Consider the following 52,248-nt stretch of genomic DNA (forward strand, 5'->3'; position numbering starts at 1 on the left):
GGCGAAAGCCAAGAACATCGGGAGCCGGATGCGGGGAAACCAGCACGTCCGGATCTAACTGAGAGGGGCGGGGAATAATATCCCCCCTCGACTCAACCATGGGGAATCGCCACGACTCTAAATGTACACAGAGACAGAGTAAGACTATGAAGGTAGCGTCAGTCGATGAAGCGTAAAGAATCCCCGTGCGTTTACGCCGGGGAGTATTTCAACTTCTTACTCCCTCCCCTTAGTAAGGGGAGGGTTGGGGTGGGGTTAAAAATTTGTGACTCCTGCAAGGATTGCTATATAGCATGGCCTTTGGTGCGGGGCGATACCCCGTCATTATCCCGATCCCTGGGCATTCTACGTAAGTCCTGTTACGATTTTGTGATTCAGGTGGAATTCAAGCTTGAACAATCACCACTATTCTCCGTAATCTAACGGAGCAAAAAATTTTTGTGAGCGATCGAACCGATTGTCAATCTGTATCATCCCGGACAGATTAGTATCGTAATTGCATCTCTAGGGCTGATTTTCAAGATTTGTTTCTATTGCCACTTGACTCAAATTAGTTGCTATGATAGTCCCTATAATCAAAAAATAATTCTCATAAATTTCTACAACTACAATGATGCAAAATGTCTTTAAACAGTTGCAACACTTGCAGGGAAAGATCGCGCAACTACCTCTAGAGCAACAACAGGTTTTAGCCAGCAATTTCCAGCAATTATCCGCATCTTTACAAGAATTGGCTGCGGAGTTTGAGTCGCTTGTGTTGTTGAAACAAGCCGAAGCAAAGTTAGAAAGAATTAATAGTAATTTAGAAATAAAAGTTACCCAGCAAGCTGCTAGCATCAGAAATTTAGAGCAGCAGTTAGAAAGAAGCCAAATGCTTTACCAAAGGGTAACTCAGGCACTCACCAAAGGAGAAGCTAGACTACAAACTCTCCTGCGAAATTCTTCCGACTTAATCACAATTATAGAAGCAGACGGACGGATTCGAGAACAAAGTTCCATCGCATTAGAGCGGATTTTAGGCTACAAACCAGAACAAAGAATTGGCGAATCGCCAGAGGATTTGCTTCACCCAGACGATGTACCTATTTGGCAAGCCTATTTTGCCCAATTACTCAAACAGCCAGGGATTGCACCGCCTGTAGAATATCGGAAACGCCACGCTAACGGTTCTTGGGTGTATTTAGAAGTGATTGGTAACAATTTACTTCACGATTCCAGTATCAACGGCATAGTCATCAATTCCCGCGATATCACAGAGCGCAAGCTCTCCGCCACAGCCCTGGAAAAATCGCAAAAGCAAATCGTTAATATCTTAGAAAAGATTACCGATGGTTTTTTCACTCTCAACAGCAATTGGCAGTTTACCTACGTCAACCAAAAAGCAAAGCAGTGCTGGCAAAAAAACCGCGAACAACTTATAGGTAAAAACATTTGGGAGGAGTTGACCGACACAGCAGACAGGAAAATTTTACAGCAGTTGTACATTTCAGTATCTGACCATGTTAATCTTCAATTTGAAACCTATTATCCGCCACTAAATGCTTGGTTTGAAATCGAGAGTTATCCGTCTGACGAAGGTGTATCGGTGTTTTTTCAAGATATAAGCGATCGCAAAAAAGCCGAAGTAGCCCTGCGAGCATCAGAATCCCGCTACCGTATTATATCGCAAATTACCTCCGAGTTTGCCTATGCTTTTAAAGTATTGCCAGATGGTACTTGGATCTGCGAATGGATGACGGAAGCGGTGACTAATATTACGGGTTATACTAAAGAAGAAATCAGAACTTCCGGCGGTTTACAATTCCACTGCATTCATCCCGACGATGTAGAAATGTTATTGGAACAAATGCAGTTTCGTGCATCGAGTGGCAAGGAAGTTAGCGAGTATCGAATTATCACGAAATCTGGTGAAATCCGGTGGATTTGGGATTGTCGGCAAGTGATGTGGGATGAAGTAGAAAAGCGTGTTGTGGGCATTTATGGTGCTTGTCAGGACATCACCAAACATAAGTTAACACAGGCTAAATTGTGCGAAACCAATCAAGTTTTACAAGGTTTAATGAAAGCTTTGCCCCTGCCCGTTGTCGCGATTGATACTAATGCCTTGGTGAAGGTGTGGAATCCGGCAGCGGAGCGAGTTTTCGGCTGGAAAGAGTCTGAGGTTTTGGGGGAGCTGTTGCCCATTGTTGCTAGCGCTCAAAACGTAGATTTTTATGCCATGTTTGACTCGGAATTGGCGGGGGAAACTCAAGTTGCTAGGGAATGTCGGCGACGGCGGAAAGACGGCTCATCCATTGATATGTGTCTGTGGACTGCACCGATGCGAGATGCTCAGGGTTTGATTTCTGGGAGTATCAAGATATTTTCGGAGATTTCCGAAGCAAACGGCAAGGAAGAAAATGTCGGGCGATTGCTATCTCGCAAAGATAAACTAGAGCCATTTTGGGCTCGTTATGTCAACCTGCCTACGGGAATTAAAAACTTACAAACAATTTGAAATTTTTGTGAGGTGGGCTAGAAGCCCTCCCAAAATCTTGTAGGGTTGGCACGGGTGCATCTGTGTTTTGCAAATATATTCGTAGGGGCGAAGCATGACCGCTGTAAATCTCTGGTTATCACTAATAAATTGTCTGCGGTCATGCTAGAGCATCGTACAAAATCGGGATGCTCCCGTTGGCACTCCTAGGGCGTGTTTTCAAACTACTCCTTAAGATTTAGATCCCCCTAAATCCCCCTTAAAAAGGGGGACTTAAAGACTCTTTCCCCCCCTTTTTTAAGGGGGGCTGGGGGGGATCTTTGGGTTTGAAAACACGCCCTAGCCCGCGCCTCGCATCAAATTTGAATATAGATAGTTCACTCTTTGACTTGTCGAACAGCCATTCGTTGTAGCGGCAGACTGAGGATGCTGGAAACAGTCAACAAGTAAGAAAGAACCGTCGTCAGCTTTAGGGTGGCAAGCAACCAGTACAGAAAACTCATCTTCATCAGCATTTCTTCATTTAATGTGCGATCGTCCGTGGGCCCAGAGTGGCGATCGCCCAGCAGGACTAGACCGGCAATAGAAGCGACAAAAGAAACCATGACCAGATAGTCGTGCAGGCTAAGCTCAACCATTTTCCAACTTCCTTGTTATCCTACTTTTTATAATCAAACATCAGTCTAAAGGATCTGTTTTCTGCTACCTAGCAATAGTTACAAATTGACACAGCCGCATTTACAAATCTTTATGAAAACTAATCGCGATCGACAGCCCCACCGTTTAGTCAGCAGAAAAGGACAATTCACCCTGAATGTGGTGAGGCTAGGCTTACCTCGCCTGCATTTTGCCGACCTTTACCACGGGCTGCTAACTCTTTCTTGGCCGAGATTTTTTATTTTAATTAGTCTGCTTTATGTCCTTACAAATTCCTTATTTGCCTTAGCTTATTTAGCAGGAGGAAATTGCATCGCCAATGCTAGACCTGGTTCTTTCCAAGATGCCTTTTATTTCAGCGTGCAAACAATGGCTACCATCGGCTATGGTTCCATGTATCCGCGCAATGATTATGCTAATACCATAGTTGCGATCCAAGCATTTTTTGCTTTGTGGGGAGTGGCGATGGTGACGGGACTTGCTTTTTCGAGATTTTCTAAGCCGACAGCTAGAGTTATATTCAGTCGCATCGCTGTTATTGCTCCTTTCAACGGTGTTCAGACTCTCATGTATCGTACTGCAAATCAGCGCTTCAATCAAATTTTAGAAGCACAGCAACGAGCTACTTTGATTCGCGATGAAGTAACATCGGATGGGGATTATATGCGGCGTTTTTACGATTTGACTTTGGTGCGTAGTCAATCTCCAATTTTTGCATTAACTTGGACGGTGATGCACATAATTGATGAGAATAGTCCTCTTTACAAACTTAGTGCTAAGGACTTGAGCGAGCAGCAAGCTGAAATTGTAATTACGCTAACGGGTATTGATGAAACAGTGTCGCAAACTATTCATACTCGCCATTCTTTTGTAGCTTCGGAAATTCTCTGGAATATGAAGTTTGTAGATATTATCTCCAGGACTCCAGAGGGAAAACGGGTAGTTGATTATACTCGTTTCCATGATGTCAAGTCTATTGAAGATAAGTTGTAGGGGCTCACAGGCCCCGTGGTGGCCCCGCTTATGCTGGGGTAGGCACAGGGGCACTACCATTGGTGTCAACTTAACGTCAAACCGATAGTCCGACAGGGGTTTAAACCCCTGTCTCAAAGAAGACAGTCCTCTAAAAGAGGACTAATGAGTTGAGATTCTTCTCTTCAGTCCTCTTTGAGAGGACTTTCGCTATTAGCCCCGTGGGTTTCAACCCCGCTTAGGACTCGCGGACTCGCAGATGATCTGCTTAAGTTGACACCAATGGGGCACTACCCCTACAAATCCTCATGAATGATTTACGATCGCCCAAAGTATTAAAATAGACAAAATACTCTTGGTACTATGCGCATAATTCATACTGCTGATTGGCACTTAGGACGACGTTTTCGAGGAATTGACCGCACTCCCGAAATTGCGATCGCCCTGGAAGAAATTTTGCAGGCGGCCAAAACCTGGGATGTGGATGCTGTGCTCATCGCCGGGGACATTTTCGATGTACCTAATCCCACTGCTTATGCCGAACGCATTGCTTATCATTTTTTCTGTGAATTGCAAGCGGCGGGAATTCCCGCCATTGCGATCGCCGGGAATCATGACTCGGCATCCCGGATGGACAGCATTGCCCAATTGCTTTCCCTCGCGGGAGTTCGTGCTTTGGGTAAACCCAGGCGATCGGCTGATGGTGGCACAATTCATCTTAACACAAAAAGTGGCAAACTTTGCGTGGGAGCCATGCCTTTTGCTTCGGAACAAAAGCTATTAGATGCTAATGCCTTCTGGGAATCTGACGATGGCGAGTTCCGCAAAAATTACCGAGAAATGGTAGCTGATTTATTACAAAACTTAACTCAGGATTTTCGAGACAATACTGTGAATATGCTGCTGGGACACATGAGTATTGATGGCGCTAGATTAGCTAAATCTGAAGTCGCTTATTACACGCGAGAAAAATACCTGCTTTCACCCCAAACTCTGCCTGTGGAAGCTCAATATATCGCCCTCGGACACATTCACATCCACCAGCGCCTAGCCCAGAATTCTCCTGCTTATTATTCCGGTTCTTTGATTCAGTTAGACTTTGGAGAAGCCGGACAAGAAAAAGGATTTTGTTTGATTGAACTTGAGCCGGGAAGTCAGCCAAAAGTGGAATTTAAACCTGTGACTTGCCATAAGCCCTTAAAAGTGCTTCAATGTCATTATGACAATCTAGATCAAACTCTAGAAGCTCATCGCTATCATCCCGGTTTTTTGAAAGTAATTGTTGAAATAGAAAGTCCACAAATCGGACTTGCCGATCGAGTGCGCCAAATCTGTTCTCAAGCGCTGTTAATTGAACCGCACTACCCAGAATCATCCCTAGAATCGACAGACATCTCTCACATCGATCCCAATAATTTCGATCCCGCAGCCGAATTCTGCAATTACTATCAACATCGATTGGGAACCACACCGCAACCAGTAGTCTTGAAAGAATTTGATAATTTGTACAAAAAATTTAAGGAAAAAGTTAATACTTAAATAATTGTGTAACTGCGTTACCAGGAATAGCCTGATAACAAGTAAACGAGTAAAAGTCCCAAATCCCAAATCTAAAATTAGTATGCGTCCACTTGAACTTTCAATCGAAGGATTTACCAGTTTCCGCAACGAACAGCGCTTGGATTTCTCCGAACTGGATTTATTTGCAATTACTGGTCCTACCGGTGCCGGTAAATCTTCCTTGCTAGATGCGATGACTTACGCTCTTTTTGGTACGACAACTCGTAGCGGAAAACAAGTAAGTGATTTAGTAAGTCAAGGGAGTGAAAATTTAAAAGTTCAGTTGCGTTTTGTCGTGGGTTCCTCCCAGTATCGGGTGACGCGGAAGTGGCGCTACCGTCCTAAATCTCCTGAAACCAAGGTGATTTTGGAAAGTTGGCAACAGGGCGAATGGGAAACTTTAGAAACCAGTATTATTGCTGTTCAAAAAATTATTGAACAGATTTTGGGAATGGATTTTGATACTTTTACACGAGCGATTATCCTACCTCAAGGTAAGTTTGATGAATTTATTAAGGGTGATAAATCCAAACGTCGGGAAATTTTGCGACAGTTAGCGGGATTTGAGATTTTTGAGCAGATGCGGAAGGAAGCAACTGAACTGGCGAAGTTGTTGAAACAAGAGCGGGAAATGGTGGAACGTCAGTTAGTTGAGTTGAGTGCCCCCATCGCCGAGGAATTAGCCCAAAGGCGATCGCAACTGACAAGCTTAGAGCGGCAATTGCCAGAATTGGAACAGGAGTATATTAAATTACAAAAGGCTCTAGAGGAAGAAGAACAACTATTTTTACAAATCAGAAAACTGGAGAGTTTGCAACAGCAATTAACTCAATTAACAGCTAATTCTCAAGGGATAATAGTGCTGACGCAGCGCCTAGAAAGGTCGAAATCTGCCAATAATTTACAGGCAGATTGGGCTTTGGTTCAACAAGCTCGCGGACAATATGTCACCGCGGAAAATAATGCTAAGGTGACGCAAGAACAACTAATCAAATCTCGCTCGCAATTAGCAGCACAGCAGCAGCAACTGGAGGCTGCACAAGCTACGAAAAAGGCTGTGGCAGTTAACATTAAAGCGCGTGAAGATGCTCTGGCTACTGCCAAAGTATATGAAGAACAACGCTGTCAATTAGAAAAAGAAGTGGCGATTGTTCAAAAAAAGGTACAGGAAAAATTGCGGAATTTAAAAGTAACAGAAAAAGAGCTGGAAGCTGCTAATCATAAAATGCAAACTTCTGGCTTCTTGCTTACTCAAACAGTCGCACTGATGCAACAGTTTTCGGCGGGGGGACAATATTTGGAAAAGTTGCAGCAAGCATCACCTTTATTGATCGAATTTCAGTTATTACAAAAACAGGCGAAAAATCAACAGCAACAGTTAAATAAAAATGTCACAGAACGGCAAAATCTCCAAGAGAATTATAGTCTGATTTCTGAGAAATTAGCAGTAGCAGAAGCTAAGCTCAAAAAGTGCGTTGAGGAGTTAGAAGCAGCGGAAGCAGCTAATGCGGAAGCTGCGGGTTTAGAGCGTGTGGCTGCTGTCAGAATGTCCTTGAATGCCGGGGATATGTGTCCGGTATGTGGGGGGTTACATCCTGAGAGCGATCGCCTGCCCTATTTAGCCAAGTCAAAGATTGTCGATCTCGCTCCTTTCCGTGAAAAAATAGCTACAGCCAATCAGGTTGTTAAGGTGATTCAACTAGCGACAAGTGAAGCTAAAAGCTCTCTTTTAGCCAGTGAAAAAAAGGAGGCTGAAATTGCTCAGGCATTAAAAGAAAATCTGAAGATAGTGACAAAAATACAGGAAAAAATTAATGAGATAATGGATGCTTCTGACTGGGAAGCTGCTAAATTACAGCAGGAGTTATTAAGTTTAAAAGAGAGCGATCGCCAATATCGAGAAACTGAACAACAGTTTCAACAAGCATCAATTGAATATGAAAAAAATCAACAATTATTGACTTTTTTAGAATCGACAACAGCAGCGAAACAAGAAGACTATCAAAATGCGATCGCCGAAGCCGACCTCCGACAGCAGCAGTTACGAAATTGCGCCAATGCGCTTTATCTAATTACGGAAGATCGACCTTACTATAATTTAGCAAAATCTCTAGAACAAGACAAACAAAACTTAGAAACCTTGCTCAACTCGGCAGAAAAGGATTATCAAAAAGCCTATGCTAATACAATTCAAGCCATAGAAATACATAAACAAGCCACCACGATGCTGGAAGCAGCTATTACCCAAAAACAGGAAATTAACGGAGATTGGCAAAAAAAATTAACCGAAGCTAATTTTACAGAAGATACTTTTGTAGCAGCAGTTGTCCCACCTAAAAAACAATCTACCTGGGAAAGTGCCATTCGGGACTATCGGGAATCCAAAATCCAGTTAGAGACCAGGGAAAAAGACTTGAACGAGCTGATTGCAGGCAAGACTACTAATGAAAATATCCTAGCACAGATGCGATCGGCAAAATATGTCGCCCAAGAAAACTTAAAACAAGCTAACAACAACCGTGCCGAACTATTAGTTTGGATTAAAGTCGCCGAAAAAAATCTCGAACAAGCCGAAAGACTGTCGCAGCAAATCACCAATTTAACAGAACAAGAGCAAACTTATCATACCTTAGCCCAAAATCTCAAAACCAACGAATTTCAATCCTACATCTTAGAACATTTAGAAGCAGAATTAGTCGGCAGCGCCACCTTAATTTTACAAGAATTAACCGAGAATCGTTACACACTAAAAATCCAAGAGGGCGAATACTGGGTAGCAGATAATTGGAATGGTGGGGAAGCCAGACGAGTGCGAACACTTTCCGGTGGCGAAACCTTTGCTACTTCCTTATCAATGGCCTTAGCTTTGTCGGAAAAGCTGTCTCAAGGTGCTCACTTAGGTAGCTTGTTTCTAGATGAAGGATTTGGCACTTTAGATGCAGAAACTCTCGAAAGTGTCACCCTGATCTTAGAATCTTTGCGGCAACAAGAAAGGCTAATTGGAGTCATTACTCATGTTCGAGGATTGGGAGAAAGATTACCAGCACAGGTGAAAGTTTACAAATCCCCTAAAGGCTCTAGAATTGAAGTAAAAAAACTTTAAAAAGAAGAAAGTTCGGCGACGGATAACACATCAAAAAAACAAATATTATATGAAAAGCACCCCCACTAGAATGGAATCCGTACAGTCGCCAATTATTCCTGTTGTCGGCGAACTAATCCGCCAAAATCCCGGAACCATATCTTTAGGACAAGGCGTAGTTTCTTACAGTCCACCGCCACAATCCTTTGCAAAAATTCCCGAATTTCTCGCAAATCCCGACAATCACAAATACAAAGCTGTGGAAGGAATTCCCGCACTACAGGATGTCATAGCAACCAAACTCAAAGCAGACAATGGCATCGAAATTAATCGAAACAACTCCATTGTCGTGACAGCAGGTAGCAATATGGGATTTATCAATGCTATTCTTGCTATCACGGTGGCGGGAGATGAAGTGATAATTCAATCACCCTATTACTTCAACCATGAAATGGCGATTATCATGGCAAATTGCCGTCCCGTCATCGTAGCCACTGATGAAAATTATCAACTGAATCTGGATGCAATCAAAACAGCGATTAGCGACAAAACGCGAGCCATTGTCACGATTTCACCAAACAACCCAACCGGTGTAGTTTATAGTGTAGAATCACTCCGGGAAGTGAACGAGCTTTGTCGCCAACATAACATTTATCATATCAGTGATGAAGCCTACGAATATTTTACCTATGACGGGGTTAAACACTTTTCACCGGCTGCTTTCCCCCATAGCAGCGAACATACAATTTCCCTATTTACGCTTTCCAAAGCCTACGGTTTTGCTAGTTGGCGAATTGGGTACATGGTAATTCCAGAAAACTTATTAGTTTCTGTTAGGAAGATTCAAGATACAATTCTGATTTGTCCCCCAGTAATTTCCCAGTATGTCGCCTTGGGAGCCTTGCAAGGGGGGCGAGAATACTGCGATAATTATGTCAGGGCGATCGCCTCCGTGCGACAACTCGTATTACAGGAACTAAATCACCTGCAAAACTACTGTACAATTTCGCCGGCTGCGGGAGCTTTCTACTTTTTCTTGAAAATTGATACCCAAATCGATACAATGGAATTAGTGGAACAATTAATTCGCGAATACAAAGTGGCGGTGCTTCCAGGCACAACTTTTGGTATGGAGAATGGTTGCTATTTACGCATCGCCTTCGGTGCCCTGGATTCAGAAACCTGCGTCGCAGGGATTAGCAGATTAGTTACAGGTTTGAAAACAATTTTAGGAGCATAAAAAATGGTAGCAACTAATGTGAATTCCACTACAAATTCTCAGCAATTAACTGCCTCAAAACTGGCTGAATTGCGGGTGTTCATGGCAATACATAACTTGGATTGCTATTTCATTTCAGCGGTGGACGAACACTTGAATTTATCGGTAGCGCCAGCTAAGCAAAGACGAGCTTGGATTAGTGGATTTACTGGTTCCGCCGGCGATTTGTTGGTGGGGAAGAATTCGGCTTGGTTGTTTGTGGATTCCCGCTACTATGAACAAGCAGAATTGCAAATCGCTCCGGGACTAATGGAAATATGTAAACTGGGTTTAGAAGGTCATTTAAATTTAATTGAAACTTTAGAAAAACTTGCAGCAGAATCGACAGCGACTAAACCTAAATTGCGTTTAGGTTTCGATCCATTTACTCTGTCGGCGGAGTCTTATAAAAATTGGCAGAGTAAATTGACGCAGGCGGGAATTGAACTGATAGCAATATCGGATAATTTAGTAGACAAAGTGCGATCGCACAATCTAGCACAAACAGCAGAAACCTTACCCGCCATTGACGAATCTCCCCTATTTAGTTTACCTGTATCCCTGACTGGAGAAAGCACGGAACAAAAATTAACCAGAGTCAGGGAAGCGATGAAGCAAGCAAATATTGATGTGCTACCGATTACCAACCTCAATCAAATAGCATGGCTGTTCAATCTCCGAGGCTCGGATATTCCTAACATTCCGATTTTTATATCCTATGCTATTGTCACTGCCAATATAGCTTTTTTGTTAACTAACCCCCAGCGAGTTGCAGCAGAAGTTAAGCAAGAATTGCCTGGGGATGTAACTTTACTACCCTACGCAGAATACCAGTCTACTTTAGAAAAGTGTGTCAATTCGCCCCAAAAAATTAGGGTGCTTTTAGACCCCAAACATACTACAGCAGGGACCTATCAGTTAATCTTAAACCAGCAAAAAGTACAGAAAGATGCTGTGGAAATAGTTTTTGAGACTAATCCCATCGAAGGGATGAAAGCTCGGAAAAATCCTGTGGAAATCGAACAGATGAAATCTGCGAATTTCAAAGCAAGTCGAGCTAAAACTCTGACTTTTAAGTGGTTGACAGAACAACTAGAAAATGGTAGTATACTGACAGAGTTTGATGTCAAAGAAACCGTCGAAAGATTTTATCAGCAGGAAACAGACTTCCAGACTTTAAGTTTTAGAACGATCGCCGGTGCGGGAGTCAATAGCTCGATCGTGCATTACGGCACTCCCAGTCCAGAAGTGAGGCTGCAACCAGGGGAACTACTGTTGCTGGACTCAGGAGCACAATATTTAGGGGGTACAACGGATGATACCAGAACCGTGGCGATCGGAGAACCAACGGCGCTACAAATAGAACACTACACGACTGTTTTGATGGCACATATTAACTGTGCAATGCAGCAATTTCCCAAGGGGACAACCGGTGCGCAATTAGATGCGATCGCCCGTGGTGTATTATGGCAACAACAACTGGACTACGGACACGGGACTGGGCATGGAGTAGGCGCATTTTTAGCCGTTCACGAAGGGCCAAACGGTATCAGCAAATCGGTACAATACGCCCTCGAACCGGGGATGGTAACTAGCATAGAACCGGGATATTATCAACCGGGATGGGGCGGAATTCGCATCGAAAATCTCTATGTTGTCAGAGAAATGGGGTCAAATAATGATACGGTTTGGTATGGGTTTGAACCGCTGACTTATATTCCCTTTGACCGGAAATTGATTAATGTCGATCGACTCTCACAGACTCAACTGGCATGGTTAAATAACTATCATAGTGCGGTAGTGGAGAAGCTGGCAACGGTGTGCGACACAGCAACTGTGGAGTGGTTAAAAAAAGCCACCGCAATCTAATTTGCAGTTAGTTAATTTGTAGTTAATTTGTAGGGTGCGTCGCTGGGGGACATGGACTCGAATGTGCTGATTGACTGATGGCGACGCACCTTATATTTTTAACTGTTGCATGGTCATGATTTAACCGCAGAGAACACAGAGAACACAGAGGAAGAGAATAGAGAGATGAATAATTCAGATCCTACTGGATTGGATGTAAATCAATCAAAAATAGAGACATAAGATGCTGGCTCCCAAGTCGGAGGTGCTTCGGCTGGATTATGAAAAATCACTGGCAACCAACTTGCACCAGGAGATGTATCTTCTAACCCATGCAATCTTTCTCGTGTTTCTCGTACTGAAGCGTATAAAGATTTACCGCTTGAAAATGCCTCCAGAAAATGTTCCAAGAATGTGTATGCAACTTCATTGGGTATCCTGTAACGCATGACGATAGTTGTGAGACTTCCGAAATTAGCTAATTGATTGGCTATTCCTAACCCATCACAGGAATTGAAAATAGCTAATTTTAAACCGCGTCCCATAGCTTTTTCCAGTGCATTTTTTAATTCATTTGCCATTAAAGTATCTGTTGGATTCAAAGAAATTTGACCATTACTACCATCACTATCACTAGCACTAGAACCTGCAAAATAGAAAATATCCCAACCTTCTGCATTCCAAAGTGTCTCAAAAAGTTGAGCGCGACTTGGATTTACTAAAAATACTGTCTCTGCACTAGGTAATTGTTCGAGTAAGCTTCTATCTACATCCAGATTTATTCCTGTAGATTCACCTAAACAAGCTAAAATTCTGACTTTCTTATTTTTTCTAGACGTTGATTTTTTGATTTTTGTATATCGAGAATATCGAGGCAAACTGAAAGCGATTTCAGCCTTGGGATAATCTTCAAGGAAATCCCAAAGATGCCAAGGTAATCGCCATAATACCTGGTTCTCAGTTTCAATCAACACTCGTACTTCATCAGTTGGTAATAGGTTCCTGCGTAGAGAATCAACAAAATGAAGCAATGATTCAGATTTGAGCCAGTTGTTGATGCTATTTTGTAATTTTTTAATTAGGTCATAAAAAGAGAACTCAGGGGGAATCTTTGATAGTTTTATTAGTGCCATTCTATGGCAACCAAAAGGATAATTTAGGTAATATGAGTCCAAATCACAATAGGATGAGTAAACATCTGGAGCCGGAGGTAAGTTTCCAATTAATTGTTGAACAGGAAACAGATCGTTAGCTTTGAAAATCTTGACGACGACTGGAAAGCCGCTTTCAAAATCTCCCTCTCCTATGGTCAGGATAACAGTTTTTATTCCTACAACATTGTTTTCTGTAGGCTCTGTTTGAGAAGATGGGTTGATGGTTAATACTTCCCGATCGTACTTTGGTTGGCTGTTTTCTGGCGATGCCTTGCTAACTTCAGTAACAGCGCCGACTGAAGCACTCGGTGCAAACTTCCCTATCTCACGGGCATAAACTAATAGCGGCTCAAATTCAGCTAGAGGTTCGGCAAAAGTTTCTACCAAAGATGCCAGTCGTACTTGCTCTGCCCTATCCTGCTGATAAGCATTCTTTAATGCTAATGCCAATTCACGCGCCGCCTCACTCGGTCTGGTATAGGCCAAAGCTGTCCACCGCTGAGCCTGAGCAAAATCTCGCACCTCTTGGTCATTACTCTGAAGTTGCTGCCGCACGTAAACTAACAGAAAATCAGACAACTCATTAATCCGCGGCTGCCCAAAATTCTCATCCTCTTTCAACCGATTCAACAGCGAATTTCGCACTGCTTTATCCATCTCATAGAGTTCTCGCCCTACCTCATCGCACAAACTCGAAAGCAGCAAATCTGCCACAGCTACCCAAGGAATTCCCAACACAAATCCGTGAATATCCCGCTGGAAATTTGCCCACAACTTGTATAATAAATCCGGTGTCAAAGCCAAGGGAAACGCCGCATGACACGCAAAAATTAAGTGCGTTTTTCCAAAACGCCTCTCGAAAGCTTCAATTCGTCTGCGGCCTACTTCAGGTTTCATTTCATCTCCCTTTATTCAGTCCCAAGAAAAACCGAACTCTGACTTTTTCCCCGCAACAAGCCGATCGCATCTTGCAATCCCCGCCGCGCCATCTCAAACATCGGCACTAAACGCGCCACCTTACCCGCAGTCGTCCCCTCCCAGCGCGACTCCGGCATCGGATTTAGCCAAGCTACATACCGCACCTTTGCCTTAATCTGCTGGAGAAACGCCGCCGTCAACTCCACTCTTTCCTCACTGTAACCCCCGCGAGCCGCCCCAGCATCGCTAAAAATTAACATAGCAGACTTCTCAGGCCGCAGGTTAGCCAGCAAGCGATCGATTTTCTCGGCTTCCAACTGATAGGGGTCATGGTATAGATAATCCACCGGACAATTCTGAAAATAATAAATGCCAGCATTCCCCAAACGCCCGCCTCGCACCGCCGTTTCTGCCAACCGCTGGGACAAATCGTGGAAGGGCACCATCGAACCGTCGCGATCGATTAATAACAGTAATTGCGATCGATTTATACGGCGCGGCACCAACACCGGACTTAACAAAATGCCCTGTCGCCCAATCTGGTTAACTGTGGCTTCCACATCCAATTCTACGGGCGGCCCTTCCCGCACGGGACGGCGCAAGTAACGCCAACTTTGCTTCATCTGCCGCCGCGTCACTGGGAAATATTCGGATGTCAGGATAAACTGGCGATCGGAAATTGCCTCATATTTATTAGTAGCTTGCATCACTGCTTTTGCAGCTTGCACCTCATCTTCTATTGCCTCTATCAATTCTGGATGCGGGGCAGATAGAATTCCTTCGCTTGTTTGCTCAGTTAGTTGTGGTGCTGTTTCAATTATACCAGAATCCTCTGTTTCCGGTGCAGATTTTGCTGTTTTTTCTGGGATTGCTGGTATAGCTTCCTGACTTTCTTTGACAATTAGTTCAAAGTGATAGTCAAATAGGCGCTTATCCTCAGCAGATTTTACCCATAAAGTTTTGCACAGGCGGTATAAAGAAGTGCGATCGCTTGTTCCAAACCCCTTTTGTAAAGCTTCCAGTAACAGCTTATATTCACCGATCCCAAGGGGAAACCCAGCCTCCCGCAGTTGACTAAAAAGCTCAATCAGGGGCAGTTCATCCACAATATACTTCTCCATAAAAGCAACCGGCGGGCAGTCATCCTGCCTACTCCTTAAGTATCGCTTGATGACTGACTGAAGATTATGTTTTCCAACCTTTTCGCCAAATGATGTTGAAAGTTGATTCCAGAGTTGAGATCCAACGTCCTTGATATGACCCGATGAACAATCGCTGATTTGGGCTATTTCTTGATAGGATTTTCCTTCCCAAGACAGGCGAAAGACAATTTCTTGAACTTCAGTAAAACGCTCCCCATCCATTACAGACTTTACAATTGCCAGTGCTTCATCAACGGTAATTGCTAAATCAAAACTCAGATGTTTAATCACAATTCACCCCCAGCCGGCCTTTGCTTAGCATAGCGATTGTAATCATCCCAGCTTTTCAACAGCACGCCCGGATACAAAAGTTTTTTACCCAATTCATCCAGAACCTTATCTTCAGGATAGTGGCGCAGTATCCGAAACCAATCCATTAATTCACTGGTACTCACTTTTTTCCCAGATTCTCCCTTATCTTTCCGCATCTCCTCACGCAACTGCAAAAACCTGTCAATAATTGCATTTACTAGCGCTTCAGGAGATGCCACAAAGTGAGCATTGATAATCTCAATTAACTGCTGGCGCTTGGGAAATTCAAGATAATGAAACAAGCACCTGCGCAAAAAAGCATCTGGCAAATCTTTCTCATCATTGCTAGTAATAAACACAATCGGTGTTGCCTTAGCTTGAATTTTATCTCCCGTCTCTTCGATGGCAAACCGCTGTTCGTCAAGTTCCAAGAGCAAATCATTAGGAAAGTCAATATCAGCCTTATCTATTTCATCAATCAGCACCACCGTCGTTTGTTCCTTCAGAAAAGCTCGCCCTAACGGCCCCCATTTAATATAAGTTTCAGATTTATCAATTACCTGAATTTTATCTTCGCTGAGGCGACCGGCCGCCGCTAATTGAGCATCCCGCAAACGCCCCACAGCATCGTAGGTGTAAAGTCCATCTTTTGCCCTGCTTGTAGACTTAATATTCCAAGTTTCATAAGGCAGTCCCAACTCATAGGCAACAGCACGGGCTAACTTAGTTTTGCCACAACCAGGTTCTCCTTTAATCAGCAGGGGACGTTCTAATTGAATTGCTAAGTTAACAGCTTCAACTAAATCTTCGTCAGGAAGATAAGGATAAAATATTTGACCGTTTTCATCGATTTCTCCTAGTTGAGGCTGTACTTTACCTGTGTATTTTAAGCCTTCTCTGTTCAGTATTTCAGCCATACTTTCTCCCAATCATACCAATTACAATCGCACAATTCACAAATCCTGTAGATAGCTGCTTGAGGCAAACCGCCATCGTTGTTTTCCAGAATATATCGCACTGACTCCTCAACTTTAGCAGTCAATTTAAGGGGTAAGTCATCAAGAGCATTTTCAATCCAAAATGTCAAATCTTGTTCGCACAGTAGAGTAATTTTAGGTAGCTTAACGGGGATGTGCGGTTCCCAAGTGGGGGAGAGTGTTTCAGCAAAATCGACACAATCCGATTCTTCAACACAACCGCTATGGTCAATTAAAAACATTAGTAAGCGAGACGGGGATTGAATTATGCCGGACACGCTTTTTACCAGAGGCAACCAAAATTGTCCGAGAAATTGACTCATACATTCCTCTGGCATTTCATCGAGTCTATCGAAGATTAAAACCACAGTTCTATTTTGACATAATTGAGCAACTTTATCTATAATTTGTGTCTGTGAAGGTTGATTAATTAAACCGACACGACCGCCTAGTTCTTGCCACAAAGCTTTCGTATAAGTAGCGCGAGATCTTCTATTGATTGTGACTGAAATTACTTTGGCATTTGTCCAATTAGGAACCTGCTTCATCAGCCGATTTAACAGCCATTTTTGACCGCTGTCTTCTTCGCCGTGAATCAAATAAGCACCGATGGGATGCTGTTCAACAAATGTTCGGAAAAATTTAACTTGATGATGATAATTTAACCGCTGTAAAGCTTGGTGAAGTTTATCATAAGATTGTTGAGGTGGAGGTGAATTGGTTAGGGTTTTTGTTTTTTCTGCGGTAGTGTTCCGCAATTGTTTCCAAGTTGGCGAAGCTTCAACAGCAAAACATTGATCGTACATGACTGGCAACCAACTGGCTAGAGGATATTGTCCCTCTAATCCTTGGAGATTTTCTCTAGCCTGTCGCAAGGCTAAGTATAAAGTTTTTTCATTTTTTACAAAAGCTTCTAGAAAAAATTTCAAGAATTTGTGTGCGACTTCATCGGGTATTGGTGTCCGCATGACAATAACTTGGGGAACGTTCCAACTAGCTAGAGTTTTTGCTAAACCCAAACCATCGCAAGAGTTAAAAATAGCTAGTCTCAACCCTTTGCGAACGGCTTGTTTTACAGCATTTTCTAAATCTTCAATTTTGACTGTATCTGTTTGATTAATAGAAAGAATACCTTCTCCGTCTGTTGTTTTGCTATGACCTGCAAAAAATAAAATGTCCCAGGATTTTTCATCCCTCAATTCCCTAAAAATAGTTTCCTGGTCTTTTTCAGGCAAAAAACAGGGTTCAAGCGATAATTGCTTGAATTCTCGTTCATCTACGGTAGTGTCAATTCCTTGACTATTTCCCAGAATTGCTAGAATTCTGACTTCTGTTCTGGTTGAGTAACAAGGCTGAATTTTGTATTCTGACAAGCTAAAAGCCATCTCGGCTAGAGGATAATTTTCAAATAAATTCCAGAGATGCCAGGGAAGCTTTGCCAAATCGCTGTCGGAAGTTTGGAGAATAACTCGAATAATATCCTGAGATGTGCAATCTGTTTTTAATTCGTGCCATTTTTCGAGAAATTGCGAAGATGAAAGCCAATCATTAAGAAGTTTTTTGGCATTTAAAGGATTATATTTGTCTTTGAGATTAGCTTTAAAGTCCTGCTTTTTTAAGTTTTCATAAAATCTGTCGAGTTCTGGATCGGGAGGTAAACTAGCATTTAGCTCTTTGTGATACGGCTTGCCATCTTCCGCAATTCGCAGTAAAACTGGAAAACCTATCTTGAAACTCCCTTCACCCAATCGAATCACAATTAATTTTCCCATAGATTAACTTTTGTAAGCGCCGATGACAAAAAAGTCCGATCGCCCTTTTACCCAATTTTTCAAACATTCCCCCCAACCTCTACAGTACCAGACGATCGCAGCAGAAAGCCCCAGAGGAAAGCATTTCTTCCCCTGGGGCTTTCTATCGCATCAATAATATTCAGCTTCTACTTAAGAACGAGAAGCGTTCAATGCAGCCCGAATTCCATCAGCTTGCACACTCCGCAGCGCGATCGATCGCGGGTCAACCCGATGGTGTACACTACCGCAGACGGGACATTCCTCCCGACTTTTTGCTGTCAACCAAACGCTTTGATAAGCGTACTGTCCGGGGGTATCTCCAAACACGCCTGGATAAAACCAGTAATTGGGAACCATCGACAGTGTGAGATAATTTAACCCCCCATCGATCGCCGGATTCAAGAAACCTTTAAGCTTCGCCTCAGCATCCTCTGGTAACAGCAACGACAGCGCCATTTTCACCGCCACACTGGTAACGTGTTGAATATCCGCCCCGATCGCCACTTCACCCATCACCCGACCATTATTCCCATAATCCCCATCCGCACTCACCCGCCCCAAATTCGCTTCCGCTTGGTGGCGATTAGCCGTCGCACAAAGATAACAAGGAGTGAGATCGCGAAGACTCACAATCACCTCACCTCCTTCCGCACCTTTGTATAATCCTACAAACAAAGCAGGTTTGCCGTGAAAATAAGCAAAGCGGTTGAGAATCCGCTGGGCGGCGGGGTCATCGGTAGTCGCAATAATCAAGTCCGCTGCTTGTACCAAAGCATCGAAAGCCGTAACCTCATAGTCAGACAAGCTTTTAGGCTGTACCGTCAATTCCAACAACGGGTTAATATGCAGCAGTCGCCGCGCCAACGCTTCCACCTTCAGACGACCCAAATCCGTAAAATCGTAGGTAGTGCGGCACAAATTCGCCACTTCAACGGTTTCGGGATCGATGAGAGTGAGAGCACCAACACCGCTGCGAACCAATTGTTCGGCGAAGTAGGAACCGACAGAACCCGTACCCGCAATCAACACCCGTTTGCTGCTGAGATGCTGGCTGAGAATCCCTTGACTGCGCGCAAACAATCCTTGCTGGATTTCGGCTGCGGCAATTTTGGGGTCAACGCCCGAATAGCAACCACTCCAGCCAGCCAAACGTGCGCGATCGCCGTCGGCTGTAATTGAGGACTTTCCCAAAGGGCCGTACACCTTCTGGTAGGGGCCAGAACCCGTAATCATACCCTGAACAGCGGTTAACAAACGCTCTGCTGGTGGCGTTTCCAGCGACCAATCTAACTTGATTTCCTCCGTGTTTCCCCCCTCTGGTGTTAGCATCAGCAGAGGTGGCGTAACGGGATAAGAATCGCTGAACAGAAACAGCAATTCCAAACCACCGTTGAGAATAACGCGACCGGCCGGTATCGCCTGTCCTTCAATCTCAGCCACAAAGATTTCTGGTGATTGAGTGCTGCCAAAAGTCCGGCAAAGTCGCTGTAAGTCAGGTTGTAGCGGTATGCGTTTGGGTGTAGCCGTCGGTGAAAGTGTTTGCAGCATCCGGGGTAAATCGCGATCGCGCACTGACCTAACTGATAGCGTTTCCACTCGCAGATAATTGCGATCGCGGGAAGCAACATAACAGGAAATTTTACCTTGTGCGATCGGCAATTCGTGCTCGCGCAACTGCCCCCCGTAACGCTGTAAAGTCACAATCGGGGCCACAAAGTAGGGAATGTGAGGATTAAGATTCAACCCTTCTAACATCGCAGTTTCATCGGGGCCCGAAGGACGGTCTAAGCCGCCAGGGTGGGAGTGGATAACGCCTTTAAACTCCACTTTTTCCATGAGTTCTAGCTGCTGCACCCGCTGAGTTAATTGGGGTGATGGGAGATAGCTGGCCCCACTGGTGCGGGCCTGTTCGTCTAGGAGAAAGTGAGTGATAATTGGCTGACCTACAGGCCCTAGAATCGCTCCTCCGCGTTCGGGAGGATGGTTGGCGATATCCCGTTCGATTTGGCGCAAAACTTCCTCGGAGATGTATAGCATCATGGTTTTCAGTTAATAGTAGGTAAAGTTTGGAAACCCAGAAACCGGGTTTTTTGCGAAATATTCGATCGCAGCCCGCAGATTTGGTCAAAAACCCGGTTTCTTTGGTCTGGATGGGGGGGCGAGAAACCGGGTTTTTTGCGAAATATTCGATCGCAGCCCGCAGATTTGGTCAAAAACCCGGTTTCTTTGGTCGGAGTGGGTCGGTTGCGATCGCCCTTTTAGAGGTTGTTGATGGAGAATGGGAATAGATTGGTACGCAGATAACTGCTGAAGCCAGTTGCCCAGAGCACTGATTTGGCAAAGGCTTGTTCTAAGGTGGGCAAACCTCCTTCATCACCGAAGCAGATGCGGCCGTCGGAGTACAGGTGGGCATCGTGGACGTTGAACTTACCGGCGACTTCGGGGAACAAAACCATCACTTGGTATAGGCTGCCGTCGCTGTAAGCGAACATGGTATACTGGTCGCCGAGTTCGCTGACAATGCCGTAAACCCAGCCTGTAACGCCACTGATGAACATTTCCTGGGTGTTATTGGGGAGTTTTTGAGCTACGATTTGGCGATCGGCTGTCACAGTGGCTGCAAAGGTTTTCTGGGGAACGCGGGAGAGTTGGCGTTCAGTACCGGGTTGGGGCCGGAGGATGATGTTACCTTCGGAGTCTACAAAGACACTGCGATCTGTTGCATTGGGCAAGTCGGTGCCGCTGTGTTGGTTGGTGAGTACGCGGTTTCTGACTTCATTGAGATCTACTTGGTTCGTCATAAGTACCTCTGGGTGGGTTGCTATTGTTTAGTCGTGCAGGGTTGTGAGTTTTATGCAGCGATCGCCTGGTTTTGTTGCGGCTAGTTGCTGTGGAATCGCCTGATATTGCTTTATCGCTGGTGGGTGGGGGAGTTATGCGAAGTGGGGGGAATTTTTTGGGGTGCGATCGCTGCTGGCTGCGATGATATGATGGCGGAATGGTAATTAATAGCGATCTATTCAGTATTTTCGTGGCTATGAAATAATTTTTTCAGCGATCGTTTTATATCAAATCCAGTAGCATCGTCCTGTATTAATCTCTCTTATCTCCCTCTGTGTTCTCTGCGTTCTCTGTGGTTAAATCATGACCATGCTACGGGAAACGATTTTATTCAAGAATTAATTGCTAAACATCAGCTCAAATTACTCATTTTTGATGCTATTCAACAGGGATAATTTTATGAAAAGAATAGATTACAAAGAATTAATCCAAACAATTCTGTCTCAACACTCAAGGAATGACTTGGATACTGAAACAGAAGTTCAATTACTTTTTGATACCGAACGAGAGCATTATCATGTCGTTCATTTGGGCTGGGACGAGCAAAAACGGGTTTACGGCTGTGTGATTCACGTCGATATAAAAGATGGTAAATTTTGGATTCAGAGGGATAGAACGGAATCAGGAATAGCGAATGAGTTAGTAGCGGCTGGGGTTCCCAAGGAAGATATTGTTTTGGCTTTTAAATCTCCTTATATGCGTCAATTTACTGATTTTGCAGTCGGGTAATTGGGATAGGGAGGATTTACTTTTTCATCAATTGGTATTTGAGAGCGATCGACTTATGTTTTGGTTTGTGTAGTGGCTCTCAATTGCCGGATTTTCTCCGATAGTGGTGGAGGGTTAAGGAGTTGTTGATATGGATTTGATTGTTATTGATGATTATAAAGGAGAAATTTGGTATTGAGTTGATAGCGCGATCGCTTTCTAACTTATTGGCGTAGAAAGCGATCGTACCTAGTTTTTAGCCACTGCATAGTTGATGCCAATTACGATACTGGCATCCCGTTAACTCAGTTCATTTATCCAAGTTTGGAGAGCACCCAGGAGGTTAGGTTGCTGTGGGGGAAAACCGCGCAAAGGTGCATCGAGGGGTGTGTTGGTTATCCAAGCAATGTGCAAACCCAGGTTAGCATCGGCTATTTTGCGACAACAGGTGATGAGTGTTGAATCGGGTTCGCATTGGTGCAGAATTAGGGCTAGGTGGCGTTTTTGCAGTTGGCGTTTTGCTGTGAGAATCTGGCGTTTGAGTTCGGCGAAGTTGTTGGCGGCGGGGATGTCTGCATCGGGGAGTGCGAGGTAGTAAATTTGGGTGCAGATTTCTTGGCAAATAGCACTGGTGTCTGTTTCGTCTGTTAGGGATTGAATGTTGATAGGTAGGGGATAAGTTTGAGGAGTTGGTTGGAGTTGAGAGAAGTTTGGGGTAATTTGGTTTTCGAGAGATTGAATTTGATCGTTTTGATTGTGTACAGCTTGATAAAAATCTTTGTAATTGATATTAAGCGAGCAAAGATATAAGAACTCTTTTACACAACTAGAATCCAATATTATCTGATGTAAATTATCCTCGCCTAATAAATTAGCTAATAAATCAATCAAATTAGGATTGCTTGTATGATTTTCCAACTCTTGATATAGAGTATGAACAGAGTTATATGTATGTTTGTTGAAAATTATACTTTCCATTTGAATAAGCTAATTTTTTATTTTATTAATCGATTGATTTGGAAAAATTTTTTCTGAGATTGTATCAACTATCATTATAGATTTGTCAAAAATCTTTGTGCTGCTTTTGTAGACCAGTCATTTTTATTATTCACCATGAAATCAGTAATAGAATATATTACACTTTTACGGTCAAGCATTCTCAGTAATTTTATTGCTTGTACCTCGATAGTATCAAAATAACGATTTATTTGCGACGCATAGGCATGAGCATTACTTCTCATTTTGGAATGTTTTTCTAGAGCTTTTGACATATCATAATCACTAAATCCATACTCAACAAGTTGTTCAACAATTTTATCAGTGAGATTACATTCTTTAAATTCCAAAAGGCTTTCGGCGGCTAAAAGATATGCCTGATCTTGATAAGCTCCATAGCACCCATCCTGAAACTCAACTAACGCTTTCATAAACTCTTCTTTCTTCTCCTTCTCCACATCCTCCCGCCCAAACCACAGTAAAATCACCTGTTTCCACTGCTTCTCAAAAATCCGATAAATTCCCAACCCAGGATTATCCGGTACATGACGTAAAAAATAACCCCAATCATCCACCCCCAACGCCGCAAAATACTCCTGAAATGTGGGATGATAAAACGCATAAACCTGTTCCTCTGGCCTTTCCGCCGCCACACCTACCCGATTAATCCAACCCAACTGCAACGCTAACTCACACAAAGGTTCATCCGCTTCCCCCAAAACCTCCCGCACCCAACCCTGACGCAACCGAAACCGCGACTCTTTTTCTTCCATTCCCCGCAAAGCTAACGCCGCCAAAGCTTTATTTAACTCCCGTCGCTGCTGGGAAGTTGTGGGGAATTGCTCGCGCTTCCACTCATACACCGCCTCGGTAAACTGGGCGTATAAATCAGCCTGAGTTTTAGTAGTAAAATCTCCTTGGCGGATGTGCCAAGCTAAACATAACAACGTCAGTCGCAAAGGATTTTTCACCGTATCCCGCAACCGCGCATTTTCTGATTTAGCTAACTGCTGACACAACCTTTCTCCTAAATCTGACTGCCGAAAAACACTTCTAATAAACTGGGGAATTTGTTCCTCTTCATCAAAATCTAAATTGCGATAAACATCAAACTCAGCTAAAGCATTTTTCCCTGCATCCCACACATTGTAGCGACAAGTCAACACCACCCGCGCCTCAGCAATCCATCCCCGCAATTGCGATTTGATCTCATCCAAAGGATTGTCCGCGCTCATCTCATCAGCAGCATCCAGTAATAACCAAACTTGATGGTTGTTAAACAGCGTCACCAAATCTTGGCGCATTTGAGCCGTCACATCCGCTACATTTAAGGCAATTTTCAGCCACTTTTTCAGTAGATAATCTTCTAAACTGAATTTACCCAAATCCGCTAAGGAAACCCAAATCGGCACAAATTCAGTTTCAGCCAACACCCAATCGGCGATTTTTTGCAAAAGCGTCGTTTTTCCTGCACCAGGTTCGCCAATAATGGCAATGCGTTTGCCCTTACTTTTATCAGTTTTTCCTTGTTTTAATACTTCCCCAAAAAACTCATCATTTTTAAATGTCTTGGTGACTTCATACTGAGTTTCTGCAACATAATTTTCACCTGCTTCTTGGAATTTTGATGGAGTTTTTGCAGCGTATAATTGGGAGCCTTTGTCGGGTGTAGTTTGTTTGTCTGGCTTAGGCTTATGCTTTCTCTCGACTAAACCCAAGGGTACATAAACATCATCGACCTTCAAATTCAATCCATCATTCACCACCAGGGAATTACTGGTTAATTTACCTCGTTCGGGTATGGTTCTCAGACACGCATCACGCCAATTTATCCCCGCTTCAACTCCCCGCAACCCTTGCCAAGTCACGGGATTTTCAGCAGGATTTTGACAGATTACTGGCAACCAAGATGCACAGGGAAAGTCTTTTTCTAATCCATGTAACCTTTCCCGTGCTTCTCGGACAGCCAGATATAAATGTTGACCCTTAGAAAAGGAATCCAAGAAATATTTCAAGAATTCTTTAGCTACCAAATCAGCTACAGGTTCCCGCATGGCAATAATTTGAGGAATCTGCAATTCTGCTAAATCTCTGGCAATTCCCAAGCCATCACAGGAATTGAAAATCGCCAATTGTAACCCTCGTTGAATCGCTTTGTGAAGCGCAGGTTTTAAATCATCAATTGTTAAATATTCTTTAGAATTAATATATATCTTCCCAGTAGTACCATCAGATTCACTGGTACTATGTCCGGCAAAAAATAAGATATCCCAACCCCGCTCATCCCAAAGTTGTTCGTTGAATTCGTGGCGTTTTGGTTCCACCAAAAACACGGTCTCTGCATCGGGTAAATTCTCCAAAAACTGCTTGTCGGCATTGATGTCAAGGCGGATGCCAGTTTGAGGATCGGGGGGAGAGGAATCGCCTAAAATAGCTAATATCCTCACCTTTGGCTTGGGTTGCGCTGACTTTTCAAGCCGCTCAAATGTAGGTGAAGAAAGTGCCATTTCTGCGAAACGATAACGTTCAAATAAGTCCCACAAATACCAAGGTAATCGTCGCAACTGGGGATTTTCTGTCTGGATAATCACCCGCACAGTATGTTTGGATTTTACTGTTGTCAGGAACTTATCTCTTACGGGGCGAAATGTCTCGGAATTGAGCCAGTTATTTAACTCTGCTTTTAAAATATGGCTGTTGCCTGTTAAATCAGTATCTGAATAGTTACTAACTCGTCCTGGTGTTGGTATCATTCTGCCAGAGATTTTTTGGCGATAGTCTGACTGCCATTTATCGTACAGGGAATCGATCGCAGATGCCGGGAGTTTTCCTACGAAGGATGTAAGGAATCCGCCCTCTTCCCACACCTGTAACGTCACAGGAAAACCCTGTTTAAAGTCTCCTTCTCCCAGATTGAAAACAACTAATTTATCCATAACTTATCCTTTACTCTTGGTTATACGAAATATGAGTTTTTTACCGCCTTTATAATTTATAATTTGGCGGTTTAAACCGCTACTACAAAAACGAAGTCTGCCTCCGCAGACTAAGAAATAAAGGGGGTCTTTAAGTCGAATTTGGTGTTAAATTACGCAATTTTCCACGATACTCGCATCGCCTAAACAGGACTTACGCATGATTCCCAAATACCTCAATAGAGGGTTAATATTCCCACCGATGAATCATCAAACAAGGTTTGAATATCAGTAATATGCCTTCTCAGTATCGCTTCAATTTCTGAAGTAGAACAGTTACCGCGTCTGAGCCAAATGATTTTAGGCGGAAAACCACGTAACATCAGAAGCTCGTTGTAGTCACTATCTTTGGTGGCGATCGCAAAATCATTATTTTCTGCATAAAGCCATACATCACTATCATCTACTTGCGCTAATCCTAAGTTATCCACATGATTTGAGTTAGGAAAAATATCTGCAAGCCGATTAACTAATCGGGGTGAGAGATTATGGTCAAACAGTAGTTTCATAGCTGAACTAATAATGTTTGTCTTTCGCGATCGGCTGCATAGCTCAAACAAGCTAAAATGTCCTCTTGAGTCAAATAAGGAAAATCATCAAGAATCTCTTGGTAACTCATTCCCGATGCCAGATAAGATAGCACATCGTAAACAGTGATTCGCATTCCGCGAATGCAAGGTTTACCACTTCGCTTGCCCGGTTCGATCGTAATTCGTTCCTGATAGTTCATAGTAAACCTTCCGCATCCTTTAAATCACAAAATCTTCCACGATACTCGCATCGCCTAAAGCCACTTTAACACTAAAACGCTCCCCAGGCTGACCAGTAAACTCCAATTGTATCCAATTATCAGCACTTCTAGATCGTGCTTCCAGAAACACCTCACCAGCATCCAACACAATCATCTGCACGTCGGGCGGCAAATAAGTTTGACCACCACCTGGCCTTAGCTGCAACAGGATATTCCATTTTTTGTTTGGTTCGGGGTTGAAATACACAATTAATGCTACCGGATGACCTACTAATTGAATTCCTAAGTCTATCATTCTACCCCGTGCTTGAGCAGGGCGATCGCCTTCATTTCGTTCTCCTCGACTTCCACCTCTAGCTGCTAACAAATTAACACCATGAACTTCCACTAATTCATCCAAAAACAACCACAGTTTAGAATAAATACTTTCAGTCAAATTCACAACTTTTTGCAGAGCAAATTCCTTCCCAATTCGGTGATTATAAAGCTGTTCCCCCAAATCCTCAACAGCTAACAGCGCCCCCCACTGGGCAAAGGGCATCTTCAATCTAGGTGAATAAAGTGAAGGTTTGCCCAAGTCACCTATGAACCTTTCTATTTGGTTATGAGATAATGTCGGTAATGGTTGAATTTCGGCTTTTTCGGCTGGACAAAGTTGCTGAGAAACCCAGAGAGTATTCAGGTTTTCAAACAGGTCCTCTACATCGAGGGAATAAGTGCGATCGCCCCCATCATACCTTCCCTCAGTTTTCAGTTTGCGATGGGTGCTGAAACCCCACGCCCGCAACCATCCATCCTCCAAATTTACCTGCACAGCCAGATAATAATCAGCGGCTAATTCAGGAATATCCACCCATTCTTGAGGTACGGAAAATTCATCGGTATCGATGGTTTCACTGGGAATGATTACTAGGCGACTTTTGCCCAAATTCACGGCAAAACCAGTCACAAATTCCCACAGGTTTTCTGAGGATGCAAGTTGGACAGAGGTTTCGGATGCGGCTGAAAATTCAGGTGACAAAACTGCCAGGGCTAGCCGATTTAAGAAAGCGCGATGATGTGCTGCTTCATAGGAGTAATCTTGGGTTACAGGCAAAGCTGTTTTCTGTTCGATTTCGGAAAACTCTAGCCAGAGTTGATCGGGACAGGCTAGGCTTAATTGTGCTAAGGTTAATGTCATTTTGATTATCTCCGTTCTAGTGTTAACAGGGCGTAGGGGGCGTTGGCTAAAAATTGTTCTACTAACAATGCTGATGACTTATCGATCGCGTTGAGAGAACAGGGTTTGAGTGCAAGATTTTGGTGCAACCAATTGTGTAATTCCGTTTGCAAAGTTGTTTTAACTTGCACTAATTTTCCTTGCAATTCAGTTGGTGTTATGTTAAGATTGTGGGCGATCGCTCTTTCGTCTACTCTCTCACATCCATAGTAGCCGCACAGTAGGGTAATTTCCAACTTCAGGGCTGGATGCAGCTTTAAGGTGGTTTCCAAGAATTTGTACAGAATCGCGTTTTGGCAATACCAAGTCAGCCATTCATCAAGCAGAGTTGAGAGGCGATCGACATCTTTTACACTGAAGGTAACATTTGCTTGGGTTTGACTCCACTTCACCAAACTTGTTAACAGATATTTTTTGTAGCTAGTTAACTGTCGCGAAATTTTATATTGCTTGATGCCAAATTCTTTACCGATGTAACTTTGGTTAAATCCAGTAAAGCCATGTTCCAAGATTAACATTTTTCTGGCATCAGGAAAGTCACGAGAGAGGGAGACGATCGCACTTGCTAATTCAGTTGTCATCTGTTGCAGGCGATCGGATCGCTCCATGTCTTGCTGTCTGTTCGATGCTTGCTGCTCGGATTGCTCAGCCGTTTCTGATTCTAAATTCCAGTTTTCTGCATCCAGGGAATCAAATTGAATGTGAGTAGATGCCCGTAGCGCATCAACACAAATTTGCAACAATGCTTTGACTTCCGGCACTGTCAATGGTTGAATAGAGTGGGGAAATTGCTGTTCGGTGCAAAATTGGGCGATCGCCTCCCATTGTGCCGCCCTTGGCTCCGGTAATCGCTGATTTGTCCCTGCTGTAACTGGGGCATAAACTTCTAAAAAAGCTTGCCAAGTTAGGAAGCAATGGGATAATTTTGGCTCTGAAATTCCGAAATTCTGTAAAGCACTTTTCAGACCTTTTTTCGAGGTGCTCCGTAGCAGTCCCCAGTCACTTTGCCTTTGTGTTGGTTCATTTTTACGCACTTCGCTCATAATAGCGTCGCGCAGAGGACGACTGAGATAGGTTTCGATTTTGCTTTGGGTGCGATCGAACTTAGTGCACAATTCTACCGCTCTGTCAACCATATAAAGTTTGGCAATTTGCAAATAATCTGCAAAAGTCAGCTCCGGTGTTTGGAAGGCTTCGTAAGTGGATTTCGCCGCCGAATAGCAAGCAACATCCACATAAGCAAGTAGATGATATTTCGCTAATGAGTTCGAGTTATTCTTAGCAGCTTGGTTGCAGAAATATTTCAGTAAAACTGTTTCATCATTTAGCTCTGGATGCTGTTGCAGCAAGCGTCTTAGATTTTGTCTTAACCGACAATCCTGCACTGCGTGAGGATGGGAATTGACTTGATAGTAAGTCGAAAATCGATCGATTATGTTTGTCATTCTATGTGTCATTCTAGTGACTACTCCCAGATCAATTTTGAGTGGCTGAAGTTATATCGATCGCGATCGGGAAAGTTATGCCATAAGGAAATGGCCGAGTTTTTTGGGGGCGACTTCAGTAAGGATGGGGAGTTGGGGATTGGGAGGAGAATTTCCAGTAGGGGTTGTCCAGAAACCGGGCTATCTGGGGTAGGGTGGGGCATGAGTACGTCCTTGGGGGGGCTGTATGGCTTGCTATATATGTATCGTGGGGATTTGGGAAATTTATGCAGTTTGGTTGGGAAGTTGTTTTTTGGGAGGTGTTAGGGATTTTGGGGGCTAGTACCAGCTTGGGACACCTCGGCAGGGTTTTGACAGATAGGTTGCTATAATTAATTCAGTTGATGAACGCTACCATGAATCACTCACTTTTGCAGCGAGTTACTATCGATCTAAATATCTGTCATGGCAAACCCTGCATTCGGGGATTGCGTTATCCTGTAGAGTTTATTTTAGAGTTACTGAGCTCTGGGATGAGTATGGAAGAGATTTTAGCAGACTATGATGATTTAGAACGGGATGATATTTTGGCGGCTTTACTATTTGCTACTCGGTTAACTCAGGTGAAAAGTATTTATAAAATTGCCCGATGAAGTTTATTGTAGATGCTCAATTACCACTGCGTTTAGCTCGTTTTTTACAAGGGGCTAGTTATGATACGATTCATACCAGGGATTTACCCTTAAAAAACGCAACATCTGATACAGAAATTAATACTATCTCTATTCAGGATTCAAGAGTCGTTATTACTAAAGATTCAGATTTTTTTGATACTTTTTTGATTCGCCAAGAACCTTATAAGTTACTGTTGGTGACTACTGGCAATATCACAAATGCAGAGCTTGAGGCACTGTTTCAAAGTAATTTGCCTCAGTTGGTTCAATTGTTTAGTCAGCACTCGCTGATTGAAATGAGCCGAGACGCGATTATTGTACATCAATAGTTTTACTTGGATCTGACATTATAAAAAGCTTTGTAAGCAACATCGAGCATTAAGATTTATGGCGTAAAGAGTGCCATGTTGGGGGCACTTCGGCGGGGTTTTGACAGATAACCGGCAGCCACGAAGCACAAGGAAAGTGATTTTCTAGACTTTGCAACCTCTCCCGCGCTTCTCTTACTGCTAGATAGAAAGATTTACCGCTAGCGAAGGCGGTGAGGAAGTTTTTCAAGAATTCTTGTGCGACGCGATCGGGGACTGGTTCTCGAAAAACAATAATTTGCGGAATGTGCAATTGAGCCAGTTGATTCGCTAATCCTAAACCGTCACAAGAGTTGAAAATGGCGATTTGCAAGCCCCTTTCAATGGCTTTGCTGAGAGCATTTTTTAGTTCGGGAATGCTTAGCTTATCCGTATCGTTGATATAAATATAACCAGTGCTACCATCGATTTCGCTGGAACTGTGACCGGAAAAACAGAGAATATCCCAACCTTTTTCCTCCCACAATCGTTCATCTAATTCTTGGCGGTTACGCTTGACAAGAAAGGATGTTTCTGCATCTAACTGTGCTAGTAACTGTTGGTCTTTATTCAGATTAATTTCTTTATCGCAGCCCAAAATTGATAAAATTCTGATTCTGTCTCTGGTAACAGCAGTTTTTAAAGGTCGATCGTAAAAAGGTGAACTTAAAGCAATTTCAGCTTTGCGGTAAGGCTTGAGAAAATCCCACAAATGCCAGGGTAGTTTCCGCACTTCAGAGCTTTGAGATTGAATGATGATTCGCACTTCATCAGAACGGTTGAATTTTTCGCGCAAGATGCGATCGATGGGTATAAATTGCTCGGCATTGAGCCATTTATTTAGTTTTTCCTCTAACTCTTCAGCTAATTTATGAATTTCTACTTGAGAAAAATTGGTTAGATTACCTTGCTTTCTCTCCATACGACTCGATTGGAGAGGTTCTATAAAACGGTTATATTGTGAATGCCAAAGATGATAAAATTCTACTAGATCTGGTGCTGGTGGCAACTGACCGGAATGTTGAGTAGGCAATCTTTCATCCTCAGTCCAAATTTGAGCGATAACAAAGGGAAATCCCGTTTCAAAATCACCAGATAGCAGTGTGAGGATAACTAAATTAACCGCTGTTTGCCCTTCGGCTATGGCTTGAACTTCAGACTCGTTAACGGGAATATTAAGGGCAGGTTTCGCCAGGATATCAATAATTTTTTCCATATTGGAACTTTGCTGAATCTCTCTCTGACGAGAGTCTTCTAGCTGCTGGCGATAAACCGTAATCTGCTCATCTTTACTTTCTAGTTTAGCCTGATATTTTTCCTCTATGGCTTTGAGTGCAACTTCGTAGTTTTGAGTAAATTCCCTATGAATCTTTTCTTTGTTGGTATCTGGGGGAACGCTGACTCTAACAACCACAACTCCATCACCTTTGTTTTCGATGCTTTGGATAGTGAGTTCGGTGTCTTCATTCTCAACTTGCACTTGTTGGAAGGCGGGGATAAAGGCTTTCCAGTCAACGCCGTTGCGGAAAATTAAATCAACAGTAGTTAGGACTTCTTGGAATAATTTGGTAAATTCTCCCGGTGCGAATTCGCCACTGCTGGGACGACGTTCGCGGTCATCTGTTCCGGGCTTTGAAGATTCTAAAAGATAAATATATCGACAATCGACATTATCCAAATTAGTATTACTTTCTATATTCCAGGCTTCAACGGAAGCACCTGTCATTTGAGCGCTGGTGAAGTCAGTGCCAATTGCTTCAGTGAGCGTTAAATTTGCCATTTCAAAATTAGTGGCTTGGAAATTAGCCTCACTGATATTAGCTCCTTTGAGGTTAGCGCTATTTAGGTGAGCGCCTATCAAATTTGCTCCTTTGAGATTAGCGCCAATATAAGATTTTCCAGCGCCATTGCCAGTGACGAGTAAGTCTCGAATCAATGGCTTGGCTAAAATAGTGTTATCTGCTTTAGCCCGATCTAATTTTTGTGCCTTATTAAACCAAGCGCGCGTCAAATTTGCGTTGCTAAAATCAGTATTATTGAGAATTGCTTTAGTAAAATTAGCATGGGTTAAATCGCTTCCTTGAAAGTGAGTACCTTTGATAGCTGCATATTCGACGGCTAGATTTTTTAGCCATAAAAATCTCATGTCTTCAGCTTTAGCTCTCCAGCTAATATAAGTGGATATAAAAGTAACACTATAAGTACCAAATAGCATCCCAATTGCAGCCCCAGCCCTCACGTCTGCAAATTTGGGAGCAAAAGTTACAAGTAAAAGCCCGATCGCCGAGCCACACAAGGTCAAAGTCACAGCAAAAGTAAACTTTTCAGCTACAACTTCTGCAAAAGTTAAAGCTAATGCTAAAGCAAAGATAAAAGCCAAAATTAAAATTAAAACTAAAGCAAAACCTACAGGCCCAGCTACTTCTACGGACAAACCAAAACTAAATGTTAAAACCAAAACAAAGGTAAAAGCTATGCCCATAGATAAAGTAAAAACTGATTTAACCTCCTTAAAGATAAGAAGGCTGATAAAAGCGATGCAGGCTATTAAATAAAATATGCCCGGATAGGTGAAAAATTTTTCATATTTATTGGCTAGAAAAGAGCCGACAAAAGCGCCCCCAACGGCTGCTGCAAATCCTGCCAAAAATGCGATAATTAATGAAAATGCTAGTAGTAAAAATTTCCATTGGCTTGGTATTCCTGCTTGAGCATGGCTAAAAATCGCACCTATCAAGATAGAATCAGTAAAATTCGCCCCTCGGATATCTGCGTAGGAGAAGTTTGCACCAGTGAGGCTTTGACCTTTAAAATTGCGACCTCGGAGATTTTGACCAGAAAAGTCTTGAGTCATATTTAGTTACAAATAGGTAAAGAAAACAAGCAGTTATAGAAAACATTAAGTATCATCTCGATCGCACTCGGCTAAGATACTCAAAACCTCATTAGGACTAATATCTTCTCGGTTTGATTTAGAGTAAATAGTCAGGAGAAGTATGCTCATTTGTGACTCAACTTGATAGATAAGTCGATAACCCGCACTTTTCCCTTTTTGGATGTCGCTATTTTTAACTCTCACCTTGAAGATTACATAATTTTCACCCATCCCAGAAAGGCGATCGCCTGTAAAGTTGCCACCTTGAAATTGCTCAATAATTGACTGAGTATCGAACCGGATATTGCGATATTTTTTGGATAATTCCCGTAAATTCCGTTTATACTCAGGCGTTAAATCAATCTGGACAAAAGGCGTGTTATTCGACATCTATTCCCTCCCACATTTCAGAAAGGGGGATGCGTTGTCCAGATTTAGCTTGCTTTAATGCTCGCCGCAGACTCGCTTTTACTTCTTCAATGGGAGTATCATCAGGATCGGTTTCAACTTCCTCAGTTACTTCGGGAAAAAGTACGATCACTCGCACGCGACTAGGAGAGAAATTTTCAATGGGGTAATCGAGGGACAATTGACCTTTTTCATCTAGGGTTCCTGTGACTTCAACTGCTTTCATTTGGTTGTCCTCAATTTTGTATCTATTATATTACATTCAACATTAGCGAAGTCATTTCCTGAGTTGAGAGCCACAGCTTTCGCAAAACATAACATCTGCCACATTATCAGAACCGCAATACTGACAGTAAATTTTCACTTTTGAAAATTGGAAATTATTCAGGCCCTCAAAAAAAGGTTGATCTTGACTTCGCTTACTTTGGTTTTTACTTAAGTTAGGCTGAAAATATGATTGATTCATCTCATCCTGAGCGCATGGCTGATTCACTTGATCTTGAACTTGACTAGATAACTCTTGCCAACTCACCGGCTCCTCAGCGGGATTCTGACAAAGAACCGGCAGCCAAGTTGCACAAGGAAAATCACGCTGCACGATTTCCAACCTTTCCCGCGCTTCTCGTACTGCTAAATATAGCGATTCACCGCGAGCAAACGCCTCAAGAAAACGCTTTAAAAATTCTTGAGCCACTACATCCGGCACCGGTTCTCGCATCACAATTACCTGGGGTATATTCAACTCAGCTAACTGCTTGGCAATTCCTAATCCATCGCAAGAGTTAAAAATTGCCAACTTTAAGCCCCTGCCGATTGCGTTTCTCAGAGCAGCTTTCATATCCTTAACTTCTAAACTTTCCCCTTGTTTAATAAAAAGTTTTCCTGTAGTAGCATCAGATGCGCTCAGACTATGACCTGCAAAAAACAAAATATCCCATCCGCCCGCATCCCAAATTGCATCGTAAACTTCTTGGCGTTCTGGTTGCGTTACAAACACAATCTCGGCATTGGGTAAATTTCTTTTTAATTCGCCCTTATCCCTCTCTAAATTAATTCCCGTACTGTCACCAATAATTGCCAAAACTCTCACTTGATTTCTATTTCTCTGTGAGTCTATTTGCTGATAAGCAGTAGAACTCAAAGCTACTTGCGCTTTCTGGTAGTCGTCGAAAAACTCCCACAAATGCCAAGGTAAGCGCCGTAAGTTCAAGTCTTCAGTTTGAATAATTACTCGCACTTCTTCATTTTGCGAGACTGTCCTCCCTAAAATATTTATCGCACGAGAAAATCCAGGAGATGTGAGCCAATCATTAAGCTCCTGTTTTAAAGCATCGCTGTCCGCTTCTAAATCGCAAATAGAATAATTTGTTATCTGTCCTGACTTCGGTTCAATTCGCACCCTTGACCCCATTTGACGGTATTTTGACTGCCAAGTATTGTATAGCTGCGGAATCTGCGGTGCCGATGGCAATTTGCCATCAATTTTTTTTAGCGGGCGGTGGTTATCTTCCTTAATTTCCAAGCTGACGTGCTGAAATCCTTGCTCACAATCACCCGCTGTAAAACTCAAGACAACTATTTTACCCATTCCTATTCCCCTGAAACCCTTAGATACAATCCAACAAACAATTAATCTTAAAATTCACAAAATAAGTGACATTAACTCAATAATTATTAGCGATATTCAACAATTATTTTTTTTTCACTCTCCCTTCATCCACTTCCAAGGCAAATAGCCCGCCGTATCATCCACTAATCTTAGCAGACTCCGGCGGGTTTAAAATTAATTTCAAAAATTTTTCCGATCGCACTAAAAATTTATGCGAACTTCCCGTAACTGTCGATCGCGCTCCACAGTCAACAGCATTGTATCGGGGCTACCTTCCAAAAACCTCAGCAACTGGTCAATTTGTCGCAACCGGCTGCCGTTAACTGCCACCAGCCGATCGCCCCGTCTCAATCCCGCCACCGCCGCCACAGAACCCCTTTCCACCGACTCGATGGACAAATTAGAGCGATCGATATTCACCCCCAAACGTCTCGGAGAACCTGTCTCGGACGAATTTGTTTCCGGGGAACTTCTTCTAGCAATTACCTGTTGGATAAACCGTTGCGCCACGGGTGCGGAAGTTGCAAAGCCAATCCCCGAATTACTGCGGCCGTCAGGACTCAAAATCGCCTTATTTACCCCAATTAATTGACCTTGAGAATTGAGCAACGGGCCGCCAGAATTCCCCGGATTTAAATTTGCATCCGTTTGCAAATCTCCATTACGCCCAATGCGACTGAGAATTCCCGTTGTGAGAGTTCCCGACAGCCCAAAAGGACTGCCAATGGCGTACACCCGCTGACCTACTTGAATCCCTGAAATTTCAGCTACAGGAATCACCGGAAAGCGATCGTTTGTTTCCAATTGAATCAAAGCTAGATCGTTAGCGACATCTGTTGCTAGCACTCGCCCCCGATAGCGATTACCATTACTGTTAACAACTGCCACTAAACCCTGTCTCGCGCCCCGAACAACGTGTTCGTTTGTGAGCACTAAACCGTCGGCACGCACCACACTTCCCGAACCAGAACTACCACCAGCATTAATCGTCACAAATGCGGGCAGTGCCCTTTGATAAACTTGAATTCCCACTTGTTCCGAATCCCCACGAATAGGAGGTTGAGGGGAAGTTTGGCGGTTTTGAACGAGGATGGGTTCAGCAGGAGAAATGGCGATGGGTAGAGGCATCGCAGCTTCTAGTTTATTGCAAGCACTATTGGCGATCGCCACCAGGGAAAGAATCGGAAAAATGATGACAGATTGGAGTTTCATAGTATTAATTAAAAGCTACAAATTAACCAGACAAAAGTCTAATGACTCTTTCAATATTAAGGTGTTTTGTTTATTGCTCCCTGAGCGTAGTCGAAGGGAGCAATGAACAAAGCTACTTGGCGGTTGCTATAGTTTATATAGCAGTCCTTGCAGGAGTCGTAAAGTTTTTTACCCCACCCCAACCCTCCCCTTATTAAGGGGAGGGAGCAAGAAATTCACAAATGATTTAGGATTGCTATAGTTTATAGTGCGAATTTTAAATCGAGAAATCTGTGGACTAAAGTTCGCACTACAAACATTTTTAAATCGCACAACCGGCCCGGCGAATTCTATTCAAACCGCCGCAAGAATCTCTATCGCCACGACTGCATTCACCAGCAAGCCGCATAATTACCGACATCGGCGGGCAGCCTCCACCGTTGCGATTCATCGGAAACATTTGGTCGAGCATGATACCACCTTCGACAAACATTCCATTGCCACCACCAAAGGAAATGGGAATCACACCGGTGGCAGCCCCAGTACCGCAAGTTGTCGGCTGAATGGTTAAATCTGCCCCTCGATTGGAGGTTCGCCGGAAGGAATTCTGGAGGGTGCTGTTGGGGATACAAATGTTCATTGTTTGACCGCTAAAGCCGACACCTCCCATGCCGCCGTGCATCCGCACCTGCCCGCAAGACATGGAGTCGCCAACTCTCAGTTGGGCTTTGGCTGCGGTTGTTGAGAGGGTGAAGATAGCTGCAAGGAAGACGAAGACAGAGATGGGCTGGAAGCTGAACGGGGCTGGTGTTTGGCTATTTGAACGGGCGAGCATTTTTGGCACTCCTTCCATCGATTGTGAATGTTGGTTACATTTCTTTATCGGGTAAAGAATGACAAATTATGCAGCCTAAATCGCGAAATTGTCCGTAACACTCAAATCACCGAGCGCTACCTTAATGCTGAAAGGCTCTCCTGCTTCACCGCTGAATTCCAATTGAATCCAATTATCGGCACTCCGCGCTTGAGCCTCCAAAAAAACTTCTCCCGATTCACTATCAATTACAATCAGTTTTGTCCCCGCTGGCAGATAGGTTTGTGCAACAGATAGGGGATACAATCTGATGAGAACTTCGGTTTTTTCGGTATTTTTTTGGCAATTGACAATCAATACAACAGGATTACCCGCCAAGGAGATTTCTCTCACCTTACTTGCGCTAAGGGTTGGCGATTCGGTGTCAGCCGTGCGGGAACGGGGGGCGCTGGCAAATCTAAAAATTAGATTTCCTTCTTGGTTGCTTAAAAATGATTCCAGACTCTGCCAGTTGTATTGAAAATTACTTTCAGAATTTTGCAACCATTCATTTAAACTGATTAGACCAGTAGTAGTTGGGGATGGGGGAACCATTGCAGCTTGTGGAATTTGCCCTGGGGCATCACTGCTTTGATTAGTTGAAGACTCGGAATTAACAGATTCATCTGAGTTATCCTCACCCCAAATTTCATCTAATTTGTCTAGCAACTCTTCAGCTAAATCTTGCAGTTCTGTTTGTTGTGAATCATCAAACTCTTCTCTATCTGCAACAGGTGTGCTACCTCTGAAAGCAACACCTTTTGTTGTTGGTAAATAACTCGCTAAAAACTCCCCGCCCGCATAGCGTCGCTCGTATTTGTTATAGGTGCGATATATCCGCTCCATTTCAGTGACGATTTCAGGGAGAGATTGCTCGTTCAACCTCTCTCTAACTTTCACCGCTACGGGGTTATGACTCTGAAAAAAATCTAGGGCTGTTTCTAGTCGGTGCAGGTGGTCTAAAAATGCTTCTAGGGGCTGAAAACTATCACAAGAAACTTGCTCCATCATTTCTAAATGGTTGATGGTTGGGTAAAAGCCAAAGAGAGTTGCTTCTCTCGATGATTCATCTATTTCTACCGCCACATAGCCAATCCGATTTTCCCAAGTATCAGCCGGAATATAACAGTTTTCATCGGCCGGTAACACGGGACGGCATTCTAGCTTCCCAATACCTGCTATTTCTAAATCGGCGACATCCATCAAAGGCTGCATGGCTGGATTTAGACTATCGGAAGCTTCTAAATCGGTTTCAATGCCCAAACACTGACAGTAGGTATCCACTGCATAAACTGCCAAAGTATTTAGATAAACTTGTCTGGCTTTTGCTGGACTTTCATATTGCTCTTGAAAGGATTTTGCTAGTTTCAATGCTTTTGATGTCAGGGGTACTGCAAACATCGGACGACTGGTGTATGTCATGGCTGTTTTCTCCTAATTTAGTCTTCGGTGTTGTTTTTATTTCTGCGAGTTCGCTTCTGCGGTTTGGGTATCAGTTGAAAGGAACTGATACCGTCGAGGTAAAAATATATCAGTTCGGTGACATTGACTTGTAACTGTCTGGCAAGAATTGTCCAAGATTGCACCCCTTCCAATCGCGATCGAATTATTCCTTTGAAAGTAATGTTAGGGCGATCGGGCATTCTTCTTCTATTATACTTCCCTTCAGAGTCGGTGACAATTTGTTCGACAACAGATTGTGGCAAGGCTAATTGTGCTTCTAAATACTCTTCGATAATTGGCTGGAAATAAGAGCAAGCACGGGTGTAAAAAGGACTGATTGTTCTCTGAGCATTGACTCTATTCCCAAAATGTTCATCAATTTCTTTTAGACTAGCCTCTTTAAACTTTAAAATGGCGATCGCACGAAAGTTAACATCAGGAAAACCTCTAATATGCTGGCCCGTAAAAATGCCATCTGGATCTTGATGGATGATTTTAATCACCTCTGGAGATGGCTTTGAGTCGGCTTTTGTTTTAATTCGATCGAATCTCGTTTCACTTGCACTATCATCATCTTGATTTGCAATCGGTGCATCTCCTGAAACTACGTTGAGTCGCTGGCGGATGATATCAATGAATCGGAATTGTAAATAACGAGCAAACCAGTTCCAAAACTTGAGAGGTCGATAAAGTTTCTGGACTTCATCGCAGAAAGTATTCCAGGTTTGTTGTAAATCAACTTCGCTATTTTGAATATTTTGGCATAAATTTTCACAGGAGTGAGCTAGGTTTTGAGCTTTTTCTGGCGGATAGGTTTGAGTTTTCTTGTTTGTGCGTTTTTGTATAAAGCTGCGGCGAAATCTTTCTACTTGTTGGTTGAATTCTGAATAAACTTCGGGAGTTCGCTGTGATGGTGATGCTTCGCTAAACTTCAGCCATGCTTTATACAATTTGGAATCTACTCCTTTCTTGAAAATATTAATGTTCTTTAATATCTCTTCTTGAGTAATTACTACAACATCCGACCAATCCTCCTCAAAATCACCTTCTAAAATTGCCATATATCTGTCGCGACACCGCTTTTTGATGCCACCTAATCGCCGTTTTGCCTCATCATCAGTAGGTCTTGACTTGCGACCTTGTAGGGTTGAGCTAGGAAGCATAATGTCCCACAAATATCCTATAATTTTGCGCCTTCTTGGATCGGTATCTTTGGGATATGATTGGGCTTGGGATACAAGTTCTTGGAGGAGGCGATCGAGTTCGTGCATGGGCGATCGGGTTCAGTAAAAAAAGGGATGCTCTCAATTATACCAAGAGAACACCCCCCACCTCACCCAATCCCGATTCTCTTAAGCCGCATCGCCCAAGTCGCCCCCAAAGTCCTCATGGCCCTCCTTCCAGTTGCGGTAGGCTTCGTCATAACGCTGCTGCGCCGCCATGATGTCCTCCTCACATTGTTTAATTTGGGTTCCGTAACGGTGGGCGATTATCTTCAAATCTTGCGCTAAAATCTCTTCTAACTCAGCGCTTTTCTGCTGCACCCACTGCTGCCGCATTCGATCGACCTTTTGCTGCTTTTCCTTGATTTCGTGAGGTGCACCAATCATTTCAATATCAGGCGCAACAAAGGCGTTTTCCAGTTCGGTTTTGTCGGCGCGAGATTGAAATAACCGCTGTTCGATCGCCCGATCGCGCTCCAGTTCCAACTCTTTTTTGCGATCGCGACCCATGCTAATATCATAGTCCGCTTCCGCCATCGCCATATTCTTCAGCCGCCCATTGCTATCCCCCTCAGCAATGTATTTCATTAAATAGTCCAAAGATGCTTCTTGGCTTTCTTTATCAGCCAGGAGTTTTTCAACTTCCGCTTCTGGCATTCCTTCGCGGGGGAAAACACAGCCCAAATACTTTTCAATTAAACGGGCATACTGTTCTGGTAACTCAAAACGATCGCTCTGAAAAGCAGCGGCCAACCAAACAATAGTAACAGGCAAACTGGCGGCGATCGCTTCTATTAAAATCCCCCCTGGCAGGCCCATTTGTACTACAATCCACAGCGCTGTTGAAAATTCCGCCGCACTCAGCGTTCCTGCTAAAATGGCATCGATAGCCAACTGTTTCTGTAGATTTTTGCCTTCGACTTGTTGGATCAGTGCCTTTTGAGTGCGGTAAAACAGTTCGTCTAATTCATTAACAGGAGATTGTCCTTGCTGGGCGATCGCGCTAATTTCCTGTTTTGTACCGTGAGCAATTCGCATATTTGTAAATACTTTAGTAGCGCGATCGTCTACTAAAAAACTAGCCAATGCACCGCCTCCCATTGCAGCAGGTAAAGCAGCCGGGCCCAAACGCGAAGTTAGCACTTGCGTTCCCGCACTGAAGGTAAGCGCACCTATTACTACTACCACAAATTTTGTGGCTTGTTTGGTAGTCGGTGAAGATTGCCGGGAGACTATGGGATTCATGTCTTGAATGCGGGCTTCGGCAATCCGAGTTTCTGCTGAGTTGGCAACTCTTTCGCTGATATTTGCTCGTAGTCCTCTGGGGAGGCGTTTAACTACTTCTTGGGGAAATTGCCGCCAGCGATCGACTATTTGCCAGATATGAAGTTGAATTTGATTACGATCGTTATTCTGCGGTTGATTTGAATTCATGGTCTTTCCTTTGATTTTGCTTACAATGTTTAATCGTTTAATTTGTGAGGAGTTATGCGAATTTTTGAGGAAGTTACTTAGGACTTATACACGGGGGTCAGAAACCGGGTTTTTGAATGAATCTGCGGAATGCAACAAAGTATTTTGAGAAAAACCCGGTTTCTTTGGTAACATTGGAGGGGCAGAAACTGGGTTTGTGACTGAATCTGCTGGCTACAACCAAGTATTTTGGTAAAAACCCGGTTTCTCGGCTCCTATCGAGAACCCAGTTTACGAGAAGTTTCCAAGGCTAAACTGACACAGTTAGAAATGTCTTTGAAATCGCAAATTTGCACCTTGCCTTCGGATGTTAAATTAGTCTCTAGCTGGTTTTTGAGGGTTTCGTCTTCAACCATGAAGGCGATCGCCCCATTGTTTTCGGTAATGCTATGGACAACGGTTTTAATCCGCTGAATGTCTTTCGGATTGGGTTGGTTTGGGCCCGGCTCGTCGTCTTGAATGGCGATGGTTACTACGACTGGTTTTTGATTCTTGCGGGCGCGTTCTTTTTGGACTGTGTTTTGGATACGTTCGAGGAGTAAAATTAAAGAGGTTCCTGGGTGTTTGTTGGCGATCGCCCGTTTTGGATCTTTACACTGGCCCAGGAGAGATAAACTGTTAGAAATGGAGATATTTTGGGTAGTGACAGGGCGATCGGCAAAAGACATAGAAATTGCTACATCACCGGGTTTATAATGTTGAATGCTGGCTTGACAGTGTTGTTGCCGCTGAGCTGTATAAGTTTCAGCCGAATCGGAATTATCGTCAGCCCGGATGTGGATGATGCGCTGGGTAGTAAACTCAACAAATAGGGTAGCGCCAACTACGCCCAAACCTAGAAGAATTGCTGATAGAATCAGGGGGGATTTGAACCAAGATTGATTAATTTGGGTGCGTGCGGCTGGGGGTTGCGGGCTGCGACTGGTGTAGCGCGTGGGGTGGTAGTATCGGCTCATGGCTGTTGGTTTGCTAACTGTGCTACTGGTATATCGAAGAGAGTCGCGGCAGTTATGCGAGTTGCTGAAAATGATGAAAATGCCCCCATGTTTTCATCTGAGGCTATTATTGCGCCATTGTCAAAAACCTGTAGGGGCGGGGAAAGCCAACAGCCTTAACGGGATGATATTTTAGCAGCTTTACTATTTGCTACTCGCTTAACTCAGATAAAAAGTATTTATAAAATTGCCCGATGAAGATTAAAGTATTTATAAAATTGCCCGATGAAGATTCTTGTAGATGCTCAGTTATTCATTTTTTTTTCTTAATTTTGCTTCCGATTGGCAAAATGATCTCGCAGTAGTCGATGAATGAAGAGGTAGCCCCCGCCAACCTTTTGTAAAAAAATGCGCTCAGTGGCGTGGTCAAGGAAATGAGCATAATTCCAAGGAATATATCCATAACAGCGGAGTAAAAATCGTATAAAAAAGTGTTTAATAACAGATTTTACATTGATAAAATACATCATTAATACCGTGTAAATTCCACCTATCAGCGCAGATAGTAAGCTAGTTCTTAAGTCAAATCTTTGCCACATAAATATTCCAAATAGCCCAAAAGCACCAATAAAAATATAAGGCAGAGAAAGTAAAGCTGAATTAATTGCTGTCAGTCTAATTCCTTGGTTGGGAAATGTTTTTTTATCTATACTTAAATTCGGCCCCTCCAGGGCTTTCCCTAAAATAATTGGCAAAAAGCCCGCAAGCAAGCCACTTTCCATGATTTTCCAAAGCTCAAAAGTAATCCATTCCCGATTAAAAAATAATTTGAATATTTCAAGAAATATAAACAATAATAGAAGGCTAGAAGGCAAGATTCTCAGAAATTTTTTCCACGACCATTTTAGAGTTTCAATCATTTCAATTTCTACGATTTTATTACTAAACAATGATTCGGTGTTCGTGACAATAGTTATCGCCATTAAAATTAGTCCAGCAATAAGTCCTCCCCAAAGAGAAAGTTTAATATACTCTAAACTTTCTTTAACAAACAAACAGACTATTATAACTGAGAAGTTGATTAATGAAAATAGTGCGAAGCCATTTGTGAAAGCGTAGAGAATAGAATATATATTTCTTTGTAAATCCGATTTAAACCAATTAATTTGAATTTCCTCAATTAAAAAGATAGTTTTAGACTTTTGCTGCATCTGATATGCAAGAAAAATCAGCCAGTCCTCAGTCTGATCTTTTAAGTAAGGTTGCTCTGTACCTCCCTGATTGGGATCTTTTGCATCTTCTTTCTTACGACGGTCAAACATTCGTTGAATATATCTGTCAAAAAGATGTTTTCGTCTTTCTTCACATGAGTTCATTCTGGGCAAATCTCTATCATTCCAGTACGCCCATGTCATCACATTTAGAGTTAACGGTGACTTCGCTAATTCTTTGAGTGTTACATCAGTTTTTAATGCCGTTTTTAATCCTGTTAAACCTGAGCCAGCCTTGTCAAAGATAGTCTTCTATTTGTAGCTCTTTCAGATCGTCTATAAAAATAGCTCCTTGAAATTTAAAGCGCGTTTTGAGCCTCTGATAGTCTGCAATACGACTGCACACAACAACTTCGGTTTTTCCATACATTTGAATAAACTGATTAATTGCTTGAATGCAGGACTCCCGCCGATCTTCGCGAACTTCATCTAAACCATCTAAAAGGGGTAACAATTTTTCACGACTAATCCAATCCTTGCTCAAAGCTTTAGAAACCCTATATTTTCCCCAAAGTTCTTCCACTAGCCAATCAAACAGGGTTTGCCTCCCACCTCTCCAAGTAGATAAATTAAATACTACTGGAATTGGCAGATCTATATCTTGTTCAGCATGAGCAATCCGATCCTCAGCAAATTCTAACAAGCTGGTAGTTTTTCCTGATCCAGGTTCGCCCAAAATTAAAAGCGCTCCCCCCATTCCCATGCGTTCAAAGACATCGATAATTCTAGTTCCTGGGTCTAATTTTCTTGTCAGTTGTTCGGGTGTTTCCCATACCATACCCCAAGGATGTGCGATCGCGTCCAATCTCTCCTCTAAATCCAGTTCTATGCGGAGTCTGCCGTGTAGCGACTTTTCTAGTAAGCCTTCTATCCAGAATTCTTTAACTTTATTTAAAAGAGTCACTTCGTTATCATCCCGCAACTGCGATCGGCGACTTGTAGAACGAAATCCTTGACGCATTTCAAACCACGTCATAGGAAGTTCAGCAGGATTTTGACAAATTACCGGCAACCAACTAGCACCCGGAAATTTTTCGTTCCAGTTTTCTTCGAGCTTTTGTCGGGCTTGTCGGACGGAAGCATACAAAGACCTCCCGCGAGAATAAGCTTTGAGAAAATGCTTCAAAAAGTCTTGTGCAACCTTATCTTCTACAGATTCTCGCATCACAATGATTTGAGGAATGTGTAAGTTTGTCAGTTGCCGTGCTAATCCAAGTCCATCGCAAGAGTTAAAAACTGCTAACTTCAAACCCCGACTAATCGCACTTGTGAAAGCATCGTTTAAGTCAGCAATGGTTATGTTATTATCAGTTGAATTAATATCCAAGTAACCAGTTTCTTTTTTGGTGTTACTATGTCCTGTAAAAAAGAGAACGTCCCAGTTGTCTTCCTCAAGCTTTTCAATTAATTTTTCCTTTGTAGGCTGTTCAATAGTGGTTACATCAGCCCCCGGCAGTGCATTTATTTCCCGCAGATCTGCGGCTGTATCCAAATCCTGACTATTTCCAATAACAGTTAAAACTTTGACTCGATCCTTGCTAGCAGGCGGATGAGTTTCTGGTTCTTGGAACTCTGGCAAGCTAACCGCAATTTCTGTCCGAGGAAAATTTTTAGAAAAAACTTCCCACAAATGCCAAGGCAAGCGCTGCAATTCCAAGTTTTCAGTTTGAATAATTACTCGAATTTCGTCGCTTTTATTTAGATATCTGCCTAACTCTCTGCTGATTTTTTGAACTTCTTTATCTGTTACGCTCAGCCAATTATTGAGGTTTTTTGCGAGGATATCGGCAGACTGACGAGAATTAGTTTTTGATTGTTTTACTGTTCGGGAACTGCGACCTCGCAAATTACCATTCGGATCTGCTTGAGATTTGTCTTTACCAGTATCGATCAGAACAAAAACTTCCTTCCAATCTTTATATTGTTTGAGTATTTCTGTCGCTGGGTTCAGCTTTGCTCTGAATTTAACAGCAGGATTCAGACCATCTTGCCCTAAAGAAACATTGACCCTAAACCCTTGTTCAAAGTCACCTTCTAAAAACTCAAATACAACTAGCTTACTCATTCGTATTAACCTATAAATTGTAGTTAAATTGCAAAAGATTCCGTAATGCTGATATCGTCGATCGCTACTTTGACACTGAAGCGATCGCCCTGATTCCATTTCTCCAATTCGATTTTCATCGAGTCATTTGTTTCCTCGGCTTGGTCTTGTGAAAGAATCTCTCCTGATTCATCATCTACAATAGTTAGTTGTAGACCTTCGGGCAGATGAATTGCACGACCCGCTGGATACAAACGTAAATGAATACTGAATTCATTTTCAGAGTCTAGGCCAACCGAAACTAACAACGCTACTACATGACTCCCTAACTCAATCAACTTAACACGACTAACCTCTTGTGATTGTTCTCCGCTTTTAAGAACAGTAGTTAAAACGGCTTCCTTGGGCTGCCAATCTTCCCTGAATATCCCCTCAAGCCATTGCCTCAAAACCTCTACTGGCTGATTTACAGGTTCTCCACCCCAAATTTCATCTAACTTTTCTAGCAACTCTTCTGCTAAATCTTGCAACTCAGTTTGTTGTGAATCATCAGACTCTTCTCTATCCACAACAGGTGCACCACCTCTGAAGGCAAAACCGGGGTGTGCAGGCACATAACTCGCTAAAAACTCCCCGCCGGCATACCGTCGCTCGTATTTGTCATAGGTGCGATAGATTCGCTCCAATTGAGTAGCAATCTCTGAAATTGGCTGGTCTACTAATCTTTCCCTAACTTGAATTGCTACCTCTTCATCGCTTTGCAAGAAAAACTGGGCTGATTCTAGGCGATCGATATAATCAATTAATGTTTCTATTGGTTGAAGACGGGAAATTTCTATTGTTTCAGGCGGTGATTGTGGATCTATTGCTGGATAAAATCCCAACAACTGCACCTCGTTTAATTGTTCCTGAAATTGAACGGCAATATAGGCAATTCTGTCCTCAGTGACTTCGGGTGGTATAGAAATAGCAGTTTGTCCAGGTAAAACCGGACGACATTCCAGTTTACCCAAATCGGGAATTACCAAATCAGCCACATCATTAAAGCATCTGATAACAGAATGCCAACTGTCGCCTGCGCTTAAATCAGTTTCAATTCCCAGCCATTGCAAGAAATGACGAACAGCATAAACTGCCAAAGTATTTGTATAAACTTGTTTGACCTTTTCTGGTGTTGATTGTTGAGAAGCAAACTTATGAGCATCTTGGTGAGCTTGCTTAGAGAGTTGAATTGTCAGTTCACAATTATCTATATTTTTCATGATGTTTTTTCCTACTTGCTACTAGACTTTTTTGAAATCTCTTCTAGACGTTGTTTGCATTTTCTATTCCAATGAGCAGTGACAGTTCCATAGGGTATTTGCAATTCTGTCTCTATTTCCCTCCATTGCTGAGGTGGGGTTTTCAACAAACGTCTTTGAATCAGTTCGTAACAAGTACAATGGGGGTATCCGTTTGGATGACATACTAATGATTCTATCAGACGCTTCAGTTCTTTTTGTTGCTCTTGATTCTCTTGCAATTCTTCTTCAGCCAGAATAATTTCAAGGCTATTAAGATTTTGTTGGTCTGCTATGGTATCTTCTATCGTTCCTCCTTGATTGATACCTGCTGGATCGCTCAGACTCACTGTTCTTTGTCGATTCTTTTGCCCACGCTTGACATCGTAGCAATCTCGGTTGAGAATCATCATTACCCAGCTAATAAATTTTTTGCGGACATTCCCAGCATCAGAAGGATTTTTACAATCTGTAGTTTCCAAGTTCAAGCGGTAATTTTGAGGAAACTTATTAATATTGCGCTTAACATCCCTTTCTGTCACCGGGAGAGCTTCATCATAATAGGGTTGCCAACCTTTATCGAGATATCTCTTAATTTCCGGCAAATGATCGATCGCGAGTGCTAGTGTTTCTGCCTTTTCAGGAGAGTGCAAGGCTTCTCGGATCAGTTGACATAACGACGCATCATCCATAAGGGCGTGAATCAGAGCAAAAAAAGGGATGCCCCCAATTATACCAAGAGAACACCCTCCCATCTCATCCATTTCCCATTCTCTTAAGCCGCGTCGCCCAAGTCGCCCCCAAATTCCTCATGGCCTTCCTTCCAGTTGCGGTAGGCTTCGTCCTACCGATATTATCGATGCCCGTTGTATAAGTCTTGCTTACAAATCTTCCCCTTAATCTCCTCCAAATCTACATAAGAATCCGCCACATCAATCAACGCCTCACTCGTCATCGATCGCAAACTCACCACCTCCACCCTAGCCCTGCAATCGCTTACCTTACCCAGCGCACAAGCCAAATCTCCATCCCCACCCACCAAAACAACCGTGTCGTATTGCCCAGCTAAACTAACAATATCCATCGCCATCTCTACATCCAAATTAGCTTTTTTAGATCCATCCGGCCGCTGCAACACCGGCTTAGACACTACCCGGAACCCGTGATGCCGCATCCACAACAAAAAGCCCCGCTGTTTCTCATCCGCAGCTTCTACTCCAGTATAGTAAATAGCCCGAAATAAAGTATCGTCTCCTACTAAATATTTGAGGAATTTGGTATAATCAATTCTGATTCCCAATTCCCCGATCGCATAAAACAGGTTAGCGCCATCAATAAATATGGCAACTCGCCCGCGACCTGTTTTTGCCGGTACGGATGTTAACCGTTTGAGTGCGGCTAGTTGCTGCTGCATTTCATCGAGTTTCTGAGTTCGATCGCCCAATTCATCCGCGCGATCGTCCAAATCAGTTACCCACTGTTGCAATTGCGTAATTTGCCCCTGCAACTGTGCTTTCTCCAAAGTCAAAATTCGTTCCTGAATCGAACCGATCGCGATCGCATCCAGCCGATTTTCCCTTGTGCTAACCGCCGCTATTTCTGCTGTCGCAGCCGCCAAACGCTGCTGCAAAACTTCCTCAAAACGGCGGCGGTTAATTACACTCAACCCGCAGCACAAAGATAGGGGAATTGCAACCATTGTCTGTTGGGAAACCGCCGCGATCGCCGCTGCGGCCATAGTTCCCCAAAATGCCGTCTGTTCCGCGATTTTGAGCTGCTGGGAGTCGATCGCCCGCAACAACTTTTTACCCCAAAATTCATTTTCTGACAGTCTCACGCCCTCAGAATGGGCGCTAACAGGTGGGCGGCGAAGTGCGATCGAATTAGCCATTTTTCACAATCCTCAGTAGTTGACAGTTGGTAGGGGCGATGCCCCCGCGATCGCCCTCATAGTTGAAAGTTGACAGTTGTCCTTAGTCAAAAGAGATCCCCCCCAGCCCCCCTTAAAAAGGGGGGAGCAAGAGTCTTAAAGTCCGCCTTTTCAAGGGGTTGAGACTTCTTCAAAGTCCCCCTTCTTAAGGGGGATTTAGGGGGATCGAATTTAACGGGAAATGGCAGAAAACAAGCCCTAAGTATCGTGTTGCCGGCGATGGGCGATCGCCTCTCCCAGCAAATTCAACAATTCATCTGGCATCCCATCTAACCAATGTGCGGCTAAGCTTTTGGGCCCCGGATCGACTCCCGTGGCTAACACTGCATTTAATCTAGGCATGGCGATCGAGTCTACCAACTCAATCAAACCACTCAAACACCGATTAAACAAACGTTCCGTTAACTGAGAATCCTCGATCGGCAACTCAATAGAAGCGCGAACTTCGCCATCTGTAGGGTCATATTCAAACCGCAGCATCTTGACTTCCCAACTAATAGCTAGCATAGTTTGAAACAGGACACCCTTATGAAGGCAATCTTTCACCGCCAGCAATTGTGGCGCAACAAATTGCAGAAATTCGCCATTTTCGCTAAGCTGGATGCAGATGCCAAAATCATCGATATTTTCAGCTTTGACACCAGTAATAATCCGACATTTATCAGCATCGAAATTGTATTTCCGGCCGCGTTGTTCCAGACAGTGGGCAATAAAAGCAAGGGTGGTAGCCATGAGTTTCGGGTTCCTAATTTATAGTAGATTTTCGGGTGGATAGCAGCGCCTTTTTCCGCTGCTATTTGTATATCGCTCCAGCAATCAAGAATTATGCGATCGATTGCTGTTATTTGCCTGGTGGAGTTTTCGGACATTCGCATTGGGCTGTGGTGGGGATGAGAAGTCGATCGCCCGGTGCGGCCAAAGCAGCGCTCGTTTTCGGCTCTAAGTAGATAGTGCCGATCGAATTGGCAACTAACAGCGAAATCAAGGCTGTTTCTAAGACGGTAAATGGCCTTTGCATAATTGACTCCTACTTCAACAGGGGTAAACAAGCTTGAGGTTTTGCTTCCCTCTGTTTATTTATCGGGAGTGTTTGGAGTTTTTTATGCAAAGATGAGCCTATCGCCCTGATTTTTCCGTCTATAATCCATATTCCTGGACGCAAAAAACCCGGTTTCTTCCAAAAATCGTCGGTTTTTTCGACAAATATTCAGGCAGAAACCGGGTTTTTGGTCTCCTGTGCGTCCAGGACCGATCCATACAAATCTTTGTCTCTCAAGGTTTTTGGGTAATTGTCACCCCATCAATTCCCTGAACTTCCAAGCGCTTTTTCGTTTCAATCAGCCAATTTTCCACTTCGGGTTGATATTTTTCCTTGGGAGCATATCTCAGACAGTTGCGCCAAGCCCTTAATGCGCCGCTGTTATCTTGTTTAGCTTCTCGCACCCGCCCCAACAGACAGTACGCAGCAGCCCGATCGCCCAAAAGTGCGATCGCGGCATTTAGTTGTATTTCCGCTTGTTCATAATCCCCCAATTCCAACAAAGCCCAGCCCATATTCTTGTGCAAAATGGACTTTAAGTCCACTTCTTTAACAAGTTGCAATCCTGTTTGCAATCGGGGAATAGCAGCCGAATATTGTTTCTCCAAAATATCCAACCTTGCTAAATTATTCAGGGATTTTTCAGGCAAATCTTTGAGAGATTTTTTATAGCTATTTCGCGCTGAATCAAAGTCCCTATTTGTTTCAAAAATCAAGCCTTGAATATAATGAGCTTCCCCCAAGTTCGGTTCTAAAAAAAGTGCTAAATTTAGATAAAACTGAGCATCTCCTAACCTATCGGCTGTATAATTATCATGAGCGCAATTATTCAAAGAAACAGCCCACTGAGGAGCAAATAAGTTAAAAACGATAATTGCAAAAGATAGCGATACACCTAGCCCTAGGGAAGCCAGACGATAATTAATCCGAGTCCATCTAATATAACGCTTAAAAAAATTAAGTTTACTTCCACCTTGACCAAAGAAATTAGCAACAGTTAAATGACAGCACTCAATTTCAGCTAAACGCTGCAAAACCGTGCTGGGATTTTGGGGGCGACGGTGAGATTCAACGGCCATCATCTCATCTATTAAATCGGCAAACTTTACTGAAATTTGTGTTGCTAAGTCTCGCCAGATTAACTTTCCTGTTGCTGTTGTCGCTAAATTATCTGGGCAATACCCAGTTAGTAAATATACAAAAGTCCGCCCCAAAGCAAACAAGTCAGATTTGGGAATTGCAGCGCCATTTTCTTGTTCTGGAGCTGTATAACCTAATGAGAAAATCAGCGTAGTCTCTCTATTTTCATATTTATCGATATAGGTATCAGAATTTATTTGGCGGGCAGTACCAAAGTCAATCAATACTAGACTACCGTCAGGACGGCACATAATATTACTCGGTTTAATGTCTCGGTGGAAAAAACCTTTTCTGTGAACTGATTCTAAAATTTTAGCGCTTTGTCTCAGCCAATCGATCCCTCGTTCTTCAGAAATTGTCCCGTTTTGTTTCAGCCATTGTTCGAGATTTTTGCCTTCTATTTGCTCCATTGCTAAACAGTGGAGATTATTACCATTACTGGTTTCAAAAGTAAAGTACGCTCCCGGAAAAACTTGAGGTACTGCCAGAGATTTCAGATACCGTAATATCATTTCTTCTTCCTGAAACAAGCGAATTACATTGGGATCGCTATTGTGGGTTAGCACTTTCAAAATTTTGGGAATATAGCAACCATACTCGCCATCTTCCAAGTCTTGTAATTCAAAAATTTCGGTGCTATCGCTTCCATGTTGTAGCTTTCTCACCGCTCGATAGCGATTGTTGATTAACAATGAGGTGTTGCAAGCAAGACAATTATCCAAGCCATCAGGGTTTTGACGATGTTTGCACCTAGGATTGATGCAGTATTTAACACTCTCTTCTCCCAACATTGGTTCATCAAAACAGTTCATTTTTGCCTCATCATGAATTTGGTTAAAATAACTAAACCAAGACTTATACCATTTCTCTAAAATCCTGCAACAATCTTTGACCCCCCCTAACCCCCAGGGCTGTTTCATTCTCTTGTAGGGGCAATCCCCCCGTGGTTGCCCTGATGCCTGAAACAACTACAAAATCGTGGATGAGGAGGGTAGGCACGCACCATCCACTACCCCTACAAAACGATGATTTGTTTGAGAATGAAACAGCCCTGCCCTAACCCCCCCTTACAAAGGGGAGGGAGAAGACTACTGTTGCATTCTTTTTTAAAATTGGTATGAGACACTGCCTAAATCTTAGGTAATGGGTAATTGGTAATTGGTCATTAATCATTAATTTACAAGTCATTTTTAGCAGTTTGTAGTTTGCAACCATTACCCATTACCCACCTAACTGAGAAAGGCTATATTATACCATTTTCATAAAGTTCTTACAGATGTAGTTCAAAGCCCCCCCGCGAGTTCGGGGGGGGTTGGGGGGGTAGCATTGGTGTCAACTTAAGGTCAAAGGTAGCCACAGACTGCTGTTTGACTATTAAATCTAGATCCCCCCTAGCCCCCCTTAAGAAGGGGGGGATAAGAGTCCGATCTTTCGTCCCCCTTCCCCCATC

General features: G+C 43.2%; 41 protein-coding genes. 10 read left to right on the forward strand and 31 right to left on the reverse strand.

The genetic code is table 11. The features are described 5' to 3' along the window. The first annotated feature begins 610 nt into the window (after positions 1-610). On the forward strand, positions 611-2,497 hold the full coding sequence (locus tag ACBR23_RS17135) for a PAS domain S-box protein (RefSeq protein WP_371115200.1): 1,887 nt from the start codon (positions 611-613) through the stop codon (positions 2,495-2,497). A 356-nt stretch (positions 2,498-2,853) separates the two neighbouring features. Here ACBR23_RS17135 and ACBR23_RS17140 read toward each other — a convergent pair whose 3' ends face one another. After that, positions 2,854-3,114: a hypothetical protein gene (locus tag ACBR23_RS17140; protein ID WP_371115199.1), complete on the reverse strand. Its 261-nt coding sequence runs from the start codon at positions 3,112-3,114 to the stop codon at positions 2,854-2,856. A gap of 112 nt (positions 3,115-3,226) precedes the next feature. Between ACBR23_RS17140 and ACBR23_RS17145 the strand changes: the two genes are divergently transcribed. From ACBR23_RS17145 to ACBR23_RS17165, 5 genes are all read left to right on the forward strand, one after another. Further along, entirely contained in the window at positions 3,227-4,126 is a 900-nt protein-coding gene (locus ACBR23_RS17145; RefSeq protein WP_341735316.1) for an ion channel, read from the forward strand. A gap of 342 nt (positions 4,127-4,468) precedes the next feature. Next, positions 4,469-5,644 carry an exonuclease SbcCD subunit D gene (locus tag ACBR23_RS17150; protein WP_371115198.1) on the forward strand — a complete coding sequence of 392 codons (1,176 nt, stop codon included), beginning with the start codon at positions 4,469-4,471 and terminating at the stop codon, positions 5,642-5,644. A gap of 82 nt (positions 5,645-5,726) precedes the next feature. Further along, positions 5,727-8,768 (forward strand): AAA family ATPase, encoded by a 3,042-nt coding sequence (locus ACBR23_RS17155; protein ID WP_371115197.1) that lies wholly within the window; start codon positions 5,727-5,729, stop codon positions 8,766-8,768. Positions 8,769-8,817: 49 nt separating this feature from the next. Next, positions 8,818-9,987 carry a pyridoxal phosphate-dependent aminotransferase gene (locus ACBR23_RS17160; RefSeq protein ID WP_371115196.1) on the forward strand — a complete coding sequence of 390 codons (1,170 nt, stop codon included), beginning with the start codon at positions 8,818-8,820 and terminating at the stop codon, positions 9,985-9,987. 3 nt (positions 9,988-9,990) lie between these two features. After that, a complete protein-coding gene (locus ACBR23_RS17165; RefSeq protein ID WP_371115195.1) occupies positions 9,991-11,874 on the forward strand; it encodes an aminopeptidase P family protein in 1,884 nt (627 codons plus the stop codon). Positions 11,875-12,074: 200 nt separating this feature from the next. Here ACBR23_RS17165 and ACBR23_RS17170 read toward each other — a convergent pair whose 3' ends face one another. From ACBR23_RS17170 to ACBR23_RS17190, 5 genes are all read right to left on the reverse strand, one after another. Continuing rightward, positions 12,075-13,904, reverse strand: coding sequence for a CHAT domain-containing protein (locus tag ACBR23_RS17170; RefSeq protein WP_371115194.1), 1,830 nt, complete (start codon positions 13,902-13,904; stop codon positions 12,075-12,077). Between the two features lie 11 nt (positions 13,905-13,915). Next, entirely contained in the window at positions 13,916-15,358 is a 1,443-nt protein-coding gene (locus tag ACBR23_RS17175; RefSeq protein ID WP_371115193.1) for a CoxE, read from the reverse strand. Beyond that, entirely contained in the window at positions 15,355-16,296 is a 942-nt protein-coding gene (locus ACBR23_RS17180) for an AAA family ATPase (protein WP_371115192.1), read from the reverse strand. Before ACBR23_RS17180 ends, ACBR23_RS17175 begins: the two co-directional genes overlap by 4 nt. Further along, positions 16,281-18,128 carry a CHAT domain-containing protein gene (locus ACBR23_RS17185; protein ID WP_371115191.1) on the reverse strand — a complete coding sequence of 616 codons (1,848 nt, stop codon included), beginning with the start codon at positions 18,126-18,128 and terminating at the stop codon, positions 16,281-16,283. The genes ACBR23_RS17180 and ACBR23_RS17185 overlap by 16 nt, the downstream gene beginning before the upstream one ends. Before the next feature lie 171 nt (positions 18,129-18,299). Next, on the reverse strand, positions 18,300-20,189 hold the full coding sequence (locus tag ACBR23_RS17190) for a ThiF family adenylyltransferase (protein ID WP_371119408.1): 1,890 nt from the start codon (positions 20,187-20,189) through the stop codon (positions 18,300-18,302). A gap of 26 nt (positions 20,190-20,215) precedes the next feature. Between ACBR23_RS17190 and ACBR23_RS17195 the strand changes: the two genes are divergently transcribed. Further along, positions 20,216-20,437: a hypothetical protein gene (locus ACBR23_RS17195; RefSeq protein ID WP_371115189.1), complete on the forward strand. Its 222-nt coding sequence runs from the start codon at positions 20,216-20,218 to the stop codon at positions 20,435-20,437. Here ACBR23_RS17195 and ACBR23_RS17200 read toward each other — a convergent pair. Beyond that, the gene (locus ACBR23_RS17200) at positions 20,408-20,950 is read right to left on the reverse strand and encodes a hypothetical protein (RefSeq protein ID WP_371119407.1); all 543 of its coding nucleotides are present in this window, start codon (positions 20,948-20,950) and stop codon (positions 20,408-20,410) included. The two genes, ACBR23_RS17195 and ACBR23_RS17200, sit on opposite strands and share 30 nt — an antisense overlap. Before the next feature lie 439 nt (positions 20,951-21,389). On the opposite strand from ACBR23_RS17200, the gene ACBR23_RS17205 reads away from it, so the two are divergent. Further along, positions 21,390-21,719, forward strand: coding sequence for a XisI protein (locus ACBR23_RS17205; RefSeq protein ID WP_371119406.1), 330 nt, complete (start codon positions 21,390-21,392; stop codon positions 21,717-21,719). 279 nt (positions 21,720-21,998) lie between these two features. Here ACBR23_RS17205 and ACBR23_RS17210 read toward each other — a convergent pair whose 3' ends face one another. The 6 genes from ACBR23_RS17210 to ACBR23_RS17235 all read right to left on the reverse strand — a co-directional run bounded on the left by ACBR23_RS17210 (position 21,999) and on the right by ACBR23_RS17235 (position 29,084). Next, positions 21,999-22,676, reverse strand: coding sequence for a hypothetical protein (locus tag ACBR23_RS17210; RefSeq protein ID WP_371119405.1), 678 nt, complete (start codon positions 22,674-22,676; stop codon positions 21,999-22,001). A 74-nt stretch (positions 22,677-22,750) separates the two neighbouring features. Further along, on the reverse strand, positions 22,751-25,630 hold the full coding sequence (locus ACBR23_RS17215; protein ID WP_371119404.1) for a CHAT domain-containing protein: 2,880 nt from the start codon (positions 25,628-25,630) through the stop codon (positions 22,751-22,753). Between the two features lie 215 nt (positions 25,631-25,845). After that, positions 25,846-26,178 (reverse strand): DUF5615 family PIN-like protein, encoded by a 333-nt coding sequence (locus tag ACBR23_RS17220; protein WP_371119403.1) that lies wholly within the window; start codon positions 26,176-26,178, stop codon positions 25,846-25,848. Further along, a complete protein-coding gene (locus ACBR23_RS17225) occupies positions 26,175-26,399 on the reverse strand; it encodes a DUF433 domain-containing protein (protein ID WP_340518551.1) in 225 nt (74 codons plus the stop codon). Before ACBR23_RS17225 ends, ACBR23_RS17220 begins: the two co-directional genes overlap by 4 nt. Positions 26,400-26,418: 19 nt before the next feature. Further along, positions 26,419-27,600, reverse strand: a complete 1,182-nt coding sequence (locus tag ACBR23_RS17230; protein WP_371119402.1) for a DUF1822 family protein — start codon at positions 27,598-27,600, stop codon at positions 26,419-26,421. Between the two features lie 5 nt (positions 27,601-27,605). After that, complete coding sequence (locus ACBR23_RS17235) at positions 27,606-29,084, reverse strand: hypothetical protein (RefSeq protein ID WP_371119401.1); 1,479 nt, start codon at positions 29,082-29,084, stop codon at positions 27,606-27,608. Between the two features lie 395 nt (positions 29,085-29,479). On the opposite strand from ACBR23_RS17235, the gene ACBR23_RS17240 reads away from it, so the two are divergent. Further along, positions 29,480-29,716, forward strand: coding sequence for a DUF433 domain-containing protein (locus ACBR23_RS17240; protein ID WP_341735333.1), 237 nt, complete (start codon positions 29,480-29,482; stop codon positions 29,714-29,716). Then, positions 29,713-30,066: a DUF5615 family PIN-like protein gene (locus ACBR23_RS17245; protein WP_341735334.1), complete on the forward strand. Its 354-nt coding sequence runs from the start codon at positions 29,713-29,715 to the stop codon at positions 30,064-30,066. Before ACBR23_RS17240 ends, ACBR23_RS17245 begins: the two co-directional genes overlap by 4 nt. A gap of 49 nt (positions 30,067-30,115) precedes the next feature. On the opposite strand, the gene ACBR23_RS17250 is transcribed toward ACBR23_RS17245, so the two are convergent. From ACBR23_RS17250 to ACBR23_RS17335, 18 genes are all read right to left on the reverse strand, one after another. Further along, positions 30,116-32,938: a pentapeptide repeat-containing protein gene (locus ACBR23_RS17250; protein ID WP_371115182.1), complete on the reverse strand. Its 2,823-nt coding sequence runs from the start codon at positions 32,936-32,938 to the stop codon at positions 30,116-30,118. Positions 32,939-32,983: 45 nt separating this feature from the next. Continuing rightward, entirely contained in the window at positions 32,984-33,349 is a 366-nt protein-coding gene (locus ACBR23_RS17255; RefSeq protein WP_371115181.1) for a type II toxin-antitoxin system RelE/ParE family toxin, read from the reverse strand. Continuing rightward, positions 33,339-33,593 (reverse strand): hypothetical protein, encoded by a 255-nt coding sequence (locus tag ACBR23_RS17260; protein WP_340518541.1) that lies wholly within the window; start codon positions 33,591-33,593, stop codon positions 33,339-33,341. The genes ACBR23_RS17255 and ACBR23_RS17260 overlap by 11 nt, the downstream gene beginning before the upstream one ends. 51 nt (positions 33,594-33,644) lie before the next feature. Beyond that, positions 33,645-34,955: a CHAT domain-containing protein gene (locus ACBR23_RS17265; RefSeq protein WP_371119400.1), complete on the reverse strand. Its 1,311-nt coding sequence runs from the start codon at positions 34,953-34,955 to the stop codon at positions 33,645-33,647. A 222-nt stretch (positions 34,956-35,177) separates the two neighbouring features. After that, positions 35,178-36,188 (reverse strand): S1C family serine protease, encoded by a 1,011-nt coding sequence (locus ACBR23_RS17270; protein ID WP_371115179.1) that lies wholly within the window; start codon positions 36,186-36,188, stop codon positions 35,178-35,180. A 301-nt stretch (positions 36,189-36,489) separates the two neighbouring features. Continuing rightward, entirely contained in the window at positions 36,490-37,002 is a 513-nt protein-coding gene (locus tag ACBR23_RS17275; RefSeq protein ID WP_371115178.1) for a hypothetical protein, read from the reverse strand. Between the two features lie 75 nt (positions 37,003-37,077). Then, positions 37,078-38,442, reverse strand: a complete 1,365-nt coding sequence (locus tag ACBR23_RS17280; protein WP_371119399.1) for a DUF1822 family protein — start codon at positions 38,440-38,442, stop codon at positions 37,078-37,080. Positions 38,443-38,459: 17 nt separating this feature from the next. After that, a complete protein-coding gene (locus tag ACBR23_RS17285) occupies positions 38,460-39,734 on the reverse strand; it encodes a hypothetical protein (RefSeq protein WP_371115176.1) in 1,275 nt (424 codons plus the stop codon). 81 nt (positions 39,735-39,815) lie between these two features. Then, a complete protein-coding gene (locus ACBR23_RS17290; RefSeq protein ID WP_371119398.1) occupies positions 39,816-41,120 on the reverse strand; it encodes a hypothetical protein in 1,305 nt (434 codons plus the stop codon). A gap of 254 nt (positions 41,121-41,374) precedes the next feature. After that, positions 41,375-42,115, reverse strand: coding sequence for a hypothetical protein (locus ACBR23_RS17295; RefSeq protein ID WP_371119397.1), 741 nt, complete (start codon positions 42,113-42,115; stop codon positions 41,375-41,377). A 305-nt stretch (positions 42,116-42,420) separates the two neighbouring features. Beyond that, on the reverse strand, positions 42,421-43,416 hold the full coding sequence (locus ACBR23_RS17300; RefSeq protein ID WP_371119396.1) for a hypothetical protein: 996 nt from the start codon (positions 43,414-43,416) through the stop codon (positions 42,421-42,423). Positions 43,417-43,603: 187 nt separating this feature from the next. Beyond that, positions 43,604-45,430 carry a CHAT domain-containing protein gene (locus ACBR23_RS17305; protein ID WP_371119395.1) on the reverse strand — a complete coding sequence of 609 codons (1,827 nt, stop codon included), beginning with the start codon at positions 45,428-45,430 and terminating at the stop codon, positions 43,604-43,606. A 23-nt stretch (positions 45,431-45,453) separates the two neighbouring features. Further along, positions 45,454-46,671 (reverse strand): DUF1822 family protein, encoded by a 1,218-nt coding sequence (locus ACBR23_RS17310; RefSeq protein ID WP_371119394.1) that lies wholly within the window; start codon positions 46,669-46,671, stop codon positions 45,454-45,456. Between the two features lie 11 nt (positions 46,672-46,682). After that, positions 46,683-47,444: a hypothetical protein gene (locus ACBR23_RS17315; RefSeq protein ID WP_371119393.1), complete on the reverse strand. Its 762-nt coding sequence runs from the start codon at positions 47,442-47,444 to the stop codon at positions 46,683-46,685. A 98-nt stretch (positions 47,445-47,542) separates the two neighbouring features. Then, entirely contained in the window at positions 47,543-48,103 is a 561-nt protein-coding gene (locus ACBR23_RS17320; protein WP_371119409.1) for an NYN domain-containing protein, read from the reverse strand. A 714-nt stretch (positions 48,104-48,817) separates the two neighbouring features. Continuing rightward, positions 48,818-49,351 (reverse strand): hypothetical protein, encoded by a 534-nt coding sequence (locus tag ACBR23_RS17325; RefSeq protein WP_371119392.1) that lies wholly within the window; start codon positions 49,349-49,351, stop codon positions 48,818-48,820. Between the two features lie 109 nt (positions 49,352-49,460). Next, entirely contained in the window at positions 49,461-49,637 is a 177-nt protein-coding gene (locus ACBR23_RS17330; RefSeq protein ID WP_371115171.1) for a hypothetical protein, read from the reverse strand. Positions 49,638-49,891: 254 nt separating this feature from the next. Next, the gene (locus ACBR23_RS17335) at positions 49,892-51,610 is read right to left on the reverse strand and encodes a protein kinase (RefSeq protein ID WP_371115170.1); all 1,719 of its coding nucleotides are present in this window, start codon (positions 51,608-51,610) and stop codon (positions 49,892-49,894) included. Positions 51,611-52,248 lie beyond the last annotated feature (638 nt).

It is taken from the genome of Microcoleus sp. (assembly GCF_041354475.1).
In the GTDB taxonomy this organism is placed as follows: domain Bacteria; phylum Cyanobacteriota; class Cyanobacteriia; order Cyanobacteriales; family Microcoleaceae; genus Microcoleus.

Coding starts and splice junctions, on each gene's coding strand:
- ACBR23_RS17135 (WP_371115200.1), top strand. CDS start 611: ATGATGCAAAATGTCTTTAAACAGTTGCAACACTTGCAGGGAAAGATC.
- ACBR23_RS17140 (WP_371115199.1), bottom strand. CDS start 3,114: ATGGTTGAGCTTAGCCTGCACGACTATCTGGTCATGGTTTCTTTTGTC.
- ACBR23_RS17145 (WP_341735316.1), top strand. CDS start 3,227: ATGAAAACTAATCGCGATCGACAGCCCCACCGTTTAGTCAGCAGAAAA.
- ACBR23_RS17150 (WP_371115198.1), top strand. CDS start 4,469: ATGCGCATAATTCATACTGCTGATTGGCACTTAGGACGACGTTTTCGA.
- ACBR23_RS17155 (WP_371115197.1), top strand. CDS start 5,727: ATGCGTCCACTTGAACTTTCAATCGAAGGATTTACCAGTTTCCGCAAC.
- ACBR23_RS17160 (WP_371115196.1), top strand. CDS start 8,818: ATGAAAAGCACCCCCACTAGAATGGAATCCGTACAGTCGCCAATTATT.
- ACBR23_RS17165 (WP_371115195.1), top strand. CDS start 9,991: ATGGTAGCAACTAATGTGAATTCCACTACAAATTCTCAGCAATTAACT.
- ACBR23_RS17170 (WP_371115194.1), bottom strand. CDS start 13,904: ATGAAACCTGAAGTAGGCCGCAGACGAATTGAAGCTTTCGAGAGGCGT.
- ACBR23_RS17180 (WP_371115192.1), bottom strand. CDS start 16,296: ATGGCTGAAATACTGAACAGAGAAGGCTTAAAATACACAGGTAAAGTA.
- ACBR23_RS17185 (WP_371115191.1), bottom strand. CDS start 18,128: ATGGGAAAATTAATTGTGATTCGATTGGGTGAAGGGAGTTTCAAGATA.
- ACBR23_RS17190 (WP_371119408.1), bottom strand. CDS start 20,189: ATGATGCTATACATCTCCGAGGAAGTTTTGCGCCAAATCGAACGGGAT.
- ACBR23_RS17200 (WP_371119407.1), bottom strand. CDS start 20,950: ATGACGAACCAAGTAGATCTCAATGAAGTCAGAAACCGCGTACTCACC.
- ACBR23_RS17205 (WP_371119406.1), top strand. CDS start 21,390: ATGAAAAGAATAGATTACAAAGAATTAATCCAAACAATTCTGTCTCAA.
- ACBR23_RS17210 (WP_371119405.1), bottom strand. CDS start 22,676: ATGGAAAGTATAATTTTCAACAAACATACATATAACTCTGTTCATACT.
- ACBR23_RS17215 (WP_371119404.1), bottom strand. CDS start 25,630: ATGGATAAATTAGTTGTTTTCAATCTGGGAGAAGGAGACTTTAAACAG.
- ACBR23_RS17220 (WP_371119403.1), bottom strand. CDS start 26,178: ATGAAACTACTGTTTGACCATAATCTCTCACCCCGATTAGTTAATCGG.
- ACBR23_RS17225 (WP_340518551.1), bottom strand. CDS start 26,399: ATGAACTATCAGGAACGAATTACGATCGAACCGGGCAAGCGAAGTGGT.
- ACBR23_RS17230 (WP_371119402.1), bottom strand. CDS start 27,600: ATGACATTAACCTTAGCACAATTAAGCCTAGCCTGTCCCGATCAACTC.
- ACBR23_RS17235 (WP_371119401.1), bottom strand. CDS start 29,084: ATGACAAACATAATCGATCGATTTTCGACTTACTATCAAGTCAATTCC.
- ACBR23_RS17240 (WP_341735333.1), top strand. CDS start 29,480: ATGAATCACTCACTTTTGCAGCGAGTTACTATCGATCTAAATATCTGT.
- ACBR23_RS17245 (WP_341735334.1), top strand. CDS start 29,713: ATGAAGTTTATTGTAGATGCTCAATTACCACTGCGTTTAGCTCGTTTT.
- ACBR23_RS17250 (WP_371115182.1), bottom strand. CDS start 32,938: ATGACTCAAGACTTTTCTGGTCAAAATCTCCGAGGTCGCAATTTTAAA.
- ACBR23_RS17255 (WP_371115181.1), bottom strand. CDS start 33,349: ATGTCGAATAACACGCCTTTTGTCCAGATTGATTTAACGCCTGAGTAT.
- ACBR23_RS17260 (WP_340518541.1), bottom strand. CDS start 33,593: ATGAAAGCAGTTGAAGTCACAGGAACCCTAGATGAAAAAGGTCAATTG.
- ACBR23_RS17265 (WP_371119400.1), bottom strand. CDS start 34,955: ATGGGTAAAATAGTTGTCTTGAGTTTTACAGCGGGTGATTGTGAGCAA.
- ACBR23_RS17270 (WP_371115179.1), bottom strand. CDS start 36,188: ATGAAACTCCAATCTGTCATCATTTTTCCGATTCTTTCCCTGGTGGCG.
- ACBR23_RS17275 (WP_371115178.1), bottom strand. CDS start 37,002: ATGCTCGCCCGTTCAAATAGCCAAACACCAGCCCCGTTCAGCTTCCAG.
- ACBR23_RS17280 (WP_371119399.1), bottom strand. CDS start 38,442: ATGACATACACCAGTCGTCCGATGTTTGCAGTACCCCTGACATCAAAA.
- ACBR23_RS17285 (WP_371115176.1), bottom strand. CDS start 39,734: ATGCACGAACTCGATCGCCTCCTCCAAGAACTTGTATCCCAAGCCCAA.
- ACBR23_RS17290 (WP_371119398.1), bottom strand. CDS start 41,120: ATGAATTCAAATCAACCGCAGAATAACGATCGTAATCAAATTCAACTT.
- ACBR23_RS17295 (WP_371119397.1), bottom strand. CDS start 42,115: ATGAGCCGATACTACCACCCCACGCGCTACACCAGTCGCAGCCCGCAA.
- ACBR23_RS17300 (WP_371119396.1), bottom strand. CDS start 43,416: ATGTTTGACCGTCGTAAGAAAGAAGATGCAAAAGATCCCAATCAGGGA.
- ACBR23_RS17305 (WP_371119395.1), bottom strand. CDS start 45,430: ATGAGTAAGCTAGTTGTATTTGAGTTTTTAGAAGGTGACTTTGAACAA.
- ACBR23_RS17310 (WP_371119394.1), bottom strand. CDS start 46,671: ATGAAAAATATAGATAATTGTGAACTGACAATTCAACTCTCTAAGCAA.
- ACBR23_RS17315 (WP_371119393.1), bottom strand. CDS start 47,444: ATGGGAGGGTGTTCTCTTGGTATAATTGGGGGCATCCCTTTTTTTGCT.
- ACBR23_RS17320 (WP_371119409.1), bottom strand. CDS start 48,103: ATGCAGCAGCAACTAGCCGCACTCAAACGGTTAACATCCGTACCGGCA.
- ACBR23_RS17325 (WP_371119392.1), bottom strand. CDS start 49,351: ATGGCTACCACCCTTGCTTTTATTGCCCACTGTCTGGAACAACGCGGC.
- ACBR23_RS17330 (WP_371115171.1), bottom strand. CDS start 49,637: ATGCAAAGGCCATTTACCGTCTTAGAAACAGCCTTGATTTCGCTGTTA.
- ACBR23_RS17335 (WP_371115170.1), bottom strand. CDS start 51,610: ATGAACTGTTTTGATGAACCAATGTTGGGAGAAGAGAGTGTTAAATAC.